The organism is Paenibacillus periandrae, from assembly GCF_022458865.1.
Classification (GTDB): domain Bacteria; phylum Bacillota; class Bacilli; order Paenibacillales; family NBRC-103111; genus Paenibacillus_S; species Paenibacillus_S periandrae.
Window position 1 is genome coordinate 1 of sequence record NZ_JAJNMU010000038.1, and the last position, 57671, is coordinate 57671.

General features: G+C 47.8%; 50 protein-coding genes and 1 riboswitch (1 of these 51 running past the window's edge). Of the genes, 6 read left to right on the top strand and 44 right to left on the bottom strand.

Features of this window, described 5'->3' with window-relative positions:
- Positions 1-127 precede the first annotated feature (127 nt).
- Positions 128-2395, bottom strand: coding sequence for a helix-turn-helix domain-containing protein (locus tag LRL21_RS40135; protein WP_240421411.1), 2268 nt, complete (start codon positions 2393-2395; stop codon positions 128-130).
- A gap of 160 nt (positions 2396-2555) precedes the next feature.
- On the opposite strand from LRL21_RS40135, the gene LRL21_RS40140 reads away from it, so the two are divergent.
- Positions 2556-2855 carry a hypothetical protein gene (locus tag LRL21_RS40140; RefSeq protein ID WP_240421412.1) on the top strand — a complete coding sequence of 100 codons (300 nt, stop codon included), beginning with the start codon at positions 2556-2558 and terminating at the stop codon, positions 2853-2855.
- Between the two features lie 113 nt (positions 2856-2968).
- Here LRL21_RS40140 and ilvD read toward each other — a convergent pair whose 3' ends face one another.
- Complete coding sequence (gene ilvD, locus LRL21_RS40145; protein WP_240421413.1) at positions 2969-4654, bottom strand: dihydroxy-acid dehydratase; 1686 nt, start codon at positions 4652-4654, stop codon at positions 2969-2971.
- 186 nt (positions 4655-4840) lie between these two features.
- On the opposite strand from ilvD, the gene LRL21_RS40150 reads away from it, so the two are divergent.
- A complete protein-coding gene (locus LRL21_RS40150) occupies positions 4841-5137 on the top strand; it encodes a DUF3055 domain-containing protein (protein WP_240421414.1) in 297 nt (98 codons plus the stop codon).
- A gap of 245 nt (positions 5138-5382) precedes the next feature.
- Here LRL21_RS40150 and LRL21_RS40155 read toward each other — a convergent pair whose 3' ends face one another.
- The 8 genes from LRL21_RS40155 to LRL21_RS40190 all read right to left on the bottom strand — a co-directional run bounded on the left by LRL21_RS40155 (position 5383) and on the right by LRL21_RS40190 (position 12874).
- Positions 5383-5700 carry a cupin domain-containing protein gene (locus LRL21_RS40155; protein WP_240421415.1) on the bottom strand — a complete coding sequence of 106 codons (318 nt, stop codon included), beginning with the start codon at positions 5698-5700 and terminating at the stop codon, positions 5383-5385.
- Positions 5701-5913: 213 nt separating this feature from the next.
- A complete protein-coding gene (locus LRL21_RS40160; RefSeq protein WP_240421416.1) occupies positions 5914-6720 on the bottom strand; it encodes a ferric iron reductase in 807 nt (268 codons plus the stop codon).
- A 52-nt stretch (positions 6721-6772) separates the two neighbouring features.
- Complete coding sequence (locus LRL21_RS40165; protein WP_275901133.1) at positions 6773-7711, bottom strand: AraC family transcriptional regulator; 939 nt, start codon at positions 7709-7711, stop codon at positions 6773-6775.
- Positions 7712-7899: 188 nt separating this feature from the next.
- Positions 7900-8919, bottom strand: a complete 1020-nt coding sequence (locus LRL21_RS40170) for a Gfo/Idh/MocA family protein (RefSeq protein ID WP_240421417.1) — start codon at positions 8917-8919, stop codon at positions 7900-7902.
- A 27-nt stretch (positions 8920-8946) separates the two neighbouring features.
- Entirely contained in the window at positions 8947-10029 is a 1083-nt protein-coding gene (locus LRL21_RS40175) for a Gfo/Idh/MocA family protein (protein ID WP_240421418.1), read from the bottom strand.
- 114 nt (positions 10030-10143) lie between these two features.
- Positions 10144-11337 carry an aminotransferase class I/II-fold pyridoxal phosphate-dependent enzyme gene (locus tag LRL21_RS40180; RefSeq protein ID WP_240421419.1) on the bottom strand — a complete coding sequence of 398 codons (1194 nt, stop codon included), beginning with the start codon at positions 11335-11337 and terminating at the stop codon, positions 10144-10146.
- 36 nt (positions 11338-11373) lie between these two features.
- Positions 11374-12456, bottom strand: coding sequence for a site-2 protease family protein (locus LRL21_RS40185; protein WP_240421420.1), 1083 nt, complete (start codon positions 12454-12456; stop codon positions 11374-11376).
- Between the two features lie 37 nt (positions 12457-12493).
- A complete protein-coding gene (locus LRL21_RS40190) occupies positions 12494-12874 on the bottom strand; it encodes an arsenate reductase family protein (RefSeq protein ID WP_240421421.1) in 381 nt (126 codons plus the stop codon).
- 213 nt (positions 12875-13087) lie between these two features.
- On the opposite strand from LRL21_RS40190, the gene LRL21_RS40195 reads away from it, so the two are divergent.
- Positions 13088-13471 carry a PilZ domain-containing protein gene (locus LRL21_RS40195; protein WP_240421422.1) on the top strand — a complete coding sequence of 128 codons (384 nt, stop codon included), beginning with the start codon at positions 13088-13090 and terminating at the stop codon, positions 13469-13471.
- Here LRL21_RS40195 and LRL21_RS40200 read toward each other — a convergent pair.
- From LRL21_RS40200 to LRL21_RS40310, 23 genes are all read right to left on the bottom strand, one after another.
- Positions 13468-14481 (bottom strand): RluA family pseudouridine synthase, encoded by a 1014-nt coding sequence (locus LRL21_RS40200; protein ID WP_240421423.1) that lies wholly within the window; start codon positions 14479-14481, stop codon positions 13468-13470. The two genes, LRL21_RS40195 and LRL21_RS40200, sit on opposite strands and share 4 nt — an antisense overlap.
- Positions 14478-15044 carry a cob(I)yrinic acid a,c-diamide adenosyltransferase gene (locus LRL21_RS40205; protein WP_240421424.1) on the bottom strand — a complete coding sequence of 189 codons (567 nt, stop codon included), beginning with the start codon at positions 15042-15044 and terminating at the stop codon, positions 14478-14480. The genes LRL21_RS40200 and LRL21_RS40205 overlap by 4 nt, the downstream gene beginning before the upstream one ends.
- Positions 15045-15111: 67 nt before the next feature.
- Positions 15112-17913 carry a cobyric acid synthase gene (locus LRL21_RS40210; RefSeq protein WP_240421425.1) on the bottom strand — a complete coding sequence of 934 codons (2802 nt, stop codon included), beginning with the start codon at positions 17911-17913 and terminating at the stop codon, positions 15112-15114.
- An 87-nt stretch (positions 17914-18000) separates the two neighbouring features.
- Positions 18001-18858 (bottom strand): adenosylcobinamide-GDP ribazoletransferase, encoded by an 858-nt coding sequence (gene cobS / locus LRL21_RS40215; protein WP_240421426.1) that lies wholly within the window; start codon positions 18856-18858, stop codon positions 18001-18003.
- On the bottom strand, positions 18831-19817 hold the full coding sequence (cbiB, locus tag LRL21_RS40220) for an adenosylcobinamide-phosphate synthase CbiB (protein ID WP_240421427.1): 987 nt from the start codon (positions 19815-19817) through the stop codon (positions 18831-18833). Before cbiB ends, cobS begins: the two co-directional genes overlap by 28 nt.
- A 30-nt stretch (positions 19818-19847) precedes the next feature.
- Complete coding sequence (cobU, locus tag LRL21_RS40225; RefSeq protein WP_240421428.1) at positions 19848-20429, bottom strand: bifunctional adenosylcobinamide kinase/adenosylcobinamide-phosphate guanylyltransferase; 582 nt, start codon at positions 20427-20429, stop codon at positions 19848-19850.
- 17 nt (positions 20430-20446) lie between these two features.
- Positions 20447-21517: a nicotinate-nucleotide--dimethylbenzimidazole phosphoribosyltransferase gene (cobT, locus tag LRL21_RS40230; protein ID WP_240421429.1), complete on the bottom strand. Its 1071-nt coding sequence runs from the start codon at positions 21515-21517 to the stop codon at positions 20447-20449.
- Positions 21518-21519: 2 nt separating this feature from the next.
- Positions 21520-22350 (bottom strand): ABC transporter ATP-binding protein, encoded by an 831-nt coding sequence (locus LRL21_RS40235; protein ID WP_420832558.1) that lies wholly within the window; start codon positions 22348-22350, stop codon positions 21520-21522.
- Between the two features lie 280 nt (positions 22351-22630).
- Positions 22631-23665: a FecCD family ABC transporter permease gene (locus LRL21_RS40240; RefSeq protein WP_240421430.1), complete on the bottom strand. Its 1035-nt coding sequence runs from the start codon at positions 23663-23665 to the stop codon at positions 22631-22633.
- The gene (locus LRL21_RS40245; protein WP_240421431.1) at positions 23666-24712 is read right to left on the bottom strand and encodes an ABC transporter substrate-binding protein; all 1047 of its coding nucleotides are present in this window, start codon (positions 24710-24712) and stop codon (positions 23666-23668) included.
- Positions 24713-24866: 154 nt separating this feature from the next.
- Positions 24867-25026: riboswitch (cobalamin riboswitch) on the bottom strand.
- A gap of 4 nt (positions 25027-25030) precedes the next feature.
- Entirely contained in the window at positions 25031-25561 is a 531-nt protein-coding gene (locus tag LRL21_RS40250; RefSeq protein ID WP_076236371.1) for a hypothetical protein, read from the bottom strand.
- A 192-nt stretch (positions 25562-25753) separates the two neighbouring features.
- Positions 25754-26482, bottom strand: coding sequence for a DUF6081 family protein (locus LRL21_RS40255; protein WP_076236372.1), 729 nt, complete (start codon positions 26480-26482; stop codon positions 25754-25756).
- A 27-nt stretch (positions 26483-26509) separates the two neighbouring features.
- Positions 26510-27430, bottom strand: a complete 921-nt coding sequence (locus tag LRL21_RS40260) for a prenyltransferase (protein ID WP_240421432.1) — start codon at positions 27428-27430, stop codon at positions 26510-26512.
- A 42-nt stretch (positions 27431-27472) separates the two neighbouring features.
- On the bottom strand, positions 27473-27739 hold the full coding sequence (locus LRL21_RS46550) for an aspartyl-phosphate phosphatase Spo0E family protein (protein WP_240421433.1): 267 nt from the start codon (positions 27737-27739) through the stop codon (positions 27473-27475).
- Between the two features lie 105 nt (positions 27740-27844).
- Positions 27845-29044, bottom strand: a complete 1200-nt coding sequence (locus LRL21_RS40270; protein WP_275901132.1) for an aminotransferase class I/II-fold pyridoxal phosphate-dependent enzyme — start codon at positions 29042-29044, stop codon at positions 27845-27847.
- 13 nt (positions 29045-29057) lie between these two features.
- Entirely contained in the window at positions 29058-29549 is a 492-nt protein-coding gene (locus LRL21_RS40275; RefSeq protein ID WP_076236376.1) for an Lrp/AsnC family transcriptional regulator, read from the bottom strand.
- A gap of 291 nt (positions 29550-29840) precedes the next feature.
- A complete protein-coding gene (locus LRL21_RS40280) occupies positions 29841-30146 on the bottom strand; it encodes a hypothetical protein (RefSeq protein WP_240421434.1) in 306 nt (101 codons plus the stop codon).
- A 138-nt stretch (positions 30147-30284) separates the two neighbouring features.
- Positions 30285-31193, bottom strand: a complete 909-nt coding sequence (gene cysK / locus LRL21_RS40285; RefSeq protein WP_420832559.1) for a cysteine synthase A — start codon at positions 31191-31193, stop codon at positions 30285-30287.
- 164 nt (positions 31194-31357) lie between these two features.
- Positions 31358-32647, bottom strand: coding sequence for an MFS transporter (locus LRL21_RS40290; RefSeq protein ID WP_240421436.1), 1290 nt, complete (start codon positions 32645-32647; stop codon positions 31358-31360).
- A 134-nt stretch (positions 32648-32781) separates the two neighbouring features.
- Entirely contained in the window at positions 32782-33300 is a 519-nt protein-coding gene (locus LRL21_RS40295) for a hypothetical protein (protein WP_240421437.1), read from the bottom strand.
- A gap of 139 nt (positions 33301-33439) precedes the next feature.
- Positions 33440-33859 carry a DUF350 domain-containing protein gene (locus LRL21_RS40300; RefSeq protein WP_240421462.1) on the bottom strand — a complete coding sequence of 140 codons (420 nt, stop codon included), beginning with the start codon at positions 33857-33859 and terminating at the stop codon, positions 33440-33442.
- 124 nt (positions 33860-33983) lie between these two features.
- Positions 33984-34661, bottom strand: coding sequence for a PspA/IM30 family protein (locus LRL21_RS40305; RefSeq protein WP_240421438.1), 678 nt, complete (start codon positions 34659-34661; stop codon positions 33984-33986).
- A 126-nt stretch (positions 34662-34787) separates the two neighbouring features.
- The gene (locus tag LRL21_RS40310; protein ID WP_240421439.1) at positions 34788-37166 is read right to left on the bottom strand and encodes an endonuclease MutS2; all 2379 of its coding nucleotides are present in this window, start codon (positions 37164-37166) and stop codon (positions 34788-34790) included.
- Between the two features lie 345 nt (positions 37167-37511).
- Here LRL21_RS40310 and LRL21_RS40315 point away from each other — a divergent pair, with 345 nt between their 5' ends.
- The gene (locus LRL21_RS40315; RefSeq protein ID WP_240421440.1) at positions 37512-37880 is read left to right on the top strand and encodes a phage holin family protein; all 369 of its coding nucleotides are present in this window, start codon (positions 37512-37514) and stop codon (positions 37878-37880) included.
- A gap of 211 nt (positions 37881-38091) precedes the next feature.
- On the top strand, positions 38092-38493 hold the full coding sequence (locus LRL21_RS40320) for a cupredoxin domain-containing protein (RefSeq protein ID WP_240421441.1): 402 nt from the start codon (positions 38092-38094) through the stop codon (positions 38491-38493).
- A 114-nt stretch (positions 38494-38607) separates the two neighbouring features.
- On the opposite strand, the gene LRL21_RS40325 is transcribed toward LRL21_RS40320, so the two are convergent.
- The 4 genes from LRL21_RS40325 to pheS all read right to left on the bottom strand — a co-directional run bounded on the left by LRL21_RS40325 (position 38608) and on the right by pheS (position 48290).
- Positions 38608-39159: a CvpA family protein gene (locus LRL21_RS40325; protein ID WP_240421442.1), complete on the bottom strand. Its 552-nt coding sequence runs from the start codon at positions 39157-39159 to the stop codon at positions 38608-38610.
- Positions 39160-39172: 13 nt separating this feature from the next.
- A complete protein-coding gene (locus tag LRL21_RS40330) occupies positions 39173-44362 on the bottom strand; it encodes a hypothetical protein (protein ID WP_240421443.1) in 5190 nt (1729 codons plus the stop codon).
- A gap of 402 nt (positions 44363-44764) precedes the next feature.
- Positions 44765-47233: a phenylalanine--tRNA ligase subunit beta gene (gene pheT / locus LRL21_RS40335; RefSeq protein WP_240421444.1), complete on the bottom strand. Its 2469-nt coding sequence runs from the start codon at positions 47231-47233 to the stop codon at positions 44765-44767.
- A 22-nt stretch (positions 47234-47255) separates the two neighbouring features.
- Entirely contained in the window at positions 47256-48290 is a 1035-nt protein-coding gene (gene pheS / locus LRL21_RS40340) for a phenylalanine--tRNA ligase subunit alpha (protein WP_240421445.1), read from the bottom strand.
- 344 nt (positions 48291-48634) lie between these two features.
- Between pheS and LRL21_RS40345 the strand changes: the two genes are divergently transcribed.
- Entirely contained in the window at positions 48635-48829 is a 195-nt protein-coding gene (locus LRL21_RS40345; protein ID WP_240421446.1) for a hypothetical protein, read from the top strand.
- 120 nt (positions 48830-48949) lie between these two features.
- Here the strand turns inward: LRL21_RS40345 and LRL21_RS40350 are convergent, their stop codons facing one another.
- The 7 genes from LRL21_RS40350 to LRL21_RS40380 form a co-directional block, all read right to left on the bottom strand.
- The gene (locus LRL21_RS40350; RefSeq protein WP_076237806.1) at positions 48950-49174 is read right to left on the bottom strand and encodes a MerR family transcriptional regulator; all 225 of its coding nucleotides are present in this window, start codon (positions 49172-49174) and stop codon (positions 48950-48952) included.
- A 213-nt stretch (positions 49175-49387) separates the two neighbouring features.
- Positions 49388-51010 (bottom strand): copper amine oxidase N-terminal domain-containing protein, encoded by a 1623-nt coding sequence (locus tag LRL21_RS40355; protein ID WP_240421447.1) that lies wholly within the window; start codon positions 51008-51010, stop codon positions 49388-49390.
- Between the two features lie 89 nt (positions 51011-51099).
- A complete protein-coding gene (locus LRL21_RS40360) occupies positions 51100-53412 on the bottom strand; it encodes an AraC family transcriptional regulator (protein WP_240421448.1) in 2313 nt (770 codons plus the stop codon).
- Positions 53413-53454: 42 nt separating this feature from the next.
- Entirely contained in the window at positions 53455-54348 is an 894-nt protein-coding gene (locus tag LRL21_RS40365; protein ID WP_420832560.1) for a carbohydrate ABC transporter permease, read from the bottom strand.
- Between the two features lie 13 nt (positions 54349-54361).
- The gene (locus LRL21_RS40370) at positions 54362-55270 is read right to left on the bottom strand and encodes an ABC transporter permease (protein ID WP_076237810.1); all 909 of its coding nucleotides are present in this window, start codon (positions 55268-55270) and stop codon (positions 54362-54364) included.
- 11 nt (positions 55271-55281) lie between these two features.
- The gene (locus LRL21_RS40375) at positions 55282-56892 is read right to left on the bottom strand and encodes an extracellular solute-binding protein (protein WP_240421449.1); all 1611 of its coding nucleotides are present in this window, start codon (positions 56890-56892) and stop codon (positions 55282-55284) included.
- Positions 56893-57003: 111 nt separating this feature from the next.
- Positions 57004-57671: the 3' end of an FAD-dependent oxidoreductase gene (locus LRL21_RS40380; protein WP_240421450.1), read on the bottom strand. The gene runs 1216 nt beyond the window's last position; 668 of the gene's 1884 nt are visible here — the last part of the coding sequence; its start codon lies off the right edge, out of view; the stop codon is at positions 57004-57006.

The following is a 57671-nucleotide window of genomic DNA, read 5'->3' on the forward strand; positions in this document are numbered from 1 at the left end:
CTAATCCTTTCAATGGATTATGGACAGGTACTACCTGCCATTTCATTGTAAAGGATTTTTTTGTGTCTGAACTTTCTATAGACAGAAGATTATGAACATTCAGAGAAAATTAATGCAACGCTAGTGATTATATATATGTATGCCGGCTCATCTCCCGATAATGGCTCGGCGTTATACCTTCCTGCTTTTTAAATATTCGGTTAAAATAACTATGCTGATACCCGACCTGTACGGCAACATCGTTTATTTTCAGCTCTGTATCACGGAGCAGCTCTTTGGCCTTCCCTATTCGCAGCTCGGTCAAGTAATCTATGAAGTTTTTCCCATTTACCTGCTTGAATGATTTGCTGAGCGAGACGGCATTCATCCCGGTATGCTCTGCACAGCTGTCCAATGAAATTTCATTCATATACTCATTTTGCAAATAGATCATTGCCGACTCCACAACCTTTTTGACCTGCACATCGGAACGAGCCTCCAGCTCCCTCACAAAAGGGTGTATGACCTTGGCATTAAACCAATTCAACATTTTCTGCGGCTCACGGATCTGGGTCAGCTGTTCATACAGATTGGCTGATTTATACACTCGGCTCGGGTCCATACCGGAATGGCGGATAGCATGCAGGATGCTGCCCAGAAGCTGAAGCATTCCCTGCTGAATATCAATTTCCTTGGCCCTTCGTTCCAACAGCTCCTCCAAAAACAGCACAATCGTGTGCTCAGCCTCCTGCTGCTGACCTGTACGCAGCATTTGTATAATTTCGCGCTCCAGTACGAACGGGTAACGCAGCTCATTCATTTCTTCACTGACTTCAAGTGTCTCCAGATCCAGCATCTGATTTTCATTTTCAAAATTGCGATAGCTCAAGGCCTGTTTGGCTTCTTCATAACGAAAAGGGATCTGGGCAATCAAGGGAGTCGTTTTCCCGATAGCTATGGAAACCTGCAGCTTTAAAATATGATTGATCGTATGCATCAATTCCTCGCTAAACGCTTGCAGCTTGTCTGTAAACGGCCGATCTGGAGAGACAATGATAAGCACACCGATCGATAAATCGTGGAAGTTGACGGTACTGGCCTGTTCCAAGCGATTGGCCGCCAGCTCTTCAATAATGTTCGCCGCAGCAAACGTAACCAGACCCTCGTCACCCAATGAAAACCTGCCCTCTAAATTTTCAAAACCGGTCAATTGAATATGCATCACCTGAAATTGCTGGTCGTCCACAATCCAGTCAAAGTTTCTCATCCGCTTCTTCAAATCTTCTTCCGAATAGGCATACAGAAAGCCTTGCACCAATTGAAGCAGGAAGCCTTCCTTCACATGTGGCAGCTGCTGCTCCAGCTTGTTTTGCAGGGTAATGCTTTCTCTGCTTAGATGCAGCCATTCCTTTTCGATCATTTTAAATTCATCCGTCTGTTCGTTCGTACTGCCCACAAACAGCTTGTTGGCCGCAAGCAAACGGATCAATCGATCAATCGGTGAATAAATCTTGCGGGATGCCAGCCACGACAGGATAAATGCTAGCAGCAGCGCGGTGCAGCTGACGGAGAGAATCAGCTTGGAAATGAACACAACCGGTTTCGTAATCGCATTAATCGGTGAAGCCGAGACATAAATCCAATCCGAGCCAACCCGCGAAAACGTGCCATAGGATACCGTATAGGTCGTGTTTTTCCAGTCGTACAGGAAGGAACCGGTTTGGGCTCCTCCCTTCATCACTTCGTTCCTTAGAACCTCGTCAAAGCCAATTGAATTTGCTGTTCCTGCACTGGATAGAAGCACATTTCCATCATTTTGCATGATGAAGGTTTCACCTACGTTGTACGGTGTTAGCGTTTTCAACAGATTGGATGCTTTCTCTTTGTCCACACGAACCAGCAGGGCACCAAACGGTTCAAAATTAACACCTGGCAGTTTATGAACTAACGTCAAATCGGTTGCATCCACTATACCCGGATCGGCCGGGAGATCGGACCAAAAAACCAGTTTTCCTTGTGATAGCATATCGATGTAACTATCCATGAATGTCCTGTTCTGTATCACATCATACTCGGGATAAAAACGGATTGGCTTCATGCCATTGAGGAACAGCTCCACCTGCTTGGCCAGCGGACTTGAACCTTGCATGACACCCAATGTCTTGGTCACATCACGGGCAATTTCAAATTCCGAATAAAAATTAACATCCTTCAGGCTGCTATTAAATTTGGGATCGAATGCCCAATGAGCAAGCGAATTTTCCAGATAGGTGAACTGGTCATCGACATTAGCGGCTCTCTGTACGATTTGACTCTTATGCAGCTGCAGCATTTCATTTTCCAGACGGTCCCCGCCCATCCAATAAATAATAATACCAACAATAACACCTGGAATGCTTGAAATTAATAAAATCAATATGAGGCTGTTGCGAAAAAATCTCCCTTTTAACAAATCACCCTCACCTCTTTATGTAAGTCGTTGTACTATCATGACATAAATTGTATTTGTAACTCAAGAATTTTTTTATACAGAGGTGGTCATCCTAAAACGATACTTTGGACAATTAGGGGGAACCATGATGGGTACAGAAACGAATCAAGAGGGTTTTATTAAGGAGGATCGGAATCGATATACAGATTTCAAAACAGTCGAATCCCAAAGAAACGATCTCACGGCAGAGGAATTCCCGGAAGGCCCCTATGGATCAACACATCTGACAGAATCTCTTGGCAAAAGCAGTCCATGGCGCATAGATCAACGCCCGCCTAACCGTTTCACCTATGAAAATCGTGAGCTGCATGCAGGTCTGTCCCGTGATTATCCTGGAGATCATCCTACACATGACGTAGAAGATGACGGGCAAATCGAGTCTTGATTTCATTGGATGCAGACGAGCAAAAAACAAAAACGGCAGAGAGAATGTCATCGACATTCTCTGCTGCCTTTTCAGATGCAGGCTATGCTGCTATATATACGAGTGCTATCAAATTAAATCTTCATGACGCCGCCAGTACTTGCGGAAGTAACCAGCTTCGAGTAACGGGCCAAGTAGCCTGTTTTCACTTTCAGCTCAAAGCCTTTCCAGTTGGACTTGCGACGGTGCATTTCCTCATCGGAAATTTTCAACTCAATACGGCGTTCGATCAAATCCAGCTCGATGATGTCTCCGTCCTCAACGAAAGCAATCGGACCACCTTCAGCCGCTTCCGGCGAAATATGACCGATGCTGATCCCGCGGGAAGCTCCCGAGAAACGACCATCCGTGATCAAACCAACCTTCGCACCAAGACCCATCCCAACAATTTGTGAAGTAGGTGCCAGCATTTCCGGCATTCCCGGTCCACCCTTTGGACCTTCGTAACGAATGACAACAACATGGCCTTCTTTGACTTTTCCGTTAGCGATACCGGACAATGCTTCTTCCTGAGAATCGAAGCAAATAGCAGGACCCACATGTCTGCCGCCCACTTCTTTATCCACTGCACCAACCTTGATGATCGATCCGTCCGGAGCGAGATTACCGAACAAAACTGCCAAGCCGCCGCGCTCGGAATGAGGATTATCCAATGGATGAATAACATCCTTATTCACGATTTCGCAGCCAGCTACATTCTCACGCAATGTTTTACCTGATACGGTAATACAGTCTCCGTTCAGAGCACCCGGTTTCTTGAGCAGCTCATTAATGATTGCACTCACACCACCTGCGTTATGCACATCTTCGATGTGATAATCAGAAGCTGGAGCGATCTTAGCCAAATGCGGTACACGGTTAGCCACTTCGTTGATGCGCTCGATTGGATATTCAAAACCCGCTTCATGCGCCAAAGCCAATGTATGAAGCACAGTGTTTGTCGAACCGCCCATTGCCATATCCAGAGCAAATGCGTTATCGATAGCTTCGATTGTTACAATATCACGAGGCTTAATGTCCAATTTGATAATTTCCATCAGCTGCGCAGCGGATTGTCTAACGAAGTCTTTGCGCTCTTCAGCAACTGCCAGAATCGTACCGTTACCTGGCAGGGCCAGGCCCAAGCCTTCAGCCAGACAGTTCATTGAATTGGCTGTAAACATACCCGAACATGAACCGCAGGTCGGACATCCGTATTGCTCAAGCTCAAGCAGACTTTGATCGTCAATTTTACCAGCTTGATACGCTCCTACGCCTTCAAAAACGCTGGATAGCGAAATCGATCTACCGTTTTTGTCTTTACCGGCTTTCATCGGGCCACCGCTGACGAAAATCGTCGGGATATTCACACGCAAAGCGCCCATCATCATACCCGGTGTAATTTTATCACAGTTCGGAATACAGACCATACCGTCAAACCAGTGTGCTGCAACTACAGTTTCAAGGGAATCCGCAATAATTTCACGGCTTGGCAAGGAATAACGCATACCGATATGACCCATGGCAATCCCGTCATCTACACCGATGGTGTTGAATTCAAAAGGTACACCGCCCGCCTCGCGGATAGCTTCCTTAACGATTTTACCGAACTCCTGAAGGTGAACGTGACCTGGAACGATATCGATATAGGAATTACATACCGCAATAAACGGCTTATCGAAATCTTCTTCTTTAACACCAGCTGCACGCAATAAGCTGCGGTGCGGTGCGCGGTCGAAGCCTTTTTTAATCATATCGCTTCTCATTTTTGGTTTGGACATTGGATGTGAAACCTCCTAGTATATAATCAGGTGCGAATTTTTTAGCATTCTATAAATTCTATCATGTTTGGAGGCAAATGAAAACGATATGTGTCAAAATCCCTCAATCATCTTTTGCCCGTATCTGCTTCTTCATGTATAATCGATTGTACAATGGCAGTTATAGGAACGGAGTGACCCGCAGTAATGGCAGAATTTGATTTATTATACGATTCGCAAGAAGATACACGTACACGCTTTGTTTGTTTTGTTGGTGATAATTCCATGCACCGGTTTGACCTGGCAATCACATCGACGAACCGCTTCTATGGAAAAAAGCTGATTACCGATCTGCAATCAGGACGTACCGCTGTCATCGGACCTGACGATCTGGATGAAGAAGGCTACCTCGAGCATGTGTATAAACTGACGGAGGAAGAAGCGGCTGAGCTGACCAACTTCCTGTCGATGGTCGTAGGCACGATTAACTTCACGGATCTTTAGTAGAAGTCCGGTGAATAAGTCCCGCTGCACGACCAAATATCCTTCCGATCGCTGTTGAAATATGAAATTGGATGAAAATAAGAGGTTTATTCACGATTTCAAAGGCGAGCGCTTACGCTTCTCCAGGATCATTTGGTCGCTCCGCTCTTTATTCACCAGACTTCTAGAATTTGTTAATAAGATCTTTAGCGTTACATTACAAAAAGAGCCCTCCGCGGGCTCTTTTATGATCTTGCTATGATGATTTAGCGTTTTACCAGATCTTCCCGCACCGGCGTGAACGTATCGAGCAGAATACTTGGCTCAATCGCTTTGGCACCATGCTTGGCGTTGCTCGGGATGTAGATCGTTTCACCCTGCCCAATGACATGCTTTTGTCCATCAATAGTGAACTCCAGCCTGCCCTTGATACAGTAAGAAAATTGCTCATGCGGATGGCTGTGCTCGTAGCCCTCGGCATTTTCCTCGAAATGAACTTCCATCATCATGATCGTTTGGCCCGGCTCAAAAATCTTTCTTTTGACTCCAGGCTCTGCATTTTCCCATACTCCAATATTGCTCATTGTGAACCTCCTAAAAGTTTTCGAAGAAAACTGACTTCGTAAGCGTTAACTTTAGAGTTTTCGAAGAAAACTGACTTCGTAAGCGTGTCCATATTCCATGGTAACATATCTCAATCGTGATTGTGCTGGATTTTTTTATATTCACTTGTATAAATTCCTTATCAATAATCCCATACAATTTAACATAGGAGCTTGGCTGGTTTTATAATCTAACTATTTGCCAGACACCAGCAAGGTTGCTTCAATCTTCATACGCTGCTCCATACGCTCGTCTTCCCCCATCCGCGGACAGGAATAACAATAGCCATGGCCTGTATCCGTTAAATAGGCAAGGCAGCATGAGGCCTTGATCCGCATCGTTTCTCCCGGGATACGCGGATTATCGATATGACGAAACTGGATGTCAAACGGGTTCTTTTTTCTGCCGAATATTTCTGGGGCAAGCCCGTATCGGAGAAAGTTAAAATCCTCCTCGATTGTAAGTCGCAGCTGATCGGTTTCAGCCTCTTTCTGCGATGCATCATAGGCATAATGAAGACGCGTAGCGAGCTGACCCCAGAGCTGACCAACATTAATTCCAACAGCAGCCGCAATTGACGCCATCAGCGGAGCTACTTCATTACTGTAAAAGGAGCTCAGCACCTGCTTCCTCCAATCATTTCTATCCGTACAGGGAACAGACAAGCTGTCGGAATCATGGAGCTGAAACGCCCAGCGCGGCCGATTATTGAACAAATGCACCTGCCCGCTCAGATTATGCAGGGACAGGTTATAAGCAGCATCGTGATGGGAGATCGTATACTGAAGCGCTGCACAGACCCATGCGAACCATAACGAAAAATAAGTGGCCGCAACCTCCGGCTTCATCGCTTTTAGCACAGGTCCGTATTGCTCAATCAACTGCTCGGCATTGCCTTTGTCCACCAAGTCAGCAAGCTCAAGCCGAAACAGAGCTTCAGGCAGCTCTGTTTTCACAAAATACATATGCTTTTCCAAATAATCAAAATCGATCTTCCCCATTATCAAGCACCCCATTCAAATAAAGCGTTGAATAAATGATAATAGTTCTCATTTATGTTGTCAATCTTCGATGCTGATCCCTATATTTCATCGGAGTCGATCCCAACTTTCTTTTGAACACATAATGCAAATAATTGGCGCTGGAAAACCCGTTCTGGAATGCAATCTGATCAATGGTTTGATCGCTTAGGCTCAGCTCATTGCAAATATGGGTAAGACGCACATGCTCGATATATTCGCTGAACGTACCTCCCGTATGGTCACGAAAAATCCGCTGCAGCTGACGCGGGCTAATCTGCACACGTTCGGCCACAACCTCCAGTGTCAGCGGCTCCATGTAATTATCCTTGATAAACTGTACAGCCAGCTTATAGCGGTATTGCTTCATATTACGCGATGGAATATCCGTTTGTGGTCCAGAAGCATAAGCGCGCGTTGTACGCAAAAGAATCTGAATAATCGACTGCTTGATTACGGTAAACAGCCCAGGCTGATTCTCGTACCACGCCCGATAGGCATTCAGAAAGCATTCCATGGCCCGATATTGATCGAGCACCGGTTTGGCAGGCAGATGCTTGAGCTGCTGGATGCAAGCCTCGGCTTCCGCAATTTCCGAACGGCGCCCCCAATCACAGGACGGTTCACTTTCAACGCCTCCTTCTCGTGGAGTTTCATCATGGTCCAGCTTGACAATATCGATATGCAGGCATAGCTCATCCATCGCTTCAAGAGCATCCGCCTCCTGGTAATGCACCAGATTGGGACCGGTCAGATAGAGCATGCCTTCCTGCAGCGAATAAGGAACCTCTCCGAGAATGACCTTGCCTTTGCCCCGAGGAATGTAGTGGAATTCAAATTCGGAATGCTTATGGAAGGATACTATTTTGCCTGGACTAAAGGTCGTATGATGAAATCTCAGCATACGAATTCCATAATGGCCCCAGCGGAACTCTACATCCAGGCGATCCAGTGCATGTCCCTGCTCCAGCATAAGCTCATAAGGGTATGGCTTGGGGGTCGATCTTCCATGTATCTCCAAACTACTTACCTCCTCATTTCCTGCCATCTGAGCAACTATAAATGGGAAAAGGCCGCGCGCCTCTGGCTGATTCACCAGTTACGCACAAGCCTTTCTTTTTGTAATATACAAAGGGTTCATTCACGCATTTATGAGTCTGATTACTCAGCCAAATCACTCAGCTTGAATGCAGCACCCGATTGGGAAGATCGATTCGAAGCCTCCATCAAACGTGTCAGGTCCAGTGCAAGCTGAATATTTTCATCAGCTGTTGTTCCATTTTGAATGTGGCTGACCCATTGGGCGAATGCTATAGGGCTGCTTGCCGGAAGCTCGGTTTGAACCTGCCACTCCTTCACATCCGGTCCTTGCTTCGTACTGCGAACCAGCAGCTTGTTATCATGAGTGGAATACAGCAGACTTCCCTCAGTACCATGTACCTCGATGACAAAAGGCGAGAACGCATTAACGAAGCCCGCTTCAACGACGGCTAAGGCACCATTCGCGTAACGCAGCACGGAAACTGCATTATCCTCAACTTCCTTACCTGTCACATAACCATAATTAGCGCTGATGCTCTCGGGAAGTCCAAGGAACAAACGAGCCAAATACATCGGATGGCAGCCCAAATCGATCATGGCTCCGCCGCCGCACTGCTCCCGATTAAAGAAACGTTCTGGAAGCCAGCCGTTCGCTGCCCGCTCCGAAGGTATGCCTCCGTTATGAGAAAGCCGGGTACGAACCAACGTCACATCACCAAGCAGCCCCTGGTTTAAAATATCCTGTACAGCCAGGGTGTAGTACTCGTTCAAGCGCGGCAGCGACACTGTCAGCTTGACATCCGCTTCCTCGATAGCTGCGAGAATCTCATTGCACTCATGCAGCGTTGTAGCAACGACCTTTTCTGTGAAAATATGTTTGCCTGCTTTGGCTGCCGCAATGATAACATCGCGATGCACGTTCGTAGGTGTTACCACTACAACGCCCTGAATGTCCGGCTGTGCCAGCAATTCATCCAAATTTTCATAAAATTTGAAGCCGCGCCCTGCCGCTTCCTTACGTCCACGTTCAGCATCTTCGTCCCATAATGCGACAACCTGCGTATCCGGATGCTCGATAGCATCACGTGTATAATCTTTGGCATGAACATGCCAGAAGCTTAATATAGCAACGTTGATCAAGAATGCTTCCTCCTCTAGCTTACTTTATTATTCGAAGTAAACGGCTTTGCCGGTTTTTGCGGATTCATAAATAGCTTCCAAAATTTCCGAAACGACGCACGCTTGCTCAGGTGTTACAATCGGCTGCGTATCATTGATGACCGCATCTATCCACAGACGAAGCTCAGTATCCTGCATGCTTTCTTGCTTGCCGTCATAGAAATCCACGCCTTTTGCACCCAGCTCGATTTGATTCTTATACAAGCGGCTGTGCTTTTCGCCATTCAGACGCAAGCCGTCTTCCATATCTGCTCCGCCTTCAGTACCGCTCAAGGTACATTTAGCTTCCTTCACATCCAGCGTATTCAATGCCCAGCTGGATTCGAGAATGATGGTAGCGCCATTTTTCATCGTAATCATGCCAAAAGCCGAATCTTCAACCGTGAATTTTTTCGGATCCCATGAGCCCCATGCATTGGCAGCGTTCTCTTTTTGCGACAATTTGTGAAAAGTAGTACCGAGAACAGCCTTCGGCTCGTAATTGTCCATCACCCATAGCGTCAAATCAAGGGCATGTGTACCAATATCAATCAGCGGACCTCCGCCTTGTTTTTCTTCATCCAGAAACACACCCCATGTAGGTACAGCGCGACGACGAATCGCATGGGCCTTGGCAAAATATATATCACCCAAATCACCATTCGAAGCAACCTGCTTCAAATACAGACTGTCGGGACGGAAACGATTATTGTAGCCAACTGTCAGCTTCTTGCCTGTACGTTTGGCAACCTCCACCATACGACGAGCGTCAGCTGCCGTCTTAGCCATTGGTTTTTCACACATAACATGCTTGCCCGACTCCAAGGCTGCGATGGAAATTTCAGCATGCGAATCATTCGGTGTACACACATGGATGACATCAATAGAACCATCTTTTAATAGCTCGGTATAGTTTTCATAAACCTTAGCTCCTACGACACCATATTGTTTAGCCGCTTCATGAGCTTTCTCCACAACAATGTCACAAAAAGCGACAAGCTCAACTGTTCCCAGCTTGGACAAGCTTGGTAGATGTTTACCGTTGGCAATGCCTCCACAACCGATTATTCCTACTTTTACTACATTCGACACGTATGTATCCTCCTATAAAATAATGACTTGGTTACATAGTAGCATGTTTAGATCGAAGTTTGAATTGCAATTTAATGACAACCAAAAGTATGATTTTATGACATCTTTAAGTATCTATTGAATAAAATTGTACACAGGTCGTTCCCGTAAAAATTGACCTATACGCCTTACAGCCTCGTTCAGCTTGTCTTCATCCTGGACCAGCGCAATACGAACATAGCCTTCACCCTCTGAACCGAACGCATCTCCGGGAATGACCACCACACCAACCGCATACAGCATTTCCCGGGAAATTTGTCGAGAAGTCCAGCCCTCAGGAATACGCGCCCAAATAAACATCGTTGCTCGGGGCTTGGGTATGGACCAGCCAACTGCAGCAAGCCCGTCAATCACGATATCACGACGTTTCTCATACAAGGCAGCAACCGAATGCTCCTGCTCCATATCCTCCTCCAAAGCGGCAATGCCAGCTTCCTGCACAGCCTTAAACACCCCATAATCGATGTTGGATTTCAGTAGACGAAGCGCGTGGACGGCATCGGGCTGACCTACCATAAAGGCGATTCGGCAGCCAGCCATATTAAAGCTTTTGGATAAAGAATGAAACTCGACAGCAACCTCCTTTGCGCCTTCGATCTCCAAAATACTGATAGGCTGAAAATCATCAAATGCCAGCTCCGAGTAAGCAAGATCATGCACAATCAACAGCTCGTATTGCTTCGCATAAGCGACCAGCCGTTCAAAAAAATGTCGCGGCGCAACCGCCGATAATGGATTGCTCGGATAATTAAGCAAAATAAATTTGGCTTGACGAGCTGTTTCCTCTGGAATGTCCTCAAGCTTAGGTAAATAATCATGTTCCTCTCTAAGCGGTAGGAAAAAGGGAGTCACACCAGCCAGCACAAGACTTCCTGCATAGATCGGATAACCGGGGTCCGGGAGCAGCACCACATCACCTGGATCGGTAACCGCCATAGCCAAATGGGCCAGACCATCCTGCGAGCCCATCAACGTGATAATGTCTGTCGCTGCATCCAGCTGTACGCCGAACCGGTGTTGATACCATCGCGCTACCGTCTCACGAAAAGCCAAGCTTCCCTCAGAGGTAGGGTATCCATAATTCTCAGGCTTGCGTACAGCCTGCTCCATGGCTTGCATGACCCGTTCTGAAGGCGGCTGGTCCGGACTGCCGATACCCAGGTCAATCACATCAAGACCACTTGCGATAACCTCTTCCTTCCACTGTGCCATTTCAGAAAAAATAGCGGAACCCAATAAGGATAACCGCTGTGATTGAAATCGTTTCATATATGCCTCCCATAAGCTTAAGTAACTCTTATACCCTTACATCCCAGATGAAGCGTGACTCAGCTTTTGCACGAACGTCATCATGCCATATAAAAATCCGGCAAGCGCCAAATAGGCGATTCCAAATTTCCAACGGGATGCTGTTGGCACTTCATAATATTTATCATTTTCAAAAGGCTCGTAATCTACCTGAATATGAACCATCAAATAAAGTCCGTCCTCTTTCTTCAACCGTTCCAATCGAACTACGTGTGTGCGGCGGATCAAAGCTTGTCTTCCCAGCGCAATCGTTCCATGGAAATTCAAGCCTTCCCAGTTGACCTCTACAAATTGTTGCCCTTCAAGATCCGAGTAGGTCAGGAATGGCAGCTCACGCTTATGCTCCTCACCTGGAATCAGGTAGCCCTGCTCAATTAACGGCTCTGCCGGAATCAGAAAGCTCGCTGCAATGGCACGAGGTTCACTGCCTGTTTTCCGATGCCTGACATATTTGTTATACAAATCGTAAGCGAACAGCGCCCAAATAATTAACAAAATAATATTAAAGTTGTAGATGATCAGCACAAGCCCCCCGATCAAACCAACCAGCCACAGCCATCTGGAGACTGCTGTTACAATTCTCCCCCCATCCAGCGGGTGAATCGGGATCAAATTAAACAAATTGATCAGAAAGCCGGCCTGCGCCAGGCTATACAGGAACTTACTATTTAAATAATAGCCCAAGCCAAACACGACCAATGCTCCTACTGTACCAAGTACGGGTCCACCAATCCCCACATACGCTTCCGTAACCGCATCCCTCGGGTGACGCTTCATACTGATCATGGCCCCCAGAAACGGGATGAACATAGGTGCTGAAACGGGTAAGCCTTTTTGCTTGGCTGCAATCACGTGCCCCATTTCATGTACAAAAATCAAGAGCACGAATCCGATGGCAAAGCTCCAGGGAAACAGCAATGCGTAAGCTCCAATGGAAATCAGCATGGATACAAACACGCCGCCGAACTTACCAACCTTTAATAGTCCAATCAGCCACTTGCCTTGCGCCAATAAAAATATTAACCCGGATCCGAGCAGCCAGAAGGGATTCTTATTATTTTTTTTCTTACGCTGCAACAATGGTCACGCTCCTCTATAACTTACTCTGGTGGCACTGTTAATGGCCCCATTCCTGTTCATATTGCTCCTCTTTATAACCAACGGTTACATGAGTGCCATCGGTGGCGATAGGCCGCTTGATCAAACGTCCATTGGAAGCCAGCAGATCAATCTTTTGCTCATCTGTCATTTGCGGCAGCTTATCCTTGAGACCTTGTTCTTTATAAACCTCGCCAGACGTATTAAACCACTTTTTAATCTCAAGACCGCTTTGTTCAATCAGCTTTTTTAGTTGCTCTCGCTCAGGCGGGGATTCGAACAAATCGATTTTCTCAACCTCCGCACCTTTTTGCTGTAAGGATTTCAATGCATTCCGGCAGGTGCCGCATTTAGGATAATGATATATAAGAACTTTTTTGGGAGCAGTCAAGCTGATCATCCTTCCGTCTTCTAGTGTTTATTATACAGGATTCATCTATCATATAAAAATTAGCCATTGCCCAATAAACAGCCTGTATGCGACAAAACCCTTCAATAGCTCTCATTGGTTTCGACACGACCCTACATAACCTCTCATGGATATTGGACAGCCCCGATGATACAATTTGTATAGAATATTATATAGAATTTGATACATATTGGAGGTCTATTCATGTTTACAAGTCGGAGAAAAGAACCCTTCCGTTATATTTTTACTAAACCTGTAGACTGTTCATTTGAAATTACGGAGATTAACGGTTCTGTCCTCTCAAGCAAAATCGTATATGCCAAGCTAATAGATTTAAGCAGAAATGGCTGTAGAATCGAAAGTAAGCTGAATCTGAATTGCAAAGCCAATCGCATTAAAATACAGATCGGGTTTAACTTTACCGATAAGGATATCACCGTCGTCGGTTATTTAAGATGGCAGCAATCCTCACTAAGCTACCACAGCTACGGGGTGCTTTTCGAAAAAAACAGCGGCCTCAGCGCGACTATTATCGAGGAGTTGAAAGTTTATACTAAAGCTTCAAGTAACTCACCCAAGGTCAGTTAGCCTTGCAGCTGTGCCATATAGGTCTCGATATCAAAGGGCAATGGAGCATGAAATTCAATCCACTGCTTGGTGGCAGGGTGGTTAAATCCAAGCTTAATGGCATGCAGGGCATGCCGCTCCAGGACGAGCGTTGGATGTTTATCCGATATTGAAGGTTCATCGAGTGCTGCCCCTGTCAAAGGATCCTTTAGTTCGGTTTCAACCAAGTCCGCAGCTATCTGTTCATCTAGCTCTGCCTGCTGCCTTTTATAGAGCTTATCGCCAACCAGCGGATGTCCAAGATGCTGCATATGCACACGGATTTGATGGGTACGTCCGGTTTCCAGCCATAGACGCACCAGCGTCACTTCCTCGAAGCGCTGCTCCACTTTATAATGCGTTACCGCCGGATAACCGGATTCTGTCACGATTCGTATATGAGGCTGCTCCGGGTCTCGATCAATCGGTGCGTTCACGGTACCCTCGTCCTGCCCCATAACGCCGTACAGCAGCGCTACGTACTCCTTTTTCACCAGATTGGCTTTCATTTGCTCCGACACCTGCTGCTGCACAAACGGGTTTTTGGCAACAGCCAGCGTACCGGACGTCTCCTGATCCAAGCGATGAATCGGGCGAAAACGGTAGCTTTTTCCCTGCTGCTGCCAATAATGAACGACCCCGTTCGCCAGCGTGTTGACATAATGACCATGGGTTGGATGCACGATCATCCCAGCCGCTTTGTTGACGATCAGCAGATGCTCATCCTCAAAAAGTATATCAAGCGGCAGCTCCTGCGGCAGGATGTCCTCGGACTCCTCCTGTTCCATGCGGACCTCAATCACATCTCCGGTATGAACGCGGACGCTGATGTATTCACGCTGCCCATTAAGTAAAATCCCCTGCTCGGTAAGCTTCAATCGGGACAGCAGCTTGCGGGACACATTCATTCGATTTTGCAAAATCGTTTTCAGATAAAAGCCGTCTTCTTCCACTGAAACCGTGTATGTTAAAGGCTCGTAATAGCTGCTCATTTGCGTCGAAACACGGTAGCACTGCGCGCGTATTCAATATCTTTCACATCGATGCGGCTGTTGGCCAAACGGGCAACGGTAAAAAACAAATCCGATAAACGGTTCAAATAACGACGTACCTCTTCATTGATCGGTTGTGTGCGAGCCAGTGTAACAACTCGGCGCTCTGCCCGACGGCACACGGTCCGGCATACATGCAGCGTCGAAGATGCAAGACTTCCCCCTGGTAAAATAAACTTCGTAATATCCGGTGTTTCCGCGTCATACTTGTCAATCCATGCTTCCAGCCGGTCTACCATTTCAGCGGTTACCTTGTAAGGGCGAAGCTCCTGCTTGAGCAGCGCCAGATCCGAACCGCAATCAAACAGCTCATGCTGAATTTCCAGCAAATCATGGAGCAAATCCTCGAATTTGTCCTTGTCCAGAAAACCCATCGCCTGCCCGACAAAGCACTTTAATTCATCCACAGTTCCGTACGCTTCCACACGCACATCATCCTTATCGACTCTGCCTCCAATAACTCCTGTCTGCCCGGCATCACCAGTTCGCGTATAAATTTTCATCGTTCTGCCTCCTCTATGAATAAGATCATTTTGAAACAATTTATATAACTTGTATAAGTGCTTGTAATTAGCCTTGCGTATCTACGCCTATCATCTCATATAAACGTGCCATATCCAAATGACTTCTGACATGATCGGCCAGCCGATCGAACGCCGTTTCCCTGCGTGCTTGAAAAGCAAGCTCAATTCCTTTGGGCTCCCAGCCCTTACTGCTCCGCAGCTCATTCAGCCAGGCTCTGCGAAATGCATCATTATGCAGAATCCCGTGTACATACGTTCCCCATGCTTTGCCGTTGTCCGTAATCGCCCCGTCCGGATGCGGTGCCAGCTCCCCATGCTCTTCTTGAAGCTGGAAAGGATGTATGACCGGACGCAAGAAACGTGTCTGTCCCATATGAATTTCATAGCCGCTTATCGTAAGCAGCTCATCCTCAGCAGCAAACAAGCGAGTCGTGCCTGAGGTACGTACCGTACGTTTGTCTGCTGCAAAAGTCGTCTCGATCGGCAGTAGACCCATGCCCTCAGTCTCGGGACGGTCAGACTCGACATGCAGCGGATCGAGCAGTCGTTCACCCAGCATTTGATACCCTGCGCATATGCCGACGATATGCCCGCCTTGCCGCGCGTGCTCAAGCAATGCTTTTTCCAATCCGGTCTCTCTTAAAAAAAGCAGGTCATCGACCGTGTTTTTGCTGCCCGGGATGATGATCGCATCCGCAGCTCCAAGCTCCTGTGGTGAACTGATGTAACGTACCTGCACATCCTGCTCATAGAGAAGCGGGTCCACATCTGTAAAGTTGGACAAGCGTGGAAGCCTGATGACAGCAATATCAAGCTTCGGATGCTCAGTACCATCAATATAACCATCGGTTTCTTTAGAGTGGCCTTGCAGCCCTCCGGCAGACAGCTTCCGATCCAGAGAAGCGGAATCCTCATCCTCCAGCTCAAGGTCCGGCAAAAAGGGAATGACGCCAAGCACCGGCTTGCCTGTGCGCGCCTCCAGCCAATCCAGGCCTGGCCTCAACAGCGTAACATCACCGCGGAACTTGTTGATAATAAAGCCTTTCACACGATCCTGTTCCTCGGGTGTAAATATCTCCATCGTACCTAGCAGTGAAGCGAACACTCCACCCCTGTCAATATCCGCAATCAGCACAACTGGGGCATCTGCCCAGCCAGCCAGCCGCATGTTGACAATATCTCGATCCTTGAGATTAACCTCAGCAGGACTTCCGGCGCCTTCAATCACAACAACATCATAAGTCTCACGCAGCCGCTGCAAGGAATCCTTGACGATCAGCTCCGCTTCGGGCAAATACTTTTCCCGATACGTGCGTGCATCATAGTCACGATAAGGTTTGCCGTGTACTACGACCTGGGCGACCATGTCTTTTTTCGGTTTGAGCAAAATCGGGTTCATATCGGTTGTTGCCACAATCCGGCATGCATCGGCCTGCATCCCCTGTGCGCGTCCAATTTCCTTGCCATCCAATGTGACGTAGGAATTGAGCGACATGTTTTGCGATTTAAATGGAGCAACCAGGTAGCCGTCCTGCACAAAAATACGGCAAAAGGCAGTCGTGATCAGACTCTTCCCCGCATCCGAGGAAGTCCCTTGAACCATCAGCGTCGGTGCCTGCTGCAGCTTCAGCGGAATTCCGGCTGCGTTTCTTGCCTTTTTCAAAGTATGTGCTGTTGCTTCATTTCTTGGGGTATTGTTAGCTTGCACGATGTCGCCTTGGTCAACAGCACCGGACTTGATCCAATCACGATCCATTATCGACTGCTGTGCTGCCAACGCTTCAAGTGAATCCCGCAGCGCTATGATCAACCGCTCATTATGCTCGCGCAATCGAATAGCTACACGGACATAGGTCTCATCCAGCCCATGGAATCGGGAAGCGTCCCTTATTAATATGCCGCGCTGCCCCATTTCCTGCTGCAGCTCCTTCGCCCTCAGCCCAAGACCACTCAGCGAAAACAAAATATAATTCGTATCGCTCGGCGTTACCTGGAGACCCAACTGCTGCAGCTGACCGACCATCCATGGACGTTCTTTGGCTAACCAGCTATACGTGCTTTGCTCATAATCGTGATCCTTCAACACACCGATGCCAACAAGCTGAGCCAGCATGTTGACACTCCACTGGACCTGCAGCCGCTGCAGCCGACGAATTTGCTCCGGATGCGCCACTATAAAGCCGAGCCGCAATCCTGGGATGGAATAAAACTTCGTCATCGAGCGAATAACCATCAGATGACTGGATTGTGCTGCAATTCGTATCATCGTCAGTTGATCTTCCTCAGGGCAAAAATCGAGAAAAGCCTCGTCGAGAATGACCGGTTTACCGGGCTTCGCTAAGCATGCTCTCACTTGTTCAGATAATAGCCTTCCTGTCGGATTATTAGGAGACCCCAGAAATAACAAATCCGAAGCGGCACGCGCATACTCTACATCGGACAGCTGCAGCTCAAAATGGTGACGTGCATGCAGAGGTACATTCAAAATGCGGCCGCCGATCTTTTCCGCAGCTTCCTCATACTCCGAGAATGAAGGTCTTGCTACTGCCATCACGGCGGGCTTAAGCACTCTTACAGCCAGATCAATCAGCTCGGCCGCCCCATTACCTACAAGGATCGATTCGACAGGTATCTTATATCGCTCGGCCAGCTTGCCGCGCAGCTCCCTTACAGCCGGATCAGGGTAGGCAGCCATATCGCGCCAATGTTCCCGCAGAATCTGCTCCACTACGGCAGGTGGACCCAACGGATTCATATTGGAGCTGTAATCAAGAAATTGCCCCTTGGCTTTGCCAAAAGTTTCTGCTGCCGTCCATAAATCGCCGCCATGACCATACTTTTCTAACATGATGCCATCCTCCCAATCCTGATAAATACAATCGGTTTACTTTCGCATTAACGGACATTCTTTCCTTTTAGCTTGAGCATGCTTCTCTTAACGAACAACCAGATAGATGATCAGCAGCAGGGCTGTTTCCACAATTTCATTCATTGCACCGTAGGTATCTCCTGTCAGCCCGCCAAGCTTACGGTTTAAGTACATACTCATGCCTACACCGATCAGCAGTGTGCTCAGCAGCGCCACACCCGTTGCCATAAGCGCCTGACTAGAGATCCATTCACCTTCATGCCAGCCAGTGAGCAGAAGAGACAAAGCTATAGCCAAAGCCGTATGTATCGATAAGTGCTTCCAACCAATTCCGCGAAAAAAAGAACCCAGTCCACGTTTCGTTTCCTCATTTCTTGCGTAAGGCCAACAAGCAATCGCGACCACCATATACCAGCGGCTCCAAAGAGCAGAGAGTGGCAGCATATAAGCAAAGGTTCCAACAGGAAGCGTCAGCCATTGCTGAAGCAGTGTCCACTTGCAGAGCAGCAGCAGCATACAACCAACCACGCCCATAGCGCCGACTCGACTGTCCTTCATAATTTCCAGCATCTGCTCGCGTGAACGATGGCTGAAGATGCCATCTGCCGTATCCATCAGCCCATCCAGATGAAGGGCTCCTGTCATGGCCACCCATAATACGAGCAGGAGCGCGGCAACAACACCGCTGGACCCTATACCGCCCGATAGCCATCCGTCAGGCAGTCCATAACCTTGCAGCAGCAATCCCGCCAAACTGAGCAGCAGTCCAAGTACCGCACCTACAAGCGGATAAAAGATCACACTCTTGCGAAATAAAGCATTGTCATAATGCAATTGGATCGGAACCGGAAGCCGAGTCAAAAATTGAAAGGCGGCTGCACAGGCCGCCAGCATCTTTACCACCAAGCCCAGCATAGTGCGCATACCAACCCTCCCGCAATCAAATAACTAACCATATATAACAATTGGATTGTATGAATAATATCGGATCGACCTCGTTCACGCAGCGGCCAGCCCATCCGGGCCCGCTCACTTGTCCTCCCATGATAGACGTTCATTCCTCCAAGCTCGATACCGAGTGCACCCGCCACTGCCGATTCAGGAATCCCGCTGTTGGGACTTGGATGCAGCCTTGCAAAATGTACGATCGAACGGGCTGCCCTGACAGCGGAGCAGCCTCTTTGGACTGCTGCAGCCATCACCAGCAAGCAGCCAGTGGCACGAGCAGGCAGCCAGTTCATCACATCATCCCACCTCGCTGATGCCCAGCCAAAATACAGATACTTATCGTTTCGGTAACCAACCATCGAATCCAGCGTGTTCGCCGCACGATACAGCATTGCCAAGGGGGCACCACCTAGCAGGGCAAAAAACAACGGGGACACAACAGCATCGACGATATTTTCCGCTACAGTCTCCACCGTTGCTCTCGTAACTTCAGGTTCGTCCAGCTCAGAGGTATTTCTGCCGACGATATAACCGACGTATTTTCTTGCTTCCTCCATCTGATCGTTCTGGAGAGGGCGATACACCTGCATAGCCGCATCTTTAAGTCCTTTGATTGCAATCGTTGTCGAAATGAACCAGACATTCACCGCGTAACCCAGCCATGGGTGAATCCAGCGCGCGGCAAGCAGCAATGTATACATGACGAGAAATGTAAGCATAAGCGTGGAGACCAACAGCACAATCCCCTTCAGTCGTTGCCCCTTACTGGATACAGTCGTGGCATTCTCGCGATGCAGCTTCGATTCCAGCCAGCTGATCCACTGTCCTATGCGAATCACAGGATGGGTTGGCCAGCGAGGATCTCCAATCCACCAATCAATCATAATGGCAGCCACTAGCATGATCGCCGTTTCCTGCCAAGAATACAACAACACCTATGTCCACCTGCCATCTCCTGTTTGATGCTACATCTTGTAGCGCAAGCTTGTGAGCTCCACTGGAATCCCTGACGTAACCAGGAACACCTGATCTGCTACGCTAGCCAATACACGGTTCATCGTACCGGACAGGTCCCGGAATTGCCTACCCAGCTTGTACTCTGGAACGAGGCCATAGCCAACTTCATTTGTAACCAGAATCAAATGTTTTCCTTGACTGGAAACGGATTGACAAACAGCTGCCAATTCATCCAGCTTTGCCCGCAAAAGCTGCTCCATATCTGGCATATGCTCGACCTTCAGCAGCCAATTACTTAGCCATAAGGTCAGGCAGTCAACCAATATAGCAGCTTTATCGGTTTCCTTATTTTCCTTCTTGCTGTTGAATGACTGCAAGGCCTCGGTCAGAAGCAGCGGTTCTTCTATAGTCGTCCATTCAAAACCCGTTTCTTCTCGCTGCAGACGATGCAGCCCAATTCTCGCCTTCATTTCATCGTCATAGGCTTGTGCTGTAGCAATATACAATCCCCGTTCGCCAAGCTTGGCGGTATAGGCCTCCGCAAAGGAGCTTTTGCCGCTGCGCGCGCCACCTGTCACCAATACGAGCATGGAAGCCCCTCCAATTATTAAGAGTCCGTTTGATTATCTGATTGTGAAACACCGGCACTTGCGAATGTAGCCATTTCCATCATAATCTTGAGTGCTGCTTCTATAATCGGGAATGCCAGCACAGCTCCTGTCCCTTCACCAAGCCTCATATCCATATGCAGCATTGGACACAATCCGATCGCTTCCAGCAAGCGTTCGTGCCCCTTCTCCTGCGATTGATGGGAAGCAATCATATAAGAAACGCTTAGCGGCGCAATTCGACTTGCTACAAGTGCCGCAGCTGAGGAAATAAAACCATCTATTACAATCGGACAGCGATGCAATGCCGCGCCAAGAATCACCCCGGTCAGCCCTGCAATTTCCAGTCCACCCAGCTTGGCAAGAACGTCCAGAGCGTTATCCTTATCCGGCTGATTGAGCTCGATGGCGCGCGCAATAACAGCTTGCTTATGCTGCAATCGCTCGTCGTCGATACCCGTCCCGCGTCCTACTGTGTGCTTAACCTCTTCTTCCGTTAATACAGCTAATATGGCAGAGCTTGCTGTCGTGTTGCCAATACCCATCTCGCCAGTTGCAAACAACGTGTATCCCTGTGCTGCCAGCTCTTCAACCAGTTTAATACCAACCTGGACGGCCTGGAGCGCTTCCTGCTCTGTCATTGCAGGCCCTTTGGCCATATTGGCCGTTCCAAAGCGTACCTTGCGTGAATACAGCAATGGATGCTCCAATGGGGCATTCACTCCGATATCCACACAAATCACATCGGTATTAGCATGACGAGCCAATACATTTACAGCAGCCCCACCGCTGCAGAAATTGAGTACCATTTGCTGAGTAACCTCAGATGGAAACGCACTAATTCCCTCCTCACACACGCCATGGTCGGCTGCCATGACAATGACTGCCTTTTTACCGATCTTTGGCACCGTTATCCCTGTAATACCTGCCAGCTGCTTGGCTATCTCTTCTAGCTTGCCGAGACTTCCCGGCGGTTTCGTTAGCTGATCTAAATGATCTGACGCAGCTTGAACCGCATCCAAATTTATCGGTTGAATAGCTGAAATCATCGATTCCAGTGATGTAGGCATCCTCAATCTTCCCCTTTTATACGGCTATTTTTTCTATCTGCATGAAGCAAGATTTGTGGAACTTCATATACCGGATGCTCCAGCACAATTGGACGGGTATGATACACCGGCTCCAACAGCTCGCTATGTATGACTTCCCCGGGCCGACCGATGGTTACAATTTTGCCAGCCTCCATAAGCAGCAGCCTGTCGCAATACTGTGCTGCCAGGTTCAAATCATGGAGCACAGCAACAACGGTTAGCTGTTCTTTCTGCTGCCAGTCGCGAATCCATTCCATCATCTGCAGCTGATAGCCAATATCCAGATAAGTCGTTGGCTCGTCCAGCAAAAGCAAACGCGGCTGCTGCGCCATCAGCTTGCCAAGCGCAACTCGCTGCCGTTCCCCTCCACTTAATCGGTCCACTGTACGATCTGCCAGCACTTCTAGCTGCAGCCGCTGCAGGATGTGTTCGATCAGTGGTTCAACATCTGCAGCCGATTCATCACCCAACCAATTCTGAAAGGGATAGCGGCCCATGGCAACCATTTCCCGCACCGTGAAACCAAGCGGAGGCAGCGAGTCCTGCTCCAGTACAGCCATCCATTGCGCCAACTGCTTGCGAGGGTACGAATGAGCTGTTCGACCTTCCAGCAGTACACGACCAGCGTCCGGCTTGTCTATGCCGGATAACAGCTTTAACAGCGATGACTTGCCGCTGCCATTCGGGCCGATGATACCGAAGCATTCTCCAGACTTCACGGTGAAGCTGACCTGATCCAACACCGTTTGCGTTCTATATGCTTTACTGACATTATCCACTTGAATGATCGCCATATCGCCAATTTCAGGCATTGCATTCACCCCATCTCACTGGCCTTCTTCTTTCGATTCGACATTCTACTATACAAGCTGAATCAAACAAACTGCCAGCAGGGAGGCGCTGTGCAAGCAGACCCTTCCTCCGATCACTGTTGCAGCCGGATTCTCTGATTTTCTAAGCCCTATTAGGGTAAGAATCCATCTGCAAAGGTGAACACTCCGTTTCTCCAGAAGGGTCCGCTTACTCTGCTCAGGCTGTACATTTTTGGGTTCATCTTACCTATCATCCTTCTTCTATCAGTTGTATTACCAACTACCCAGCTCGCCGCCTGCTCTTTCGCAGCAAATAAACAAAAAACGGTGCGCCGAGAAATGCCGTCACCACACCAAGCGGAATTTCCGTGGGACTTAGCAGCATCCTGCCCAGCGTATCGGCACACAGCACATAGAGGGCGCCTCCAATCAATGATAGCGGCAGCAGCAGCCGATAATCCGGTCCAACCAACAGACGCAGCAAATGGGGGACGATCAATCCAACAAACGCAACGACACCCGATACGGATACAGCAGCTGCGGTTACCAAGGTAGCTGCGATCAGCACCGTCAGCTTGGTGCGTTCGACGTTAACCCCCATATGCGCGGCTTGAGCTTCTCCCAGGGAGAGCAGATTCATCGCGCGTCCATACAACAGGAGCAGCAATGCTCCAAAAACCAAATACGGCAGTAAAATCAATGAATAAGACCAACCCCGCAGTGTCAAGCTGCCCATCAGCCAGAACACGATCTCGTTCACAACCTGCTTCGACATCGACACCATCAAGGCAACAAAAGCACCCAAAAATGCTTGCATCACAACACCGGATAAAATAACCGTTTCGATCTGCAGCTTCCCATCCATACGAGCCAGCAGCAGTACCGTCAAGAGCGATGCCATGCCTGTGCCGAATGCTACGGCTGGTATCGTCCAAATGCCCAATAAAGAAAACTGAAGTCCGAACAAAATCAGGAAGGAAGCGCCAACAGCAGCCCCGGAGGAAACACCTAACGTATAGGGATCAGCCAACGGGTTGCGCAGCACTCCCTGGAAAGCCGCACCGGCAACTCCAAGCGAAGCACCTACCAATACGCCTAGCACCACCCTCGGAAACCGTACACGCCAAACAATCTGCTCGGAGGAAGCTTCCCAATTCACCGATATATGGTCGCCTATCCATGGAAGCTGGTGAGCCACGATCCCCCAAACCTGCAGTAGAGGGAGCTGGACCGTCCCAATCGATAAGGATAACGTAATGGCAAGAAGAAGGAGCAGCATGCCTGCCCCTCCCCAAATCAACAGCTTTTGCTTCATTTATTTCACCAATTCCGGGTATATGCCCTTGGCAATATCAACAAGACCTTGTGTAATCCGTGGCCCCGGACGACTGATCCAGTCTTTGTCGACACCCACGATCCGATTGTTTTTTACGGCATCGATTTTTTCCCAGCCGCTGCGTTCTTTAATAATTTGATCTAAAGTTTTTTTGGATTTGTCGTCGATCAGATTGCTCGGGTATAAAATAATCTGTGGATTGGCGGCGATCACCTTTTCTTCATTCAGCTGTGAATAGCCCGGCATTTCTCCATAAATATTGATGCCCCCGGATAATGTAATCAGCTCGTCCATGAATTCGCCTTTACCAACTGTCCAGCCTGGTGAGAATTCAAGCAATACGCGTTTTTTCTGCTCCGGCTGCAGGTTCTTGACGGCATCCGTCACCTTTTGGCGATCTGCCTTCATCTCAGCAACCAGCTTCTCCGCCTGCTCCTGCTTATTGAAAATTTGACCGAACAGCAGCGTATTATTCAAGACATCTTCGACAGTTTTCGGCTCTACCTTGAACACATTCAATTTCAGCGAACGCAGCTGCTCCACGGCCGGTATTTTCATCGACACGCCTGTAACAATCAGGTCCGCATTCGATGCCAGCAGCGCTTCCTCATTAGGCTTGACGATGCTGCCCATCTTCGGCTTCTTCAAAGCCTCTGCCGGATAATCGCAATAATCCGATACGCCGTACACCTGCTCACCCAAGCCGAGCGCGAACAGCGTTTCCGTCTCACTTGGAGAAATCGATACCAGTCTGGCAGGCGCCTTGTCAAAAATAAATTCTTTCCCTGTCGCATCCTTCACTTTGAGCGGATAGACTGTAGCTTTAGCAGTTGGGACTGCTGTCTGCCCATTAGGCAGCTTTGAATCCTGCCCAGTACCTGCCTTCGGTGGTTCAACAAGCTCTCCCTTGCCTGGTGATACCGTTGAATTCCCGCAGCCTGCTACGATTAGCAGCACGATGATACTAATCAGCACAGTCAGCTTTGAACTGTGGCGCTGCATTTTGCGTATATTCTCTAGCTTCATCTTAAAGCCCCTTCCTCGCTTCCCTCAACAAAAGAAAAACCTCTCGCTTCTTTTCACAAAGAAACAAGAGGGCATGCGCTAAATAAACGATTACACCAAGCTCGAAGAGCCTGCGATCATTCAAGCGCGACGCTCCTTTTTCCTCGAAAGGGACAGTCTTTGCAGCGAACAGGCAGGTTTCCTGACTTGAGAGTGAGTTTGTACCCGATTGGGTAGTGTCTCCTTTACAGTGGCGGGACCGCGCTGGATTTGCACCAGCTTCCCTTTTAACCCGATAAGCGACAGCTTACAGGCACCTGTTCATGCTTTATTAAGTTGTTATTTTTGGGCAATTACTTTTAAAACCTGCATGACCAGATCCTGCTTCTTGGCATTAGCCGGTACAAACGCAATCAGATCTTTACCATTGAGCTTTAAATCTGTCAACCACTTCGTTTGTTCCAGAGGTATACCATAGAGATGCTTCTCGACGCCTCCGGATTTTCCATCCACGGGGATCTCCATCACACCATCAGGGAAATCCTCAGCTTTGGCTACCGCATCCAGACTGACATAACCGCCCTGCTGACCGAGCGCCTTGAACTGCTCCTTAGGCACGACAATGATCCCGTTATCGCCAGCGGCAATTTCAACGATCAGCTTTTCCATGGAAAAAATAGGCGTTGTCTGAATTTTAACCGTTGGTGCTTGTCCCAGTTTTTCTACCAGACTAGCCTCCAGCTTATCGCCTACTTCACTTGGAATGCCACTGCTCGACATCATAAATATCGGCACATCCGCCTTCGGCCCCCCACAGCCTGTCAAAATCAGCAATAAAATCAACCCTAAACATGCAAATTTCGCCTTCATCTGTCTCTCCTCCCAGACCAACCAACCAGCCGTCCGTACTGAAATCTCACCTCACATCTTATCATAAAAGCTATCATTCCACAAAAACTAATGCGTATGACAAACACCCTTCAAGCCGTTCTGGCTCAAAGGGTTATCTCGGATCCAGCCTCATACACTTAATACTTAGTCAACCTCAGGAAAGCAGCAGCCTTAATCCTGATACGTCACTTTAATTGGCGTCCACTCGGCAATAACCGTTTGGCCATGGACCGATACGCTGCCCTCAGGAGTCAAATCCTTCTCCGTCATAATTCCAAGCGCAACCGTGAATTGATTCAACTTGATTGGCACCTGCCGTTCTCGCCGAACTTCGACACCATTAACCGCAAAAATAACCTCGTCATTTCCACGATGGTACGTAATTCGATACGTATTGAATTCTCGAGGCTGGAAATCCGTCTCCTCCTTGAAAATACAAAAGAATCTCGTTTTGTCCGATTCCGGAACCTCTACGCCAGGAAAAGGAAGAATTCCATAGACGCTGGCATACGTATCATTTCCCACAAAAAAGTCAAGCGCTGCACCTGTAGTAAAATCCAGCAAATTTAATGAAACAAAACCGTCATATAAATCGTGTGCCGCTGTACCTGTTGTTCTTGAACGGATTTGCAGCTCAAAGCTGACCTCGCCTGCTTCCGGCACCTGAACAGCATCCACCGAATAATACATATGCTTCGCATTGTCCAGGAACTGCACATGATCATGCTTGCGGCTGAGCGGTGCTCGTACATACAATATTCCGTTACGGACGATAACTACAGCGTTTGGTTCCCGATAATTCCAGAAAGATCCGTCCTGCAGCGGAAAGCCGCCAATTTTCCAGACGTCCTTGTCCGACAAAATGTTATGAAAGTCTCCTAATATGTGTTCTCTGCTCATCCAAGCCGCCTCTTTTTCTGGTTGAATTTACTGAAAAATCCCATGTGCCAGCAGCGTCAGAATCATGATCGACCCGCAGCGGACTGTAACACGTAGTGAAGCTCCCATCAAGGGCAGGTAAGCGACCGATGGATTCTCTGACTTTAGCATACCATATACCTTGTATATAGGAATAACAGTAACCAAAGCAATCAATGAATAATAAGGCAGCACATTGAAAATGACACACACCAATAACGAAAGGAATGCCAGAAATAGCAGGAAACGTGAAAACTGAATAGCTCTTTGTTCACCCCATACCACGACTAAGGTATGCTTCCCTGCTTGTTTATCTGATTGCCAATGTAAAAAATGATGATTAAACAAAATCAATGTGGTTAACAGGCCGATCGGCAGCGATAACAGCAGTGCGCGGTAATCAAGCTCCATCGTCTGGACAAAATAGCTGCCCATGATCGGTAAAATCCCGAAGGACAGCAGAATAGCCAGCTCACTGTAGCCTTTGCCTCTATAGCCAAACTTGAGCGGCGGTGCCACATAGAAATAAGCAATCAGGCCTCCCAGCCCGCCGAAGATCAATACCCACCAGCCTGCATACAATCCAAGCACCAAGCCGCATATCAGGGCAACAGAGAATAAAGCCCACGTCAACACAGCAAAGGTTTTCTCCGATAACGTTCCATTAGCCAAAAATCCCGAATTTGTGGAAATCGTTCCCGAGTTCTCTGCCGCTGCAGCATCAACACCGTTCCGATAGTCCCATAAATCGTTTATCATATTGGAAAATAGATGGGCAGCCCCGGCGCCAATCAAGGTGATAACAAAAAGCAGCGGATGAAATATACCTTTCCATGCATACGCCCCTAAAGCACCAAGAATAATCGGAATCATCATAACAGGAATGACTTGGAATCTGGATGCCTTCATAAATAATTTCAGTTTGTCCACTTGATCAATTCCTTTCTATTACAAGATAAAAAGAACCGAATGCTATCGGTCCTTTTTACTCTGATTCATATACTGATTAATTTTTTCGTCAAGAATCGTACTGAAAGCAACAACCTCAGGAGATGACATGCTTTTCCTTAGAATGACCAGGATCTCCAACTGTTGACGTAAGCTGCTAATTTCTTCTTCTAACGTCAATAAATCAGAGCCATGCTTCTTGGTCTTTAATAACCACTTTGGTTGCTGATCTTTTTCCCGTATCCAACCGATGTGGAAATATTGCCCAAGCTGATACTCTGGAAAAGCCACGTCAATTCCTCCCTCCTCAAAAATCTCTCAAAAACTACTATACTATAAAGATAACAGCTTTTGAGATGGAAGGAAACGGGCTTATTTTGTCATTTTTTGACGAAATTATAATTTTCTAACAAAATTACCAATACGGTCAATAGCTTCAATCAGTTGATTCACCGAATAGGCGTAGGAACAACGTATGAAGCCTTCTCCACCCAGCCCAAATACGTCACCGGGAACTACCGCAACCTTAGCTTCATGCAGCAATCTTTGGGCAAATTCATCCGAGCTTAGGCCTGTAGAACTGATGGAAGGAAATGCATAAAATGCGCCCTGCGGCTCATGACACTGCACCCCTATTTCCCTAAAGCTATGAACGACCAAACGGCGTCTTTGATTATACGATTCTACCATCCGATCCTTTTCTTCCATACCGTTGCGCAGTGCTTCAAGTGCAGCTACCTGGCCCATTGCTGGAGCGCACATGACGGTATACTGATGGATCTTGAGCATAGCCTTGATAATATCGGAATGGCCACAAGCGTAGCCCATACGCCAGCCCGTCATGGCAAAAGCTTTTGAAAATCCGCTAACCAGAATCGTCCGGTCCCGCATCCCTGGCAGAGAGGCAAAGCTCACGTGATTTTGCTCAAAGGTCAGCTCAGCATAAATTTCGTCGGAGATGACGATCAGGTCGTGCTCTTCAGCGATTTTGGCAATCGGCACCCAATCCTCATAGCTCATGATGCCGCCTGTCGGGTTGCTGGGATAGCTAACAATCAAAATTTTGGTTTTGGGCGTAATGCGAGCTTTTACCGCTTCCGGCTTTAATTTAAAATCATCTTTGGCAAAGGTTTCAATACCAATCGGGACGCCTCCGCTAATTCGTACGATCGGTGAATAGGAAATATAGCTCGGCTCGGCAATCAGGATTTCGTCACCTGGAACAACCAAAGCCCGAAGCGCTAAATCGATAGCCTCACTACCCCCAACCGTCACCAGCACCTCATCGCTTGGCTCATAGGGTACCTGAAAGGAATCGTACAAATACTCGGAGATAGCTTCTCTCAATTCATATAAACCAGAGTTTGGCGTATACTTCGTATTTCCCCGCTCCAGAGAATACACAGCAGCTTCTCTTATATGCCACGGCGTACAAAAATCGGGTTCGCCAACACCGAGTGAAATAATATCCTTGCTAGCGCTAACCAAATCAAAAAACTTCCGGATACCAGAAGGCGGAATATCCCGCACCAATGGAGCCAAATATCCAGACATGGATTTTACGGAAGTTGAAGGTAGTTCATTATTTTTTATCATAGCTCATCGTCCTTCACGGGGAGATTAGCAGGCGGGGGTCCTCTTCCTTATCTTCGAAGATGATGCCGTCCTGTTTGTATTTTTTTAATATAAAATGGGTTTTGGTTGATAATACACGATCAATCGGTGAGAGCTTATTGGAAACGAAGGATGCCACTTCCTTCAGCGTCTTACCTTCAATTTCAACAAGCAGATCATAGGCGCCAGACATCAAATAAACGGACTTCACTTCTGGATATAAATAAATACGTTCCGCAATCGCATCAAAGCCGCGACCACGTTCCGGAGTAATTTGTACTTCAATTAAAGCTGTTACTTTATCGTCATCTACCTTGGACCAGTTCACGACTGTCGCGTACTTCACGATAACATTCGCTTCCTCCAGCTCACGAATGGCTACGGAAACTTCCGCCTCCGAGGCTCCGAGCATAGTCGCTATTAAGGCAGATGACCTTCTCGCGTCTTCCTTCAACAGTTCGATAATGCGAATTTTAAATTGCTCCATTGTCGGTGACCCTCCTAATAGTTTTCAAAAGAAAACTTACTTCGTAAGCTTCCACTTAGTTTTGCGAAGCAAAACTGACTTCGCAAGCATGGACCTAGTTTTCGAAACTTACTTCGTAAGCTTAAAAAAACTTATTCCTTCATTTTACACCCAACAGCAACTTTTTTGCAAAACAAAATTAACAAGGCTTGACTCACAGCAAAAAGCCCCATTGGCTAAGGACTCATGAGGCTTCGTGGAGAACGTCAACCAATGAAGGCAAACGTTGCAGGAGGTATAGGAAATATACAATTAGCGAACGGATAACAGCTTGCGCATATAGCTATCGACTTCCCTGTTACGGTACTGCTGCAGAACGGTAAGTTCACAGGCTGGACTCCCTGATTTACTGTCGTCCATTTGCTCAACAGCTCTGCCAAGCCCGACCAGTTTGTCTTGATCGTAGGCTGCAATAATGTTATAGCTTTGGCAAAAGGTTTCATATTGTAAGACATTGGCGTCATGGTCTTCTTCCAATATCGAAGCAAGCAGGTCCTGATAATCACTTTGCAGCGGGCACTCATTATCCAATTTGATTTGTATCCCTTGATTAGCCAATTGTGAAACGCCGCCTTTCTAATAATCTTACATTATAATTATACATTTAAATGAATTTTTATGCAATTAAAAATTAAAAAAACACCTCTTCCGAGGTGCTTCATAAATTCCGTACCTTTCACTCAGAAAGGAGCTGTCTTAAAATATGTCCATACTCAAATAACGTTCTCCGGTATCCGGTGCAATACACAAAATCCGTTTGCCTTTACCAAGCTTTTTGGCCACCTGGAGAGCAGTCCAAACCGAAGCACCCGCAGAAGGACCAACAAGAATTCCCTCCTGAGTCGCTAATTGGCGGGTTGTATTCAACGCATCCTCATCAGATACCTGAACGATCTCATCGTACACGTCCGTATTTAAAATTGCCGGAACGAAGCCGGGACTAGTCCCAACCAGCTTATGTGGTCCTGGCTCTCCACCTGACAATACAGGGGAGCCCTTCGGTTCGACTACGTATATTCGGATGGCTGGGAGCTTCTCGCGCAGCACCTCACCCGTTCCGGTAATGGTACCTCCAGTCCCGGAGGTAGCAACGAAAGCGTCCAGCCTGCCTTCCATTTGCTCTAATATTTCCACTGCCGTTGTAGTCCGATGAATATCAGGATTTGCTTTATTTTCGAATTGCTGCGGAATGAAGCTGTCCTGAATTTGATCCCTTAGCTCCAATGCCTTACGGATTGCGCCCGGCATTCTTTCTGCCGCTGGTGTTAAGACCACCTGTGCACCATAAGCCTTTAATATATTAATCCGTTCCTTCGTCATATTATCAGGCATAATTAAAATGGCCTTATAGCCCTTGGCCGCTGCGTTCATGGCCAGTCCTATGCCAGTATTGCCACTTGTCGGCTCGATAATCGTAGCTCCCGGCTTTAGTAAACCGTCCAATTCAGCCTGCAGAATCAGATTATAAGCTGCCCGATCCTTTACACTCCCACTCGGGTTCATGTATTCAAGCTTTACATAAACCTCAGCATCGTCTTCTCCCGCAAGTCTGCGAATTCGTACAGCCGGTGTATCCCCAATAAGCTCTGTAACATTATTTACCATTCGGCTTGATGTCATTGTAGTACCCCTTCCTGCAAGATAGCTTACGCTCCTTGCTCCCCATAGCTATGTAACTCCACCGACCTAATTTTATAGCTGCCCATGATTTTGTCAAGATGCAAATCAGGCAGGAGCCTTAATGATCCAGCGTTATGTTCATCAAAACATTATTTGGAGGCCAGACGCTCGCCTTGATTTTTGTAGAACTGTCTCATCCAAAGCCAGGCAACTACCGGGGAGCTGCCGATAGAAAGCAGCAGAATATTCATCGCGAGCGGAGAGATCGTTACACTGACCACACCAATAAAAACAGCCAAACCTCCGATTCGACCCACATTCAATGACAGCTCACGAAAAATGATATATTCTTCCCGTTTTTTGACGCAATCCGGATCTACACCGATCAAATCAAACACCGATGAGGTCATAGGAATCGAATACAACGGGAAAAACAAGCCCACGCCGACGCCAAATATGAGCAGTGTCGTATAGTTGACGCCCCAAAACATAGGAATAATGACCAAAGCCATCATCAGAGCCCCCCATCCCATAGCAGCAGCACGATGTTTATGCTTAAGCATTTTTCCTGCCACCATAAAGCTGACCAGCGAAATTCCCGAAGTAATTAATGAAAAATTGCCGAGCATCATTTCGCTGCCTGTGCTGGAGTAGACCAGCAATGCAATCAAAAAGCCAAATACGCCTTCGCGTATGCCCTGGGCAATCAAAGCAAGTGTGACCGTGCGCCACATTGTACCTTTTTTAAACAGACAGCGCGCTGGCAGCAGCCACTCGTATTGTCCTTCTGATTTTCTTTTGGTCAAGAAAAAACTGACTACGACACCCAGCAAAAAAATAACGAGCGACATCGTAAAAATCAACCGATAGCCGCTGCTCGGGCTCATATGTACGATTAAAAACCCGGCAACCCACGGAGCGATCATCCCCGCAACTGAGCCAAGCAGACCCGTCCAGCCATTAAAACGATCACGGTTATAAGGGTCCGTCACCTCAAAATAGACAATATTGAAGGCCAGCCAAAATAAACCGGAGGCGGTTCCCAGTATAATTCCCAGCATCCAAAAATAATCGACTGCCCTATCCCCCAGCCAGAGCACCAGCATATAAAAGCTTGCCGAAACAGCCACACCCAGGCGAAGGCAGTTCATTTTATTATGTTCCTTCACCCAAACACCAGCAGCCCAAAATACGATAGCCATCGCTACATAGTTAATCAGCGCATACCATCCAATTATCGTATAATCATGACTGGCCTTCCATAAATAAACGCTAACGAAGGTTCCCGACAGAGCTGTACCAGCAGCGAATAATCCGTGAACGGCCAGCAGCAATCGAACTTGTCCACCTAATTTACCTGATTGTTTATCAGTTGGTGCCAATTGGTTGGTTGATTCGTTGGGTGTTACACCCCACGAGGGTTTAATACCGGATCTCATGTTCCATCACCTGCAAGATAAGAATAGAAAGTCTTTTCTACTCTTCCCTATCCTGCTATCTTTACTCACAAAAAAAGAGACCACCCTGCGCGGCGAGCCATTGCGCATGACGTCTCTAGTGCCAAACAGATGGTTTACTGGTTGCTCTTCAACAAATCGATCATCGCCAAACGGTCTTCCTCATCCAGCACATGTTCGATTTTAAAGCATGATGGACATACATATACTTTGGAGCCGTACGCTGCCTTTAACAAAGGCTTATTAAGCCCCACCGGGACTGCCGGGATGAACCCTGATTCCATTGTCCGGGTCCCTGCAAACAGCATGAAGCTGTGACAGTATGAGCATTCAGGTACTTCGATTTGCGTATCCAGCACTCGCTGTACGCCTTCTTCGTATTCATCCGGACCTTCAGGCTCTTCATCATCGTAATCATCCAACAGATTATTGTCATCTATCAGATCATCTTCTACATCATGTTCTTCATCGTCTTCCTCAAGATCTGATTCTTGCCCATTAACGGACAGATTCAGGCTGCGGTATTTACCCAAATCGTTAAAACAGTGCGGACAAGCTTCCTCCGGCCCAATTTCAGGGTCCCATACGATCTCCGTCTGACACCACGGACATATATGATCATGCGTTTGCAACATGTATTCCTCCGATTCCTTAGCGCTGTTTAAGCAAAATTAATAAAATAATAGACGCCTGCTCCTACGAAAACAAGCGCCAATATAAGCAAGGTACCCCATAAATATTTCATGTCAAGCCTCCTGAATCCTTACCCTAACCTTAAGTAACACTTGCACCAATCACATATGAAATACCAATCGAAATGATCATAGATAGAAGTCCGACTGCCTTGTTGTCCTTTTTGATTTCCTCATCAATTTTAAAATAAGGCGTTAAAAATTCGAAAATGAAGTACGCAGCCATCAGCAAAACAAAGCCATATCCTGCCCAAATCAATGATTGAAGCACCGAGTCATTATTGAGAATGGAAAACCGAAATAAATTGCAAATCCCGAATATTTTCCCCCCTGTTGCCATCGCTACAGAGACATTGCCTTTTTTGATTTCTTCCCAATCGTTGTAGCGGGTAACCAACTCAAATATGGCCACAAATACGATTAAAGCTACAACAGCCACAGAAAAAAAAGCCAACGTTTCAATATACGGATTCGATAACATAACATCCACCTCTTCATTCATCATAACATAATACCTCACCCTCTTGAACAGCTTTTTGGATTAAGCAAGGTAGGGAGTTTCGTATCCAACCATCATTGAAGAGACTGGGGCCACACGCCCCAGTCTCCTGTTTAGTTCCTATGAATCAGGATTGCTTCTTAGCCTGCATTCTCGCTCTTAATTCCGCGAGATCGTCATCTACACCACTGCTTTTTTCCAATTTGTTCAGCTCATCATCCAGGCTGCGATTACCGGAACGGAGCTCATTGCTGGCTTCAGCTTCAGCTTCCATTTGCAGTACTTTCTCAGACATCCGGTCAAAGCCTCTGGAAGCATTGTCAGTACCAAAACCTGACATCGCCTGATTGATTTGTTTTTGCGCTTTTGCTGCTTCTGCACGGGCAATAAGCAGGTCTTTCTTATTTTTCATTTTGTTAAATTCATCTTTCATTTCGCTCAGCTGACTGCGCAGACGATCTGCATTTTCTTTGGACACGTCAAATTGTTTTTTCATTTCGTCATAACGAATTTGCTGTTCTTTCTTATCCTGCAGCGCGCGGCGGGCCAAATCCTCATTGTCCTGCTCCAAAGCTCTCATCGCCTGTGCATCACGTTTGGCTACCATCTCTTCGGCTTCTTCAACCTGCTGCTTGAATTTCTTTTCTACCGCGATCTGCTTGGCTACAGCAACCTCGGCCTCATTAATATCCTGTTCCATATCGCGCAAAAATTGGTTAAGCATTTTAACCGGGTCTTCCGCTTTGTCCAATAAATCATTGATTGAAGCCATTGTCATGTCACGAAATCTTTTGAAAATCCCCATTAGTAAATTCCTCCCATAGTTTCATTTCTTTATAATGGTATAGCTGTTACTCAGATTCAATGTTGCTCACCCTTATACATACGGATTAAATGGAGAGTCGTTTCATTTGCTGTCAAAAATATTATTTTATTTTAATTCAGCGACCGTTACGCCAGTGCCGCCTTCATTGTAATTTCCAATCCGGTAGCTTTTGACATGCTTATGCTTACGCAAAAATTCAGAAATCCCTGTTCTTAAAACGCCGGTGCCCTTGCCGTGAATGATATAGACATTTCCGAAATTCGCCAAGTACGATTCATCCAGAAAACGGTCAACCTCAATAATGGCATCCTCCAGATTGGAGCCGCGCAGATCAAGCTCCATCCGTGCATTGTCGTCTCGCGTGCGCTTCAGACTGGCCGCCAGCTGATGCTGCTTGGGCGAACCGGAGCCTCCGCTCGAGGCGGACTTCACCAGCTCCAGATCAGCAAGCTGCACCTTCATCTTCATAATGCCAAGTTGCACCGTCGCTTCCTGATCGTTGACAATTTCAACAATTTGACCCTTCTGGCGCAAATGAACAACCATAACCTCATCGCCAGCTCCCAGCTTATCAGGCTTCTTCGAAGCGCTTCGTACTGCCGCTTTCTTGGACCTGAGCTCGGGAACAGCTTGATCAAGCTTGCGTTTGGCGTCACTTAGATGATGATCCTTCACTCCAGACGCCGCTTCACGCTGCATGCGCCTAAGCTCGGTAATGATTTCATCCGCTTCACGTCTGGCCTTGGCCACTGCATCCTGCGCTTCACGCTCGGCCTTCTCAAACATTTTATCACGCTGCTCTTCGAATCGCTGCTGCTGGGCTGCCAGCTTGTCGCGAATCTCAGCAACCTCGCGGCGCTGCTGCTCAGCGGTTTGTTTTTCAGCCTCAGTGATCAGCCGATTTTCCTCTAGCGTAGCTATCATCGATTCAACACGCTGATCCTCTTCGCCCACCTGTCCTCGGGCATGATCGATAATGGATTTGGCTAACCCCAATCGCTCAGCAATAGCAAATGCGTTACTGCGACCCGGCACACCAACCAACAGTCGATAGGTAGGACTAAGCGTCTGAATGTCGAACTCCATACTCGCGTTAATAATGCCCTGACGATCAAAGGCATAGGCTTTCAGTTCACTATAATGGGTTGTGGCTACGATACGACATCCCATCCGATGTATATATTCCAGCAGTGAAATCGCAAGCGCAGAGCCTTCTGCAGGATCTGTCCCTGCTCCAAGCTCATCGAGAAGCACCAAACTTTTCGGAGTCATATCGCGTAAAATACGGATGATATTGGTCATATGGCTGGAGAATGTACTCAGGCTCTGTTCAATGCTTTGCTCATCACCGATATCTGCATAAATCGCATCAAACACACATAGCTGGCTGCCTTCCTCCGCAGGTACGAATAGACCCGACATGGCCATTAATGAGAGCAGTCCGATGGTTTTGAGGGATACCGTTTTCCCCCCAGTATTTGGTCCTGTTACGATAATTGTGGTATACCTATTGCCCAGCTCGATATCCAGAGGTACAACTTTATCCGCTGTAATCAGTGGATGACGCCCGCGCTTGATCTTGATAAAGCCGCGGTCATTAAGAATCGGCAGCGTCGCTTTCATTTCATGGGCCAAACCAGCTTTGGCAAAAATAAAATCAAGCTCTGCCAGCACATCCAGACTGCCCAACAATTCGTCTGCCACTTCCGCAACTAGAGCCGTCAATATTTGCAAAATCTTTTCGATTTCAGCCGTTTCCTTAAGCTTAAGCTCACGCACGCGATTATTCAGCTGCACCACAGCCTCCGGCTCCATAAACAAGGTAGCGCCAGACGCCGATTGATCGTGAATCATACCGCCAAAATGACTTCTATACTCCTGCTTGACAGGGATGACATAGCGATCATTACGGATCGTGACCAAATTTTCCTGCAGCATTTTTTGGATGGACGGTGTACGAACCATTTGCTCCAATCGATCACGGGCACGGGTTTCGCTGCTTCTCAGTTCTTGACGAATACGCGCAAGCTCCGGGCTCGCCGAATCCATCACTTGGGCATTATCATCAATGCAGAGCTTGATCCGGTCCTCCGTTGATTTGAGTTCACCAATTCCTTCGGCTAATGCAACCAGCAGTGGGGTCAAATATTCTTCCTGCACCTGCTCCAAAAAACGCTTCAGGCGCCGCCCACCAAAAATCGTATTCGCTATATCGAACAGCTCTGCCGGGTTTAATGTACCCCCGATTCTTGCCCGATGCACGGATTGTTGAATGTCGCGAATACCGCCAAATGGCGCACTGCCCTTGAGCCGGTTCACATTGACTGCTTCGTCCGTTGCCTTCAACCGCTGCTTGACCACTTCAAAGTCGCCGCTTGGCAGCAGCTCCTCCAATCGCGCCTTGCCCAGACTTGTGGCTGCATGGTTAGCGCACTTATGTATAATGGCTGAAAAATCCAATGTTTTTAAAATTTTGGTATTCAATCTGTGTTCCTGCCTTTCCTTCCCCTTACATACACTTCCTAATTATAGTATATCCAAAACCATGATGATTAGCGAATTTTTAGCTATATCCAATCTTGCCTGTTTTCTCCTTCAGCTGCCCATATAATGCCGCTCATAAACAAAGTCTGCAAAGAAAATAATAAGTTTTGCACCGAGAAGCTTAGGCAAGATGCAGCATCAAGTTTTCACTGAAAAATCAGTGGTTCCAGCTTAGCCAGCTTTCTTGAAAACTCTGCATGGCTTACGTCGTAAGTTTCTTTAAAAAAACTCAGTGCGGCTTACGTAGTCAGTTTTCTACGAAAACTTTAAGGAGGTTGGCGATCTATGCATTTGCTCGGACATCTGGTCAGATTCATTGTATCTGCTTTGGTGCTGATGGTGGTAAGCTTTATCGTTCCTGCGTTTGAAGTTGGCGGCTTCTGGAGTGCATTTTTCTTAGCGTTGGTTATCGCAGTGGCTGCTTGGGTGATTGAAGGAGCTTTTGGTAAAAGCATCACTCCCTTTGGCCGCGGGATCGTAGGCTTTATCACAAGTGCATTAATTATCTGGGTGGCACAATTCGTCGTTAGCGGTGTTACAACAAGTTTCATCGGTGCCATCTTGGCAGCCTTGGTTATCGGTATTATCGATTTGTTTATTCCTGTTAAAACTCCATTTGAGCAAGGTCTCAGTGGACGTGAAAAAGGTAGATAATACCTGCAAAGCGCCAACATGAAAAGGTCAGTCTGAAAGGCGCGAGCCCCGGACTGATCTTTTCTATGATTTGAATCACATTGTTAAACATACATACAAAATCATCACGATTCTGACAATGCTTTGTCAAGGTTTCGTCACTGCAATATTTTTCTATATGAGGTATGATAGCTCAGAAGACAACATTATACTATTTTTGGGAGGGATTTTTTTGAAAAAGATTACTGTACTGGCATTGTCCATTTGTTTAATTTTTGCTCTGGCTGCATGCGGTCAAAAGGAAGCTGCTAAAGCTCCAGCTGCAACAACAGGCTCTACACCAAGCGCTTCGGCTCCCGCTGCCTCAGGCGCACAGCAAGTTAAATTAACAGCAAGCAATTATAAATTTGATCAGGCTGAGTACAAAGTAAAAGCTGGACAAGACGTTGCTGTCACTTTGGAAAACAAAGAAGGCTTGCATGGTGTATCTATTGACGCTTTTAAAGTAAAGCTGGATGGAAACACTAAAACAGCAACTTTCAAGCCAGACAAAGCCGGTACTTATGACATCGTATGCAGCATTCCTTGCGGTTCCGGTCATATGACAATGAAATCCAAGTTGATTGTAGAATAATCCCTTGCAAATAGATAACAAAGAGTCTGTCTCATTAGTAGCAAACGCTACTTAGAGACAGACTCTTTATTTTATAAGGTTAACCAGAGTTATCTGATTGGCCTTTGTGTGTGACTATGTTGGTTTGGGTTTACTGTTCCACAGCTCCTGAAGCTTATCACTGACGGCTGGCAGTGCACTCAAAAAATAAGGGGCAGTCGTTGAATCCTTGAGCAGATGCTGAGTTGTATCATTGGGAATCACCGTCATCACCTGAATAGCCACCACCACAATGATTCCAACCTCAGCCAGCCCGAGTATTGCCCCTGCCAATTGATTAATGGTTTTGATCCCAGGTGTCAATGTAATCCAATGCAAGATTTTGCCTACGATGCTCAAAACAATTTTCACACCAAATAGCAGCAGTCCAAAAGCAATTGCATTGGACACGTATGTATCCAAATGCAGTCCTTTTATGAAAAAATCATACTTGGTGGCGGCCTCGGTGTTCAGTGTAGCAAACCATTCCACAAGCCATATTGCCACATCCTTATAAAAGGTAAATGCAACGATATAAGCAATAAAAAGTCCTACGATAGACACCAATTGGCTAACAAAACCTCGGTAATAACCCAAGATCAGCCCTGACAGAATCAGCACGACGGCTGCCCAATCCAATCCGTTCATAGCTAATCCCCGCTTATTCTTTCTCTACCAGCTCAATCCATTCATTATATTCGATTTGCAGCTTTTCATATTCCGACTTCAGTTCCTCCAGCTCTCTGAACACAAGCTCTGCACGTTCCCTATGCTCGTCATATTGACTCTGCAGGGCGAGCTGTTCCCTGGATTGCTCGTTGTATTGATCCTGTAGCTCATTGTATAACTCAACTTGCAGTCGGAGCTCATCCTGCTGACTAGCAAAATGTCGATTGTTCTGCTCAGTCTGAACGGATAATTCCTCAGAAAGCTGCTGCCAATGCTGGCTTTGCTGCTCCAATTCGACAATACGGGATTGCTGCTCCAGATACGATTCCTCAAGCTTCTGCTGCTGTTCGAGCTGCTGTTGATACTGCTTTTCAAACTCAGCCATTTGCTGCCTGCCTTTTTGAAGATCTGCTTCAAGTGCTGCTGCAGCCTCAGCTCTGCCCCGAAGCTGTTCCTGGAGAGCAATACCGCGTTCCTCCAATTGCACCATAGCTTCGCGACTGCGAACATTTTCATCCTTAAGCCGCTCTTTCAGTGCTGCGACCTGTTCTTCAAGCTCAGCATAAAGCTCCTCATGCAGCTCCAGTTCTTCTTTCTGCTCGGCCACTTCCTTACGTTGTCCATTCAACTGCTCGGTTAATTCTTCACACCGCTGCTGCCACTGACCTGCACGCAATTCCAGCTGTTGCTGGCTATTCTGCTGCTCGATGAACTGCGCCCTCAAGCTGTGCTGTTCGGATTGAAGCTGTTCCATTTGCTGCTGATACTCCGCAATTTGCTGAGACCGTTGCTGTTCAAGCTGGCTCTTCTCTGCTTCAAACTTGGCTTGCAGCTCACGCTGCGCTTGTATGTAGTGCTTCTGCTGCTCGATCAGCTCTTGCGCTTTGCTTGCCTCAAATTCCGCTTCACGCTCTTTAAGTGCTTGTACTTTCTGAGTTTCCAGCTCAGCTTGACGTTCCTGGAGTACTGCTTCGTGCCACTCCTGCTGTTCACTCAGTGCTTGTGCTTTCTGGGATTCCAGTTCTGCTTCACGTTCTTGCAGCAATGTCTCATGCCATTCCTGCTGTTCACGCAGCGCTTGCGCTTTCTGGGCCTCTAATTCCGCTTCTCGTATACTCAGCGCATGCGCTTTCTGCGCTTCCATCTCTCTCAGCGCCCGTAGTTTCTGCACTTCCAGCTCTACTTCACGTTCTCTAAGTGCTTCCGCTTTTTGCGATTCAAGCTCTGTCTCGCGTTCACGAATCGCTACTGCGCTTTGCTCTTCTCGTTCTTGCAGCACCGCTTCGTGCCTCTCCTGCTGCTCTCGCAAAGCTTGCGCTTTCTGGGCTTCCAGCTCAGCTTCACGATCTCGAATCGCTACTGCGTTTTGCTCTTCTCGTTCTTGCAGAACCGCTTCGTGCCACTCCTGCTGCTCTCTCAGCGCTTGCGCTTTCTGGGCTTCCAGCTCCGCCTCACGATCTCGAATCGCTACTGCGTTTTGCTCTTCTCGTTCTTGCAGCAGAGTTTCGTACCTCTCCTGCTGCTCTCGCAACGCTTGCGCTTTCTGGGCTTCCAGCTCCGCCTCACGTTCACGAATCCTTACAACACTTTGCTCCTCTCGCTCTTGCAGTACAGCTTCGTGATGCTCCTGCTGCTCACGCAACGCTTGCGCTTTCTGCGCTTCCAGTTCCGCTTCTCGATCTCTCAGCGCCTGTGCCTTCTGCGCCTCCAGTTCCGCTTCTCGATCTCTCAGCGCCTGTGCTTTCTGCGCTTCCAGCTCCGCCTCACGTTCACGAATCCTTACAACGCTTTGCTCTTCTCGCTCTTGCAGCACCGCTTCGTGCCACTCCTGCTGCTCTCTCAGCGCTTGCGCTTTCTGTGCCTCCAGCTCCGCTTCACGATCTCTCAGTGCCTGCGCTTTCTGCGCTTCCAGCTCCGCCTCACGATCACGAATCCTTACAACGCTTTGCTCTTCTCGCTCTTGCAGCGTAGCTTCATGATGCTCCAGCTGCTCACGAAGCGCTTGCGCTTTCTGTGATTCCAGCTCCGTTTCACGATCTCTCAGTGCTTGCTCTTTCTGCGCTTCCAGCTCCGCTTCACGTTCACGAATCGCTACATTACTTTGCGCTTCTCGCTCTAGCAGAACCGCTTCGTGCCACTCCTGCTGCTCTCTCAGCGCTTGCGCTTTCTGCGCCTCCAACTCCGCTTCACGATCTCTCAGTGCCTGCTCTTTCTGCGCTTCCAGTTCCGCCTCACGCTCTCTTAACGCTACAGCGCTTTGCTCTTCTCGCTCTTGCAGCACAGCTTCGTGCCATTCCTGCTGCTCTCTCAGCGCTTGCGCTTTCTGCGCCTCCAACTCCGCTTCACGATCTCTCAGTGCCTGCGCCTTCTGCGCTTCCAGTTCCGCCTCACGATCTCTTAACGCTACAGCGCTTTGCTCTTCTCGCTCTTGCAGCACAGCTTCGTGCCACTCCTGCTGCTCTCGCAGCGCTTGCGCTTTCTGCGCCTCCAGTTCCGCTTCACGATCTCTCAGTGCCTGCTCTTTCTGCGCTTCCAGTTCCGCCTCACGATCTCTTAACGCTACAGCGCTTTGCTCTTCTCGCTCTTGCAGCACAGCTTCGTGCCACTCCTGCTGCTCTCTCAGCGCCAGCGCTTTCTGGGCCTCCAACTCCGCTTCACGATCTCTCAGTGCCTGCTCTTTCTGCGCTTCCAGTTCCGCCTCACGATCTCTTAACGCTACAGCGCTTTGCTCATCTCGCTCTTGCAGCACCGCTTCGTGATGCTCCTGCTGCTCTCGCAGCGCTTGTGCTTTCTGCTCTTCCAGCTCCGCCTCACGATCTCTCAACGCTACAGCGCTTTGCTCATCTCGCTCTTGCAGCGCCTGCACTTTCTGCGCTTCCAGCTCCGCCTCACGATCTCTCAGCGTTACAGCACTTTGCTCATCTCGCTCTTTCAGTGCCTGCGCCTTCTGCTCTTCCAGCTCAGCCTCACGATCTCTCAGCGTTACAGCGCTTTGCTCCTCCCGCTCTTGCAGCACCGCTTCGTGCCACTCCTGCTGCTCTCTCAGCGCTTGCGCTTTCTGCGCCTCCAACTCCGCTTCACGATCTCTCAGTGCCTGCGCCTTCTGCTCTTCTCGCTCTTGCAGCACCGCTTCGTGCCACTCCTGCTGCTCTCGCAACGCTTGCGCTTTCTGCGCCTCGAGTTCCGCTTCTCGCTCTTGCAGCGCCTGCACTTTCTGCGCTTCCAGCTCCGCCTCACGATCTCTCAGCGTTACAGCACTTTGCTCATCTCGCTCTCTCAGTGCCTGTGCCTTCTGCTCTTCCCGCTCTTGCAGCACAGCTTCGTGCCACTCCTGCTGCTCTCGCAACGCTTGCGCTTTCTGCGCCTCCAGTTCCGCTTCTCGCTCTTGCAGCGCCTGCACTTTCTGCGCTTCCAGTTCCGCCTCACGCTCTCTCAGCGTTACAGCGCTTTGCTCCTCCCGCTCTTGCAGCACAGCTTCGTGCCACTCCTGCTGCTCTTTCAGCGCCTGCTCGTTCTGCGCTTCCAGCTCAGCCTCACGCTCTCTTATCGCTTGCGCTTTCTGCGCTTCCAGTTCCACCTCACGCTCAAGCCGCTCTTCTTCATAACGCTTTTGCAGCTCAAGCCGTTCTGCCTCGTAACGTGCCTGCTGCTCATGCAGCTGATTCTCCCGCTCTTTGAGCGCTTCTGCACTTTCCTGCAGCTTTTCATTCAGCTCATCGGTCCGTGCTTGCAGCTCAGCATATAGCTCCTGCTGAAGCTGGACCTCTTCGAGTCCACTGTTTAATTGGAGCTGTAGCTCAGCCAACTGCTCGCTTTGCTCGCGAAGCTGTGTCGCTGCCGCTTCCTTGTCGCGCTGGTACTGCTCCAAGCGCTCATTCAGCTCATTCAGCTCACCTTTACCCAGCTCAATCTGCTCTGCTAATTGCTGCTGAAGCTGACGTTCTTTGTCTAACTGCTGGTCGAACTCAAGCTGCTGCTGAATTTGTTTGGCTTGCAGCTCCTTCAATTCAGCTTGAATGGATGAACTCCGTGCCTGCTCTAATTGATGCTGTTCTTCCAATTCCTGATGCAGCTCCAGCTGAAGATCATATTCTTCCTGACGGAAACGAATTTGCTCTTGGAGCTGATCAATTTGCAGACTTAATTCTTCTATGAGCTGCTGCCTGTTTTCACTCAGCTGCTTAAATTCATTAGCTTCGGTAGTCTGCTTCTCAAGCTGCGCATGCAGGCTCGCTTGTTCCAGTGATTGCTGTTCCAGCAATTGCTCCAGAAGCTCCTTTTCCTCCAGACGGCTTGCCAACTGTCCAGCAGTTGCATCAGCTCTTTCTGTTAGATCAGCTAATTCAGCTTCCTGCAATAAACTCCGTTCCAGTAGTTCATCTCTAACCTGCTGCAGCTGCTTAAGCTGCTCCTCAGCAGCATTTCGCTGTTCCTCAAGCTGTTGCTTCGAGGCCGCTTGCTGTGCTTCCAGCTGCTGCCTTGCGGACTCCTGCTCTGCTTCCAGCTGCACCTTGGCAGCTTCGCGCTCAGCCCCCAGCAACTGTTCAGAAGCCTCCTGCTGCATTTGCAATTGCAATTCCAGCTCTACTCTTGAAGCTTCACGCTCAGCTTCCAGCTGCTCCTGATAGGACTGCTGCTGAGCCTCCAATTGCTCCTTCGATGCTTGCCTGAGAGCGCCCAGCTGCTTTTCCAATCTGCCGCGAGCCTCACGTTCTTCTTGCTGCTCGACCTCAAGCTGCCTGCGCCGCTGCTCAAACTCCAGTGCGGACGCTTTCAAGCGCTCAATCTCAGCCAAAGCTTTTGCTCGTTCCGCCTCCAGCTGAAGGCTGCCTGCTTCCAGCTGCTGCGCGTGATCGCGTTCCTTCTCCAAATCCTGCAAAAGCTGGACATGCTGCTCCTGCAATACAGCAAGCTCTTGAAGTGATTTTTCCATTTGTTGTTGTCGAATCTGTATTTGTTCCAAATCGTCTCTGATTTTGCAGTAATCGTCTGACATGTGAACAGCCGCCAAAACGGCGATTTTAGGTGTATCCAAACGCGGGGAACCCGCGGAAATTTTCTGCATTTGTTCATTAACATGCGCCACCACACGTTTCATATGGGGAACACTTGCTTCTGAAACCAATTTGTATTGACTGCCAAAAATATCTACCGTCATCCGAATTTTGCCTTCATTACTCACAACAAGCTCTCCTTTCGGAATCCCACATAAGAAAAACAACTCATCGAAGCCTACTCGACGAAGATACATTCGTGTTGTAGATGATGCTTTCTTGCGAGCAGAAAGTTCCATAAGCGCTTCGCACTTTCGAGGAAGTTAAACTTTCTTAACTCATAAGTAAAGCCTCTAATCGAAGCCTATTCGACAAGCATACCAACGTGTCCAATAGGTTGCTTTTCTTGCAATATCGGAGTATTCAGCTCTGCTGAAAACTTATAAATTCCGATATTATAAACAAATTCCTCGTATCTGATTTATTTCGATACGAGGAAGCTTTTTTCCTGCTACAGCAAGGGATTTTCATCAATTTCCATAAAATGGACTTAAATAAAAATCAAATGCGGCTGCTATTCTATTTTCTTACTATTTTCTAAGCTCGGCACCATAAGATTGCTCCAGTGCCGTTAACACCTGTGCATGCAATTCACTAACTTCTTCGTCGGTCAAAGTACGCTCCAAAGTCCGGTATACCAACGCCAACGCTACACTTTTCTTATCCGCTCCAAGACGGTCACCTGTATAAATATCAAACACCTGGATCGATTCCAATAACGCGCCAGCGACTGCTTTTACCTTGGCCGTCAGCTCGCCTACCTGTACATCACGGTTAACGACAACAGCCAGATCCCGACCAATTGCTGGGAAACGTGGTAGAGGGCTATACGTAATTTGCTCATCCGCATAAGCGGCCAAGGCCTGGAAATCCACCTCAAGCACATACGTATCAGCCAAATCCCGCTGCTGCTGAAGGGCTGGATGAAGCTGACCCAGCGTTCCGATGACTTGAGCATGGTCTCCTTCGGGCAATTGCAATGTAATATTGGCTGTTCTACCAGGATGGAAGCCCTCCGGCTGCGCAGCTGTATATTGAATCTTCCCGGTCAGACCGAGATAACCGACAAGATTTTCAAATATACCCTTCAAATCATAAAAATCAACATCAACCGACTTTCCGCTCCAATGTGTTGCCTGCCGTTTTCCTGTTAACAAAATCGCCAGCATCAGCCGTTCCTCAGGAAGTTTTGTTAATGAAACCTCATCAGTCACGAACACTTTACCGATTTCAAAAAGCGCCACATCATCCGTATTACGATTCCGGTTATAAGTAGCTGCCTCCATCAAATGCGGAATCAGACTGGTACGAAGTGTACTGCGATCCTCACTCATTGGCATGGACAAAGTGACAGGCTTCGATTCTTTAAAGGCTCCTGGAAAATCGTTGATTTGCTGCGGATGTGTAAAGGAATAGGTCACGGCTTCATACAAGCCGCTTCCAGTTAGCAGCGTACGTGCCAAACGGCGAATAGCCTGCTCCTTATTCAATGCACCCGGAGTCGTTACACCCGTCATCAAGGTTGTCGGAATATTGTCGTAGCCATATAGACGAGCAACTTCTTCGATCAAATCTACACCACGGGTAATATCTCCACGACGACTTGGTACATGTACATGGAATGCCTCCCCGACCAATTCTGCATCAAAATGCAGCCGTTTGAAAATCTCGCTGACCTCTTCTACAGACAAAGTGGTACCCAGGTAAGCATTAATCCGACTAACGCTTAGCTCTATACGAACCGGATTGTGCTGCTTGGACACAGCTTCTACTGTTCCCGTTGCTACCTGTCCATCTGCATATTGACTCATCAAAGCTGCTGCACGATTGAGCGCGGGCAGTACAGCCTCAGGATTAACTTCCTTTTCAAAACGCAGGGATGCTTCTGAACGAAGTCCAAGCTGACGTGAGGTTTTACGAACCGTTCCCCCATCAAATTTGGCCGATTCCAGCAAAATCCTCGTGGTGCCTGATGTGACTTCGGAGTTTTCGCCACCCATAACACCAGCAATGGCTACTGGCTTCTTGCCGTCCGTAATAAGCAGCATATGCGGCTCCAGGCTGCGCTCCACGCCGTCTAGAGTAACCAGCTTTTCTCCGGACTGTGCCAGCCGAACATCAATATGGCCATTGTCCAGCTTATCTGCGTCAAACGCATGCAGCGGCTGTCCGTACTCCAGCATTACATAGTTCGTAATATCTACTATATTATTAATGGGTCGAATGCCTGCTGCCATCAAGCGATTTTGAATCCACAATGGAGAGGTGCCTACACGTACGCCTTCAATCAGCTTAGCGGCATAATGAGAGCACTGCTCCTTCGCCGTGATCTCAACAGAAATCTGCTCGGAAGCTTGACGGGCAGCCTTACCAGCGCCAACATTGTCTGCAGCTCCCTGCTCTGCATCCGGCAGTTGTACAGGACGACCCAATATCGCAGCAATTTCGTAAGCCGCACCCAGCATGCTGAGACAGTCAGAACGGTTAGGAGTCAAATCAAAATCCAGCACCTCGTCACTGATCCCCAGCACATCCAAAATGCTTGCGCCAATCTCCGTATCCTCGGGAAGCACAAGAATACCTTCCTGGATTTCCTTAGGCAGCAGCTTGTCGTTCAGACCCAGCTCCTTGGCCGAGCAGATCATTCCCTGCGATTCCACACCGCGCAGCTTGGCGCGTTTAATGTTTAAACCGTCCGGCAGCTTGGCTCCAACTATGGCGACAGGCACCTTTTGCCCGGCATCGACATTTTTGGCGCCACAAACGATTTGCAAATCCTCTCCCTGACCCACATCCACTTTACACACACTCAGTTTATCGGCATCAGGATGTTTTTCACGCGATTTGACGAATCCGACGAACACACCCTCCACGCCTTTATTGCGATCCTCTACGCTATCAATTTCAACGCCGCTGCGTGTTAGCTTTTCCGCCAGCTCAGCAGCCGTAATTCCGCTCACATCGACATATTGAGACAACCATTGATATGAAACCTTCATCTTCGCTCACGCTCCTCTCTTTTTATACATGTACGAACTGCTTCAGGAATCGAAGGTCGTTCGTATAGAAATGTCGTATATCTTCAATGTCGTATTTCAGCATAGCCACACGCTCCACACCTAAGCCAAAAGCAAATCCGCTGTATTCCTCCGGATCATAACCTGCCATCTCCAGCACTTTCGGATGCACCATTCCTGATCCGAGAATTTCCAGCCATCCGCTCTGTTTACATACGCGACAACCAGTTCCGCCGCACATAGAGCAAGTAACGTCAACCTCTGCGCTTGGCTCAGTGAATGGAAAAAAGCTCGGTCTCATCCGAATCTGCGTTTGCTTGCCAAATAATTCCTGAACAAATTGCAGCAGCGTTCCTTTCAAATCGCTCATGCGGATATTGCGATCGATCACAAGTCCTTCGATTTGTGTAAACATATGGCTATGTGTCGCATCATCGTCATCACGGCGATACACACGTCCCGGACAGATGATTCGTACCGGAACCTCGCCCTTCATTTTCTCCATCGTACGTACCTGCACAGGTGAAGTATGGGTACGCATCAAAATATCCTCAGTCACATAAAAGGAATCCTGCATATCACGTGCCGGATGGTTCTTGGGCAGGTTCAACGCTTCAAAATTGTAGTAATCCTGTTCAACCTCCGGACCTTCTGCAACGGTATAGCCCATACCGATAAAAATATCCTCGATCTGCTGAATCACCTTGCTCAGAGGATGAGCAGCACCCACTCCGCCCGGCTTGCCCGGAAGTGTTACATCTATGGTTTCAGCGCGAAGTCTGAGCTCGGTTTCGGCTTGCAGATATTCAGCCTGCTTGCTCTCGATAACCGCCTCGATGGCGCCGCGTACATCGTTGGCCACCTGTCCTATTGCTGGACGTTCCTCTGCACTTAGCGCTCCCATGCCACGTAGAACCTCGGTTAACGGTCCTTTTTTGCCCAAGTATTTGATTCTCATATCGTTTAACTGCTGTTGATTCGTGACTTGCTCAAGCTCTAGCAAAGCCTCTACCTTTAACGCCTCTAATCGTTCTTTCATTTGCTAATCCTCCCTTGTCTAAAAATCCTATTCATTTGCCCATTTCTCTAACCTAATCCCACTATACAAGTGCGGTGAATCATGAGCGAAGCGACCAAATAATTCTGTAGAAGCGTAAGCGTTCGCCTTTGTTTCCGTACTTTTACCGCTAAATGTTTCAAAAATCAAAAAAATACGGAAACAACAGCGATCGGAAGGATATTTGGTCGCGCAGCGCCTCTGATTCACCGCACTTGTATCACGCATCTCAACGCAAAAAAGACGTTCCCTCATCCCGGAAAGGGACGAAAACGTCGTGGTACCACCCTTGTTTCGAAAAGCTTCCATTCCGGGCCACGATCCTCATGATCGAGTATCCAGCAACAAGCAAAGCTTTCCGCTTGATTGACATTAACGGTTCTAGAACGCGAACGTTCATAGCCGGTTCCCTCTACTTGCCGGCGGTCAGAGACCGTGGTTTCAAAGGACTGCTCAGGAGTGAAATTCGGCAGCCTGTTTCTGTAGAACCGCTCTCAATCTCCGGCGGCTCCTCCCTGTAAAGAGGCACTGCTTACTTGTCTCCGTCAACGCATTTCATGATATGCAACTATTAGCAGTATTATATGCAAATTCAACCTGCGATGCAAGTCAAATGGGGTAATCAAATAAAATCTTCATTTTTAGGACTTGAGTAAACTATCCATTTCACTTTTCAGCAAAAGATATCTATGTGTGCTTCTCATAATTTTTATTTTCGTGAGGTTATGCTTATCAACATATGTTTTCATTGCATCCTTGGACAATCCCAGCAGGGCTCCAGCTTCAGTAATGGTCAGAACTTCTTCATTACTGGTAGCATTGAACGTTTTCTTAACCTTCTGGTTCCAATCTTCAAACGAAGTCATCACTTCACAACCTTTTCTCATAATAAAATTACTTAGTCATAACCTTATTATTTTAACACAATTTGCGGAAATAAGCTCACTAAAAGTTGACATTTCATAAATATGAGTTCACACCTTTCATAAAAGAGAAAAAATAACCCGCCATTGTCTCATCTAGAGTGTATATGGCAGGTTGTTGGCGCATGTATGCTCAGCATGGAGCGGCAGCCGTTGTTATTTGGTTATCTGAATGCTTCGCGCCTCGTTATACCACTCGGTTTGACCACCCAGTTGTGTGACGATAAACGTCAGCGGTACAAAATGGATGCCCTCGCGCTGGAGCATTTCCTTATCCATCTGTATTTCTTCACCATTTACCCATGCAGTTTGGCTGCCCGATTTCAGCTTAATCGTCGTTAAATTTACCGGATCGATGATGGTGACGGTTTGGGCCTCTTCATTCCAATCCACACGCAGATCCAATTTTTCGCTGAGGAATGTGGTAGGTACCATCGCCACGCCGTCTTCAAGGAACGGTTTTCTGCTGTTAGCTTTGTAACGATCCCCATCCATTAGAAGCAGCACCGATTTTTTCGAGATGCCCAAATCGTCTTTGAGCAGCCGATACGCCTCCGAGGAAGGTGTAAAATTGCGCAGTACATCAACAGCAGTTATTCCCTTTTCCAGAACCAAAGCATCCTCATCGGCAGTCAATGGAACCAGCTTGACCGGATTGTTGAGGTTCCAGTATTCCCCCGCTATCGAGATTTTGGCTGAGGAGAGACTTCCCCCCGATACCGCGTTCAGTGAGGTAGCTTCAAGCTCCAGATTGGATTTGCGCAGCTTCATCGTGTTGTCCACGTATAAATCTGCTTTCACACGGGTCGAATCATTTAAAAACGGCAGCGTCTCCTGCAATTCCTGTTCCTTTCTGGCATGGAGACCAAGAAGAACAAAAACCGACAGCTGCTTGATCTCGGTATGAATCACTTCAATTGTCATATCACGGTTTTTCAAAATATCCAGCATGCCAATGAACGCTTCCACGCCAGCCTTGCTGCCCGGCGTTTCAGGTATCGGGTAGCTCTCTAATGGATTGTGTACGGCTTTACCGTCCTTGTAGTCCTGGATCCATTGATCCAGCTGAGGAGAGAGCAGCGGATAGAGCAGATCGTACAGCTCTCCAATTAATTGCTTCAGCGCCTTGTCATCCTGCATCAAATTGGTTACAAATGTTTTTGCCAGCGGTATCAGCTCTTTACCTGATATCTCACCGTGTATCTTGTTAAGGGAAAGTGTCTCGCCGTTGACCACTTCCCTCACGTTGTCCACGTTCAGTTTACCTGGATTAGGGAGCTGCTTAATAAGGAAAGAGCTCAGACTATTCACAAATGGCTCAAACCTCTCTTCCAGTAGTTTAACCAGAACAGGAGGGAGGTCTCTAGTGCTGGAGGAAGTCCGATCGATCACGATGGGCTTTTTGCCACCTTCCAAAGCGATTATGACCCGTTCCTTCGTTATGTAGGCTTGAAAAGCGATTTTATGCTTGGCGATGGCGATATAGCCCGTTGAAGAAACATTCTCCGCATTATCCATTTTAATAGCGTCCTGATGGATTTCAATATGCTCCAGCAGCTTCATGACAGTCTGTTCTTTTGAAGAAGCCCTTGCCTGTGCCTGATCACCCGGAACAAGATCCAAGATTATGGTTGACTTGCCCTCCAACGACTGTGCAGTTGAAGCTTCAAAAATAGCTTTGTTAACATCCAATCCTCCAACCGCCTGACACCCGTTAAGTACCATGGGCAGGGCAATCAGCAGCGCCCCAATTTTTCGTTTGCTTAAACGTCTGAGCATATGCAGCTTCCTCTTCTCTCTATGTATGCTTGAATTGACAAGTCTTATGTACATAGAATTCGAGGTCAAACAGAATTTCCCTTTTTTTCTCATTTCAGATCGTTGGAGGTCCTGTAGGAGCTTGGTGTCACACCCTCGTATTTTTTGAACAAGCGGATAAAGGTGCTGATGCTGTAAAATCCGACCAGGTCGCAAATATCCTTAATAAAAATTTCGTCATTGCGCAGCAGCTCCTTGGCTTTGTCCACCCGAAGCTTATTTATATAATCTGTCAGCGTATCCCCGACCTGCTCCTTGAAGTAGCGTGACAAATAGGAGGGATGGATATCGAAGCGGGCCGATATGGTGTTGATTGACAGGTTATGATCGCGGTACTGTTCATTGATAAACTCAAGAATGTCCTCCTTGAGACGAAAGTTATGGCTTTTTTTCTTCGAGTCCACATGACTGCACACCTTGCCCAGAAAAAGAGTCATTCGTTCCTGCATCGCCGATACGCTGACACCGTTCATCAGATCCTGAATTGTTGCCCTGTTCTCCTCATACAGCTCCGACTGATTCAGATTCACCTCGATCGCAGCCTTCATCATGGTGCTGATGACATCGAACAGCAGACAGCGTACCATATCCATCGGCAAGCTTTCTTCCGATAGATTATGCTTGATCACCTCATCCAAAATACCTTTGGCCTGTTCGTAATCGCCTGCCTTGACATGGTTGATCAGCTGCTGCTCCTTCTCCAACGGATAGCTGTAGGAGTGATTGAAGCTTTGGATTTGATCGTAAAAAATAATTTTTTGCGAGCCAAGCAGCATTTTATATTCCATCGCTTCCATCGCCTCTTGGTATGCAGTCGGCAGCTCAGCGACAGAACGGCGTATCGTGCTTACTGAAGCCGTGAAATATATATGAAATCGGCTGCCGATAAAACGTTGAGCTTCTTCCGCAAGCTGCAGCAGCTCCTGCTTGGCTTCCTCAGCGGAAAGGTTCGAAGTGAAATTAATCGTGCAGGCCAGCATTTCGTCGATCTCAGTCATCCAGCCCTGATGCTGCCGTCCGAAAAGCTCCTCCACAATATTGGAAATAATATGCCTTACGAACTCACGTTTTTTCTCGACGTCGGTTTCGTCCTGACGAAAGAAGCCGCTGAAATCCTCCAAATAAATGAGCAGTACAGCAAAGTAGTCCGATCTGAGCACGATTCCGTATTCCGACATGACCTCGATAACAGGGAAATCGTTCTCCACCCGTCCTTTGAGCAGCCTGACGAACAGGTTCGAGCGCAGCACATGTTTTTGTTTTTCGATGATCCGGTTCATCTGATTGTTATGATCGAGCGTATTGTCGATAGCTTCCTCCAGATAATCGTATTCGTTCCCAACCGTACCCGGGTCCAGCTTGGAGCGGGCGGCAACCGAACGAACAAGCTTTCCGAGAGGATCATATTGGCGGCGGGCCATCAATACAGCGAGTACAATTCCTATCGCAAGCGCCAGCAGTACCGTCAATATCGTCAGATTGCGGACGTACTCCGCCTTTTGGCTGTACAGTCGCATAGGCAGTGCATATACATACTTCCAGTTGGTCCGGTTGGATTGGATATACGACAGCATGACGTCTTCTCTTTCCCACTGACTATGGACAAAACCGGTTTCACCACTCAGACTCTCAAAGCTGCGAGCGGCACCCGTTCGTTTTTCCGAGGAGGCCAGCAGTTGATTGGTACCGTCAAGAATATAGACCTTACCTTGATTGTAAGATTGGATGTTTCGAATGGCCGACAGCAGCCTCTCCTCGTTCAATTCAATAACGAGTGTAGCGAGAGGCGCATTACGAGCCTCTATCGGTAGTGATTGCACGAACGATATTCCTGTACGAGGTTGTCCTTCTATCGGCTGCATGCTAAAAAATTGCCCTCGATACGGCTGATCGAGAAACTGCTTCCACTCCTCATAGGTAAGACCCGAGGCAGATTGCTGCAAATCATAATACATACGCGAATCATAATAAGACCCTTCGGTGAGCACAAAGTCACCACTGCGAAAATACACATAAAACCTGTCCACATAACGAGTCGTGTTCGTATATAATCTGAAATCGGACAGTGCTTGCACCATCGCTATTCGTTCTTCCGGCCCGATTGTACCCGTTGAACGCATGAACTGGCGTACCTTCGAATTAAAAGCGATCATTTCGCTTAGCCTGTAAGCATAATCGATATGACTGTCAATATCCTGCTGAAGCTGGGTGAGCAATGCTGAGTTCGCACGATTGATCTCATCTTCAAGTACACTGCGGGTTTGAAAGTACGCAACCAGCATCATGGCTATAGGTATTAACAGGACTGCAGCATAGGAACGAAGCCATCGGCCACGCACGCTGTTCATTTTCAGGCCATTCAAGATGTTCACGCTCCACGGACTTATGGCTTTGGCGAAAAAGCTTTACCCTTTAATTGACCCAATCATAACACCTTTAACAAAGTATTTCTGCATAAAAGGATACACGAATAATATCGGAAGGGTAGCTACCATAATCGTGGCATATTTGATGCTTTCGCCAACGGATTCGATTTCACCCGCTGACGACTGGTTCGTCATGTACTCCGTACTGTTCTGGATTAATATTTCCCTAAGAATAAGCTGGAGCGGATACAGATCGCGCTCACGCAAATACAGCATCGCAGAGAACCAGGCGTTCCAATGACTAACACCATAGAACAGCACCATAACCGCCATAACCGGCAGAGACAGTGGAATCACGACACGGGATAAAATCGTAAAATCGTGAGCACCATCTATTTTGGCCGATTCAATCAGACTTTCCGGTATCGAAGCGAAGGAAGTCCGCAATATAATCAGATTCCAGGTCGAAATCATGCCCGGAATAATCATCGCCAGCAGACTATTGCCCAGATGCAGCCAATTGTTGACGAGCAGGTAAGAAGGAATCATTCCACCCGAGAAAAACATCGTGAATACAATAAGCAGCATCACATATTTGGACCAGGGCACCCCTTTGCGGGACAGCACATACGCTCCCATACATGTGAAAATGAGATTTAGCAAGGTGCCGAGCACTACGATAAACAACGTATTGCCATACCCTCGGAGAATGTTCGGATTTTGAAAAACGAGCTTATAGGCGCTCACCGTAAAGCCCTGCGGCCAGAATAGTGCCCCGGTATGAGACAGCAGCAGCCGCGAGTCGCTTAAGGAGGACATCAGGACGTATACAAACGGATACAATGTAATGATGATCATCGCCAGCATAAACAGCCAATTGACATATCGGAAAGCAATTTCACCGGTGCTTGTGCGGATAGTGTTCACGGACATCCATAAATCCCCTTTACCATAGACTGTTTTCACTCAGCTTCCGGCTGATTTTGTTGGCAATAATGAGCAGCAGGAAATTCATCGCCGATTGGAACAAGCCGACGGCTGTTGCATAGCTGAACTCGAAGGTGGCACCAAGCCCTTTGCGGTACACGAACGTGTTGATTACATCTGCGGTAATATACGTATTCGGGTTATACAGCAAAATGATTTTCTCAAACCCGACATCAAGCATATGACCGATTTTCAGAATGAATAAAATAATAATGATCGGGGCGATACCAGGCAGTGTAATGTTCAGCGTCTGCCTCCACCTGTTAGCTCCATCAATGCGGGACGCTTCATACAGCTCGGGATTAATGCCGGTAATGGCTGCCAAATAAATGATCGAGCCCCAGCCTACGCTTTGCCAAATATCCGAGAGCACATACACAGACCGGAAATACTCAGGATGAGCCAGAAGCGCCGTACGCTCCATCCCAAAAAAATTCACAAGCAGGTCGGTAATAAAGCCTTCACGAGAAACGAACTGGGTAATCATGCCGCAGATCACGATCAAGGAAATAAAATGAGGCAAATACGTGATGGTCTGAACGATACGCTTGAACAACCGCCCGGCAAGCTCGTTAATCAGTAGAGCGAAGATGATCGGTGCAGGGAAAGAAAACAGCAGCTGGTACACATTGAGCAGCAGCGTGTTTTTGAGCAGACGCCAGAAATAATAGCTTTCGAAAAAACTTTGAAAATGCTTAAACCCTACCCAAGGGCTTCCTGTGAAGCCCTCAGCGATTCTGTAATCCTTGAACGCAATAATCGCCCCGTACATAGGCACATAATGAAACAGAATGTAATACAACAGCACAGGAAAAATCATCAGATACAAATATTTATGTTTTCGATAATCGATCAACCAGCTTCTCATGAGGTTCACTCCTATTTCCGTTTGTTGTAACGGTCCAGAGCCGCTTGCTTGATCGCGATAGCACGCTCGATTTTCATATTTTTCAGTTGAGCCGTATATTTGTCAAAATTGGTAATAGGTTCTGCTCCCATAATAAATTTGAGGTACATCTCACTCTGATAAGTCGTCACTTCAGCCATAATCGCCGACAATTCGGTTGCTTCCTCAGGCGTCTGACTGACGCGTGGCAGCAGCACGTCGTTCGCATTTTTTTGATGTTTACTGAACGTGACCGAAGCTTCCTTTTGCTGCTTGTAGACATAATATTGGTCTGCATAACGATCGTCTCCAACAAGGCCGGGCGATGGCGTAGATACACGCAAATATTTGGACATCGCTTCACCTACAGACAGCTTATCGGGATTTTTAAGAATAAGATCCGAATATTTCGGATAGCCGCTAACCATATTGTAGGTCTGACCCTCAACACCGAATGACTTGAGCATATGGCCTTCATTGGAATAGTGATAATCGAGCCATTTAGCGGTTGCCGCTACATTTTTGTTCGACGGTGAAATCCCTGCACTTCCGCCACCGCGATATTCATAAGGCTTGTTGATGAATTTGGGCTCTTCGCCTTTCTTGAGAACCGGATAAGGTGCGCCAACGAGATCAAATTTACCGTCTTTGCCCTGCGTGCTGTTCAAATATTTGCCCATCCCACTGCCGATGTAAGTAAAGAGCGCTCCTGCGCTGCCATTCGTCACCTTAGCGTCCAGTAATTTGGCATCCTGAGTGGCAAAATCGGGATCGATCAGCCCGTCCTTGTACCACGCACTCATTTGTGTCAAATAATTTTTGTAGCCCTGCTCATAGGGTCCATACTTGACGCGCCCCTGATCCATATAAAATTCATAGCCAATGCCATAGGCACCATTAAACAGCTGCGTATTAAGGTCATTCAACCGAATCGTGAACGGTGTCTTGGCCGATTTCTTCTCCTTGAACTGGCGCAGCACATTCGTCCAGTCGTCGATCGTTTCCGGTACGGCAAGCCCCAATTCATCGAGCCAGTCCTTGCGCAGCACCAGTCCTCCTGAAACCGCATTGTTACCGATTCCTATGCCTGGGAACACATAGATGGTACCGTCGTCGGTGACGATATCCTTACGAATCTCGGGATGCTCATCCAAATATTTTTTCAAATTGGGCGCATTTTTGTCGATGACATCGTTAAGCTTGATCAGTACCTTGTCGGAGATGGCTTTCTCAGGTCCTCCCGGGTATTTGGTGAAATCGGATTCAATAATGTTTGGCAGGTTGCCGGATGCGATCATCAGGTTGAACTGTTCAGTTTCACTGCCGATTGCAGGATGCTGAAAATCGATTTTGACTCCCGTTTTCTTCTCCAGCTCCTGATAGAAGAGCACTTCGTTAAAGCTCTTTACAGACCGGGCAGCATCAGCGGGCATGGCTACCCAATACGATAGCTTGACCGGAGCGGTTGAAGCCGGGTCTGAATTAGCAGCGGAATTGGCATTGCTGGATTTGTCGCTCGATACGCAGCCTGCCAGCAGGCTTCCGGTCAGACCGAGTATAGCTGTATATGCAGTGATTTGTTTTTTATTAATAAGTACTTTCAAATTCAAGCCCTCCTATGGATAAAGCTGATATGTGTAGTTCAATTATAAAATGGTTAATCAGAAAAGCTATGTTCAATTGATGACAGGCCTGTGCAAATGATGACATTTCGCCTAATGAACCGCACTCTCTTCTGCTTGCCAATGGGCAAATCGCTCATTAACGATTCGTCGAATCGTATCTGCCATATCAAAGTCAAGATCCTTGGTCGGCTTCATTGTCACCATGATCGAGAAGTCCGGTTCGCTGACAAGGGGGCCTATCGTCTTGATGATTGCGGTACGTACGCCCCGATTCCGCTCGGCAATCCGAAACAGCGCCATCAGCGAGAACGAAAAGTATTGGAAAAAGTATTCATCGTCATGATTGATAAACTCAACATCCGTAGACAAATTAACAAATTGCTCGCGGCTGAGTATAATCTCGAGCAGCTCGGGCACGATCTCCAGATCACCAAGCAAGCCGAGCAAATAAATCGAAGCATAACCTCGAACCTGATTATATTTGCGGCTCGTTCGTGGAACAAACGTATCCCGTTCCCTCATGATTTCCCTGAGCACAGGGATAGCCGCTGCATCTCCCTGTAAAGCCAGTGCGAAAGCGCTGTGCCTGCGCAGGTTTTTGTCCTCCTGCTGTGCAGCCCATTGTCTGAGCGAAGCGTTGATGGCAGCTCCTTCTCTTCTGGACGACCATATTGCAATTCCGGGTCTGATCGAAGCCAAGCCTTCCTGGATCGTTACGTGATCGGTCATCCAGGACACGATCGTATTCTGATCGTCCT

Excerpts from the sequence above, each read along its gene's own strand:
- LRL21_RS40370 (WP_076237810.1), bottom strand. The coding sequence starts at position 55,270 with ATGAGAAGCTGGTTGATCGATTATCGAAAACATAAATATTTGTATCTG.
- LRL21_RS40150 (WP_240421414.1), top strand. The coding sequence starts at position 4,841 with ATGGCAGAATTTGATTTATTATACGATTCGCAAGAAGATACACGTACA.
- LRL21_RS40275 (WP_076236376.1), bottom strand. The coding sequence starts at position 29,549 with ATGGAGCAATTTAAAATTCGCATTATCGAACTGTTGAAGGAAGACGCG.
- LRL21_RS40345 (WP_240421446.1), top strand. The coding sequence starts at position 48,635 with ATGATCGAGTATCCAGCAACAAGCAAAGCTTTCCGCTTGATTGACATT.
- LRL21_RS40160 (WP_240421416.1), bottom strand. The coding sequence starts at position 6,720 with ATGGGGAAGATCGATTTTGATTATTTGGAAAAGCATATGTATTTTGTG.
- LRL21_RS40235 (WP_420832558.1), bottom strand. The coding sequence starts at position 22,350 with ATGCCTGAAATTGGCGATATGGCGATCATTCAAGTGGATAATGTCAGT.
- cysK (WP_420832559.1), bottom strand. The coding sequence starts at position 31,193 with ATGGTAAATAATGTTACAGAGCTTATTGGGGATACACCGGCTGTACGA.
- LRL21_RS40270 (WP_275901132.1), bottom strand. The coding sequence starts at position 29,044 with ATGATAAAAAATAATGAACTACCTTCAACTTCCGTAAAATCCATGTCT.
- LRL21_RS40190 (WP_240421421.1), bottom strand. The coding sequence starts at position 12,874 with ATGATCAGCTTGACTGCTCCCAAAAAAGTTCTTATATATCATTATCCT.
- LRL21_RS40240 (WP_240421430.1), bottom strand. The coding sequence starts at position 23,665 with ATGAAGCAAAAGCTGTTGATTTGGGGAGGGGCAGGCATGCTGCTCCTT.
- LRL21_RS40205 (WP_240421424.1), bottom strand. The coding sequence starts at position 15,044 with ATGAAAATTTATACGCGAACTGGTGATGCCGGGCAGACAGGAGTTATT.
- LRL21_RS40295 (WP_240421437.1), bottom strand. The coding sequence starts at position 33,300 with ATGTTGCAAACGCATGATCATATATGTCCGTGGTGTCAGACGGAGATC.
- cobU (WP_240421428.1), bottom strand. The coding sequence starts at position 20,429 with ATGCTCGTATTGGTGACAGGTGGCGCGCGCAGCGGCAAAAGCTCCTTT.
- LRL21_RS40210 (WP_240421425.1), bottom strand. The coding sequence starts at position 17,913 with ATGTTAGAAAAGTATGGTCATGGCGGCGATTTATGGACGGCAGCAGAA.
- LRL21_RS40255 (WP_076236372.1), bottom strand. The coding sequence starts at position 26,482 with ATGAGCAGAGAACACATATTAGGAGACTTTCATAACATTTTGTCGGAC.
- ilvD (WP_240421413.1), bottom strand. The coding sequence starts at position 4,654 with ATGTCCAAACCAAAAATGAGAAGCGATATGATTAAAAAAGGCTTCGAC.
- LRL21_RS40195 (WP_240421422.1), top strand. The coding sequence starts at position 13,088 with ATGTTTACAAGTCGGAGAAAAGAACCCTTCCGTTATATTTTTACTAAA.
- cobS (WP_240421426.1), bottom strand. The coding sequence starts at position 18,858 with ATGCGCACTATGCTGGGCTTGGTGGTAAAGATGCTGGCGGCCTGTGCA.
- LRL21_RS40200 (WP_240421423.1), bottom strand. The coding sequence starts at position 14,481 with ATGAGCAGCTATTACGAGCCTTTAACATACACGGTTTCAGTGGAAGAA.
- LRL21_RS40250 (WP_076236371.1), bottom strand. The coding sequence starts at position 25,561 with ATGAAGGCGAAATTTGCATGTTTAGGGTTGATTTTATTGCTGATTTTG.
- LRL21_RS40155 (WP_240421415.1), bottom strand. The coding sequence starts at position 5,700 with ATGAGCAATATTGGAGTATGGGAAAATGCAGAGCCTGGAGTCAAAAGA.
- LRL21_RS40305 (WP_240421438.1), bottom strand. The coding sequence starts at position 34,661 with ATGGGGATTTTCAAAAGATTTCGTGACATGACAATGGCTTCAATCAAT.
- LRL21_RS40245 (WP_240421431.1), bottom strand. The coding sequence starts at position 24,712 with ATGAAGCTAGAGAATATACGCAAAATGCAGCGCCACAGTTCAAAGCTG.
- pheS (WP_240421445.1), bottom strand. The coding sequence starts at position 48,290 with ATGAAAGAACGATTAGAGGCGTTAAAGGTAGAGGCTTTGCTAGAGCTT.
- LRL21_RS40165 (WP_275901133.1), bottom strand. The coding sequence starts at position 7,711 with ATGCTGGAGCAGGGACATGCACTGGATCGCCTGGATGTAGAGTTCCGC.
- cobT (WP_240421429.1), bottom strand. The coding sequence starts at position 21,517 with ATGCCTACATCACTGGAATCGATGATTTCAGCTATTCAACCGATAAAT.
- LRL21_RS40315 (WP_240421440.1), top strand. The coding sequence starts at position 37,512 with ATGCATTTGCTCGGACATCTGGTCAGATTCATTGTATCTGCTTTGGTG.
- LRL21_RS40355 (WP_240421447.1), bottom strand. The coding sequence starts at position 51,010 with ATGCTCAGACGTTTAAGCAAACGAAAAATTGGGGCGCTGCTGATTGCC.
- LRL21_RS40365 (WP_420832560.1), bottom strand. The coding sequence starts at position 54,348 with ATGTCCGTGAACACTATCCGCACAAGCACCGGTGAAATTGCTTTCCGA.
- LRL21_RS40300 (WP_240421462.1), bottom strand. The coding sequence starts at position 33,859 with ATGAATGAAGAGGTGGATGTTATGTTATCGAATCCGTATATTGAAACG.
- pheT (WP_240421444.1), bottom strand. The coding sequence starts at position 47,233 with ATGAAGGTTTCATATCAATGGTTGTCTCAATATGTCGATGTGAGCGGA.
- LRL21_RS40140 (WP_240421412.1), top strand. The coding sequence starts at position 2,556 with ATGATGGGTACAGAAACGAATCAAGAGGGTTTTATTAAGGAGGATCGG.
- LRL21_RS40180 (WP_240421419.1), bottom strand. The coding sequence starts at position 11,337 with ATGAAACGATTTCAATCACAGCGGTTATCCTTATTGGGTTCCGCTATT.
- LRL21_RS40290 (WP_240421436.1), bottom strand. The coding sequence starts at position 32,647 with ATGAGATCCGGTATTAAACCCTCGTGGGGTGTAACACCCAACGAATCA.
- LRL21_RS40350 (WP_076237806.1), bottom strand. The coding sequence starts at position 49,174 with ATGACTTCGTTTGAAGATTGGAACCAGAAGGTTAAGAAAACGTTCAAT.
- LRL21_RS40325 (WP_240421442.1), bottom strand. The coding sequence starts at position 39,159 with ATGAACGGATTGGATTGGGCAGCCGTCGTGCTGATTCTGTCAGGGCTG.